The sequence below is a fragment of the Streptomyces sp. NPDC005722 genome (assembly GCF_040630935.1).
Lineage (GTDB): Bacteria > Actinomycetota > Actinomycetes > Streptomycetales > Streptomycetaceae > Actinacidiphila.
In genome coordinates this window covers 1-57,671 of record NZ_JBEXYN010000014.1, presented here as the reverse complement: position 1 = coordinate 57,671, position 57,671 = coordinate 1, and the positions used below count along the sequence as shown (strand labels likewise).

The window sequence follows — 57,671 nt, the reverse complement described above, 5'->3', positions numbered from 1 at the left end:
GCCGCGCCCCAGGGGCCGGGCCGGAGCCTGCGGGCCCGGAAACCGCCCTGGCCGAACAGCAGGGCGAGGGCGTAGTAGGCGTCCCCGTACCGGGCGTGGAGGTGCCGGCCCAGGGGTGCGGGGCCGCCGTCGTGGCGGGCTCTGGCGATGTGCGCGTTGTGGGCCCAGAGCACGACCCGGGCGGCCGGGTCGCGTAGGACGTCGTCGACGGCGTCGGCCATGTACCGGTCGCGGGCGGCGGCGACGGTGCGCTCCGGGTCCTGGTGGCGCCGGGGCCGGGTGACCAGGTCGGCGGCCCGGACGAGGATCCGTGCGTGCAGGAGCGGCACGGCGGCCCCGGGCGCGAGCCCCCGCACCAGCTCCACCAGCGCCTCGGCGTCGCGCATGAGGCGTTGCCGGGGGTCCGGCGCCGATCCGGGGGCGGCCGTGGCGAGCGTGCCGAGCGCCGAGCGCAGCCACGCGACCCGGTGCGGAGCGGTCCGCAGCAGGAAGGCTTCGAGCAGCCCCAGGGAGTCGCCGCACCGCTGCGGGTCGATGCCCACGAAGCGCACCCGGCCGTCCTCGGGCCGCGTCCCGTTGTGGGCGCGCAGCCACTCCAGGGTGGAGAGCACCTCGTGGGTGCGCCAGATCCAGAACCCCAGGCCGCCCAGCGCGGCCACGGGGTCGCCCACGCCCCGCCGCACGCAGGCGTCGACGGCGGGCCCGGCCGACGCGCTGGCCTCCATCGCCAGTACGGAGAAGCCGAGTTCGGTGACGAGGAACTCCAGCAGGCGGTGCTTGAGCCGGAAGAACTCGCCCGTGCCGTGCGTCGCCTCGCCCAGGCCCACGATCCGCACCCCGCGCAACGACCTTTCGAGCGGCCGAAGGTCGTCGAACGGAGCGCCGGCGTCGAGGCCGTTCAGCGGCAGGACGTCGCGGGCCCGCCACGCCGCGGGTTCCGGGCCCTCGGGCGGCGGTTGTCCCGGGGGCCGATGCGCCGGGGGCCGGTCGGACATCGTGTCAGACCGGCATCCCCTTGCGGGCGCGGCGTTCCAGCGTGCGCCGGCGGCGTTCGGCCGCGACGGCCCGGAGCCCTTCCTCCCGGCGCTTGTTGTACCCGGGGGGTTCCACCGTGAAGAGGCAGAGGCCGCACACGTAGCCGCCCTCCGGTCCCTCGATCACGGGTTCCAGGCAACGCTCACAGTCCATCGTGCAGTCGTACCGCATCGGGAGGGTCGCGGACCAGCGGTTCCGGCGGGATCGCGGAACGGGCGGGATCGCGGTGCGGGCGGGGTCGCGGCGCGGCGGACGAGCGTAGGGGTCAGAGCCTGACGCTGCGCCGGCTGACGGGGACGCCGTCCCCGTCGACCCAGCCGAGGACCAGCCGGCGGAACTCCGTGTGGCTGATCATGCGGGTGGTGGTGTCCGCGGAGCCGCACTGGGCGCCGATCTCCCGGCCCGGGCCGTCGTACGCGCCGTCGTCGGTGGCGAGGTAGAGGCAGCCCGGGTCGTCGACCTCCTTGGTGACGAGGGCGTCGACCTCCCAGCCGCGCCCGGCCCGGTGGACGGTGATCACGGCGTGGCCGACGCGCCCCGAGTCGTACACGGCGAGCCGTACGCTCCGCCCGCCGTCACGGTGCGGGGTCCAGCCGTCGGCGGCACGGACGGAGGGCGTCACGGCCAGCAGCAGCGCCGCGGACAGGACGGACACAGCGACAGGGCGCACACGCACGACGGCCTCCGGTTCGGACGCGACGGCCACCGCTCGGCGGCCGCCCCCATCCAAACCCCGGGACCCGGCCGGGGCCCCGGCGCGGCACGCCGGGCGGGCCCGCGATCACTCCGCTGGCCGCTCCCCCGCCGTACGCGCCATCAGCACGAGCGCGGCTGTCCCGGCGAGGGCGGCGGCCGTGCCCGCGGCCCGGAAGCCGCGCGAGGAGCGCCAGGACAGCACCGACCAGCGCGACTGGGCGGACAGCAGTGAGCCCAGGCTCAGCCACGAGCCGCCGGACAGCAGGGACAGGGCGGAACCGACCGACGCGGCGGACAGGGCGCTGCCGACCGAGCCGACGGACAGCACCGAGCCGACGGAGCCGATGGAGAGCACGGAGCCCACCGACCCGATGGAGAGGACCGAGTCCTGCGACCAGAGGGAGAGCGTCGAGCCCGCGCAGGAGGCCGACGGCGGCGTGGAGGAAGTCTTCATGGCCCCCATCCTGCCGAACCCACGGCCCGCGCACATCGCCTGAGGTGCCGTCAGGGACGTGATCACGCGTGAGCCGGGAGGTACCGGGAAGGCGCGCAGTGAAGGGCGGCGAGCACGCCGGGCGGACGGAGGCGGGTGGAGGCCAGGGGCGCCCCGCCCGCGCCGGAGGCCCCGTCGGGAACGTCAAGGCGGACATGGCGGAACTCAGGGAAAGGGCACACCGATGACGAGCGACAAGTCACCCACGACCGACGACCTGCGGGAGCGGGTCGAGGCGACGCGCGAGGAACTGGGCCGCACCGTCGCGGCGCTGACGGCGAAGACCGACGTCACGGGCCGCCTGGCGGAACGGGCGGGCCAGGCCGGCGCCAAGGCGCACGAGGCGGCCTCGCGGATAGGCGAGCTGGTCCGGGAGAAGACCCCGGGCCCGGCCCGGGACAAGGCCGTGAAGGCGGCCGGGCGGTTGCGGCTGCGGGCCGCGCGCACCGGGCGGCTCGCCCGCGCCAAGGCACCGGCCGTTCGGGCGCAGGCCAAGCAGGCCGGCCGGGCCGCCCGGGCACACCGCGGGCCGCTGCTGGGCGCCGGCGCGGCGATGGGGGTGCTGCTGCTGGTGCGCCGCGCCAGGAGGAGGCGCGGGTGAAGGCGTCCACAATCGTCTACAAGCCCGTGGGCATGACCCTGGGCGCGGTCTCCGGGCTGATCGCGGGCGCGCTGTTCAAGCGCGCGTGGAAGACCCTGGGCCACGAACAGGACGCCCCCGGCGCCACCGACGAGGACCGCTCCTGGGCGGAAGTGCTGACCGCGGCGGCGCTGCAGGGGGCGATCTTCGCCTTCGTCAAGGCGGCGGTCGACCGCGCGGGCGCGACCGCCACGAGGCGCCTCACCGGGGTCTGGCCCGGCTGAGGCGCCACCGGGGTTGACGCTCCTCCGCGCCCCGAGGCCGTCGCGGGCCGGGTCCCACGCGCGGATCGAACCCCGCACCGAGGCCGACGTCGTGGCCGGGACTCACGCTCTGGTCCGTTTCCGCAGCGCCGCCCACCGATCGTCCGCACCGCTCATCGGGCCGGAGGCCGGCAAACGCGGCCGGACCGCCGACGGAGCCGTTTGCGGGGGCGGATCGACGGCACCCGCGTCACGCGGTCGGAAGATGGCGGCCGGGCACCGGGACCCCCTCTCCTGCCGGTGCCCGGCCGCAGGCCTGTGCGGTGACGGCCCCGGTCGCGGAGCGTCCCGGCCGGATGCCCCGAAACGCGTGGGGGCGGGCCCTCCCCGGCGCACCGGGGGCCAACGTGCCCTCCAGCACTTATCATGCCGATGACACCCATTTGCCCGGAAATGTTCATGCGGGCCCCCGGGTGTCGTTCATGTCTTCCGATCACTCCACGCCGTGGTGGCGCACGCACCGGCGCGCAGCGAAAGTGCAGGAGGTACGGCATGTCGGACCGGTCTCCCGATCTGCGGGTGCACTCCGTTCCCGCGGGACCCGAACCCGCCGGGCGGCACGATTCCCCGCCGCGACTGACCGTCCTGCTCGGTCCCGGCGGCACCGCGCGCACCGAGGCCGTCGTGATCGGGGAGCTCGACGCCGGGACCGCGCCGGAGTTGCGCCGCGCCCTGTTCGCCGCCCTGGAGGCGGGGGACGGCCTCGACCTGGATCTGCGCGACGTCACCGGATGCGACGGCGCGGGGCTGAACGCCCTGCTGGAGCTGCGCAACCGCGCCCTGGCCGCGCACCGGACGCTGACGGTGACCGCCGCGAGCGACACCGTGCTGCGGCTGCTCGACCTCACCGGCAACCGCGGGGCGCTCACCCCGTCCCGCCCGTCGGCGCACCGGCTCGGCGCGGACGTCCGGCGCCTGTACACGGCGGTGTGCCTGGCCCTGCTGGACGCGGGCCTGCCGCTCGCCCGGCAGGACGGCGGCGAGGACCGTCCCGTGGTGGAGGCGGGTCCCCGTGGCGTGGTGGTGCGCTGGGACACCCTGCCCGGCACCGGCCCGGCGGCGTTCTGGCCGGCCGGGACGCCGGCCGGGACGCAACGCCGTCCCCTCCACCGGGCCGTGCTGGACGCGCTGGCCCTGGCCGGGTTCCGCACGGTCGAGGACAGCACGGCGACCCGCGAGATCATCGTCACCGCCCTGCCGGAGCGGACCCGCCGCTGATCGCGGGCCGTACCGCCGCTGCGTGCCCGGACGAAGTCGGGGTAGGCGGCAGCCAGGTACACGGCTTGATCCCGTGCCCCCGCCCCCACAGGAGGACGACGTGTTGCTGGCCCACCCCGCCGTGCTGAACGACCTGGTCGACCGTTACGAGACGCTGACGCTGCTCGACCCCGAGGACCCCGAGGTGCGGCGCCGGACGGCGGACGTCGCGTACACGCTCTGCGTGGCGACCGGCACGCGGGACGTCGACGCGGCACTGATCGCGGCCCGGCTGCGGCTGCCGGGGGCCCGTCCGCTGGACGACTCGGTGCTCGCCTGACGGCGCGTCCGCGACCCCTCGGCAGCCGGGAAGGAGAGCCCTTGCGCACGGTGGGTGTGGAGGAGGAGTTGCTGCTGCTGGACGCGGAGTCCGGCGAGCCGCGGGCGCTGTCGGCGGCGGTGCTGGCCTCGGCGCGCCGTGACCCCGCCGCGCCCGGCGAGGTGTTCGAGGAGGAACTGCAGCGCGAGCAACTGGAGTTCGCCACCCGGCCGCAGTCGCGGATGGAGGACCTTGCGGCCGAGGTCGTGCGGTGGCGCGCGGCGGCGGCCCGGCACGCGGAGCGGTCCGGTGCGGCGGTCGCGGCGCTGGCGACGTCCCCGCTGCCGGTGAGCCCGTCGCTGAGCACCGGGGAGCGGTACCGGTGGATGCGCGAGCGGTACGGGCTGACCGCCGAGGAGACGCTGACCTGCGGCTGCCACGTCCATGTGTCGGTGGAATCCGACGAGGAGGGCGTGGCGGTCCTGGACCGCGTCCGCGGCCTGCTGCCCGTGCTCCTGGCGCTCAGCGGCAACTCGCCGTTCTGGCAGGGCCGGGACAGCGGCTACGCGAGCTACCGCGGCCGGGTGTGGGGCAGGTGGCCGTCGGCCGGTCCGGTGGAGCCGTTCGGTTCCGCGGCCGGCTACCACGAGCAGGTGCGGGCCATGATCGCCACCGGGGCGCTCCGCGATCCGGGCATGGTGTACTTCGACGCCCGTCTCTCGCACACCTACCCCACCGTCGAGTTCCGGGTGGCGGACGTCTGCCTGGACGCGTCCTCCACGGCGCTGCTGGCGACGCTGGTACGGGCGCTGGTGGAGACCGCGGCCCGCGCCTGGCGGGCCGGCGAGCCGCCGTCGGGGCCGGGCGTGGCGCTGCTGCGGCTGGCGACCTGGCAGGCCGCCCGCGAGGGCCTGGGCGGCCGCCTGCTCCACCCGGTGACCTGGGAGCCGGCTCCGGCCGAGGCCGTCGTCCGCGCCCTGTTCGACCACGTACGCGACGCGCTGGAGGACAACGGCGACCTGGTCCCCGCGCAGGAAGCCCTCGCCGCGCTCCTCAAGACCGGCAACGGCGCGCACGTCCAGCGCGAGCTGCTCCGCCGCACCGGAAGCCTCCGCGAGGTCGCGGCGGCGTGCGTCCGCCGCACCCACGCCTGATCGCTGACGTCCCGTCACGGACCCTCCGTTCACCCGCCGTTCGGCCGCGCGCCGTACGACGGCCCGCGCGCGACCTCGTCAGGTTCCGGAGCGGCGGCTTACCATACGCATGCGTACGGAGCGGCACTTGGGGGAGGCGCGCTTGTTCGGCAGCATGCGTGGGGACGTGCCGGAGCTGCCGCGTGGTGTGCGGCTGTACCGGCTGGCACCGGACGGCTCCGTCGTCCTCGCCGATCGTGACGGCGCCCGGGAGTTACGGCCCGAGCGGGACCTCCTGCGGTTCATCGACGACGGCCAGTTCGCCCACTACCTCGTGGGGGACGCCGCCACGTCCCCCGAACGCCCCTCCAACGCCACCGTGAAGCTGGGTGTCGTCGGCCCGCGCAGCGCCTTCACCCCGCACGCGCACGGCGGTGAGCACTTCGTCCTGAGCCTCGGTCACGGGGCCTGCGGGCTCTACGACGCCGACCGCGGCCGGGTCACCGACGTCCCGCTCGTCCCGGGCGAGTTGATCCGGATCCCGGAGATGGTGCCGCACTCCTTCGCCAACCGGGGCACCGCCCCGCTGACCCTCCTCGCCGCCAACACCGGCTTCGGCATCGACCACGAGGACTACGCGATCACCGCCGCCGAGGCGGAGCGCAGGGCGGCCGGGGACCGGCGCGCCACCGCCCCGCCCGGCGGGCGCACGGACACCCTCGCCCGCACCGACTACCTCGCCCTCGCCGCCGCGTTGCGCGACGTCGAGCGGGTCCAGCGGGTGCGGGGGCCGGGCGTCACCGGCGTCCGGGAGCGACTGGCCGCCCGGCTGCGCCGGGTGGCGTGGGGACTGGAGGGCCGCCGGTGATCTGCCCGCACTGCGAGAGTTCGCTGCTGCGCAAGGAGCGGCCCCGCAACGTCTGCGGCAAGTGCGGACGTCGCTACGCCCTGGACCCCAAGACCAATCCGATGGGGCTGCACGACCTCCGGATCCGCCGGATCGTCCTGCGCCTGACCCAGGACGGACGACTCCCCTGCACGTCCGGGCAGTTGTGGTACGCGCTGTCACGGGCGTCGCTGCGCCGCACCCGGGTCGAGGTGGGCTGCGGCGTCGTCCTGGCCGTCGTGGGAGTCGTGGCCGGGCTCGTCGGGCTGAGCACGGGCTCCGTGGCCTCCGGTGCGGTCGGCGGGGTGGCGCTGCTCGCCGCGGGCGGCTTCGTGGCCGCGAGGGTGAAGGGCGTGGGCCGGGGCCGGCCGCGACTCGCCCGGGAGGTCTTCCGTACCGGTCCGCTGGAGGAGTGGAGGAAGGTGTACGGCTCGCTGCCGGCCGGAGTGGTCGACGACAGCCGCTACCCCCGGCCGCCCTACGCCGCCGGCGGCCCGGTGCTGGTCTGCCCCGACCGCTCCGTCGCCGTCTTCCTCGACGCCGCGGGGCTGGCCGCCCGGCACCGGCTGACCCTGGTCGTCGGACCGGGGGCGCTGCCCGCCCCCTCCGGACCGGGCCCCGTCCTGGTCCTCCACGACGCCGACGCCGACGGGCTGCTCCTCCCCCACCAGGTGCGCTCCGCGCTGCCCGGGCGCCGGGTCGTCGACATCGGCCTGCCGCTGGGCGCCGTCTACGGTCTCGACCGCGCGGTGCCGGTACGGGGTGACAATCCCGGCCCGGAGGTCATGCGGGCGCTGGAGGCCACCGGGGAGTACAGCGGTGAGCAACTGACCTGGCTGGGCCGGGGCTGGGGGTTCCCGTTGGTCGGGGTGGCCCCGGCGAGGCTCCTCGCCGCCGTTGCCCGGGCCGCGGAACGGGCGGCGGAACGGGCGGCCGAAGCGCAGGACGCACCGCGGGGCCGGCGGGCCGCCGACCTCGGCTTCATGACCTGGCCCGGGGAGGGACCGTGATCTGCCCTCACTGCCGGGCGTCGCTGCTGCGCAAGGAGCGTCCCAACCGCGTCTGCGGCAAGTGCGGCCGCCCGTACGCCCTCGACCCCAAGGTGCACGGCAGGGGCATGCACGACACGCGGATCCGCCGCGTCGTGGAGAAGGCCACCGACGGTGGCCGCCGCAACGTCACCGTCACCCAGCTCTGGTACCTGGCGAGGACCGGCAACCCCGTCCGGGAGGCGAGCCCGGACAACAGCATCGCCCCGTGGACCGCCCACTCCTTCGGAGCGGCGCTCCTCGGCGGGCTGGTGCTGCTCGGCTTCCTGGTGCACGGCCGGCCCTACACGGGGATCGTGCTGGTCCTGGCCGCGGCCGTCTCGATCTTCCTGTACGGGGCGGCCCTCGCCGCGCGGAACCTGCCGGGGACCCCTGCGCAGGCGTTCGTGCTGCCCAGCCATCGGAACTTCCGGTCCATGATCTGCGGGGACTGGGTGCAGGTGTACGGGCACCTGCCGCCCGGGATCGTCGACGACGGAGCGGGCCTCGCCGCACCCCCGCACACCGGGCAGCCACGGCCCGGAACCCTGGAGGTGCTCTGCCCTGACCCGGCCGTCCGCGTCTTCCTCGCCGCCAACGACTTCCCGGCACGGCTGGACCTGACCCTGGCCGCCGGGCTCGGGGAACTCTCCGGGACCGGCCCCGTGCTCGTGCTCCACGACGCGGGTCTGCGCGGTCTCCAGCTCGTCGCCGACGCCCGCGCGCAGGAGCCCCGGCGGGTGGTCGTGGACGCGGGTGTGCCGCTCCGCGTCGTCGTCGGCAACACCAAGGCCGTACGGCTCCACGAGGATCCGCCCGAGGACGTGCGGGAGGAACCCCCGCAGTGGCTGCGCGAGCTGGCGCCGGTCGCGCCCGACCACGCCGACTGGCTGATGGAGGGCTGGTTCAGCCCGCTCGCCGCCGTCCCTCCCGCCGCCCTGGAGTCCGCCCTCGTACGGGCCGTGCGGGAGGCCCGCGGCGCTGCCGGCCGGGAGCAGCGCGAGGCGGTGACCGCCGGGTTCCTGAGCTGGCCGCGGTCCCCGGAAGCAGCGACGGAGGACGGGAACTGACATGCCGGAACCCACACGTCCCGTCGGCCGGCTGCTGCTGGAGCGGGCGATCGGCGTCGCCGGACGGCGTGCCGCCTCGCCCGGGGGTCTGCGCTTCACCGAGCGGCAGCTGTACTACGAGACCTGCCGTGTGCTGCGCCCCCTGCCCGCGCCGCTGCGGCGCGTCGCGCGCACACCGGCCCCGCCGCTGCGGCTGTCCCGTTTCACGGAGGCGCTGCGCGGCAGGGAGCCCGCCGGGCTGCTGCCCGCCGAGCCGGCCGGCGGCGCCGGGATCGGCGGTCCCGGCCGGGAACCCGATCTCCACGCCTACGGGCTGCCCCGGCTGCTGGTGTGCCAGGACCGCTCCATCGCCCGGATGCTGCTGGCGAACCACGTGCACCTGGAGGCCGCCTGCCCCGTGCTGGACGCCGCGGACGGCCTGCCGCTCGACGCGCGGCTCGTGGACGCCCTGGAGTGCGCCGGGGACGCCACCGTGCACGTCCTGCACGACGCGAGCCCTTCCGGGATCGCCCTGCCCGGCCGGGTGCGCGAGGCGCTGGGCGCGGCGCCGGTGCGCGTCGTCCCGCTCGGGCTCGTCCCCCGGCACGCCGAGGCGATGCGCCTGGTGTCCGGGCGCGGGCCCCGTCCCGTACCCCCGCTCGGGCCGCTGCCGCCGGGCCTGCGGCCGCGGGAGGCCGAGTGGCTCGCGGCGGGCCGGTTCGCCGAGGTCGCCGCGGTGCCGCCGGCCCGGCTGCTGCGCGCGGTGCTGCGGCTCGCCCGCGGTCCGCGGCCGGCCCGTCACTCCGTCCGGGACGAGCTGCGCGGGCTGCGTGCCGCGGGGTTCATGACCTGGCCCGACGGGTGAACCGCAGCGGGACCCGCCCTCTCACCCGGGCCCGATCCGGCCCCCGGCCCAGCCTCCGATGCAGCTCCCGACCCGCCTCCCGATCCCGACGCGAGGACCTGATGCCCGGACAGCGCAGACCCAAGGACGGAAGATCATGATCCGCCCCCGCGAGATCGGCTACACCGACACCCTGCTCGCCGACCGCAGCGTCCACCGCACCTACGAGGACGGCCGGCAGGAGTGGCGCCGGCGCGGCCCGCACGGGGTGGTGCACTGGCACGACGGCCGGGGCGGCGCCGGGACCGACGAACTGCTGGGCCACCGGATCGTCAAGCGCGTGCTCGCCGACGGCACGGTGACCTACGGCCGCGACATCGGCTACGGCCGCACCCTCTGGGGACGCGGCGACACCCTGACGGTGAACCGGACGTCCTTCGGCGGCCGGATGGGAGCGGCCCTCGTCGGCCTCGGGGTGGCGGGACTGGCGATCAGTGCCGCGCAACTCCCGCCGCTCAGCCTCACGCCGGAGGAGGAAGAGGAGCTGCGCCGGCAGGCGCAGAGCTCGTCGTCCGGCGGAGGGGGCGACGGCGGCGACGGCGGCTGGGACGACGGGGACTGGGACGACGACGGCGGTGGCTGGAGCGACGACGACTTCGGCTGACCCGGCGGGCGGACCCGGACGACCGGCGGGCCCGACCCCGGCGACCGGCGGGCGGACCCGCCCGGCACGCGTACACGGCGACAGGAAAGGACTCTCGGATGGCGCGCTTCTGCGTCTGCCTCGCGCCGGGGACCGGGCCCGGCGGTGACCGGCCCGCGCCGGCCGACGCCCACCTCACGGCCATGGGCGCCCCGCCCGTCGCGCCGGGGCTGGCCCTCGTGCACGACGAACCCGGGCGCGCGCAGGGGCCGTTCGACGCCCACGGGATGCGGGCCGTCGGCGAGGTCACCCTGCACAACCGGGCCGAACTCCTCGACGCCCTCGCCGCCGGCGGCGCGCCCGCCCCGTCCGGCACGAGCGACGGCGAACTGCTGCTGCGCTGCTGGGCCCGGCTCGGCGAACGGGGTGTGACGCTGGCCGAGGGCATGTTCGTGCTCGCGGTCCTCGACGGCGACGACCTCGTGCTGATCCGCGACCACATCGGCGCGCGCACCGTGTTCTACGCCCGCGCCGCCGGGGTCTGGGCGGCCTCCACCTCCCTGCGGGCCCTGCGCCGCTGGCCGGCGCTGGGCACCCGAATGAACCTGTCCGCCGTCCGTTCGTTCCTCACCTTCGCCTATCTGCCGGGTGACGAGACCCTGCTGGAGGGTGTGCGCGAGGTGCTCCCCGGCCGGGTGCTGCGGCTGGCGGCCGACGGGACCGTGACCGAGACCGTGCACTGGGAGCCCCGGGAGACGCCCGGCGGATCCGGCGACCCCGTCCTCACGCTGCGCGCCCTCCTCGAGGACGCCACCGCGCGGCGGCTGCCCGAGGCGGGGGCCGTCGGCGTCCTGCTCTCCGGCGGGATCGACAGCTCGCTCGTCACCGCGCTCGCCGCGAAGCTGCACGGGCAGCCGGTCCACACCTACTCCATCAGTTTCGGCGACGAACTCCCCAACGAGCTGGGCTACTCGGGACTCGTGGCCGCCCACTGCCAGACCCGCCACCGGGTGCTGACGGTCTCCGGCGAGGCGGTCGCCGCCCGTCTCGCCGGCACCGCGGCCCTGCTCGACAGCCCGGTCGGGGACCCGCTGACGGTGCCGAACCTGCTGCTGGCCGAGGCCGTCGCCGGGGACGGGCTGGAGGTCGTCCTGAACGGCGAGGGCGGCGACCCGGTGTTCGGCGGGCCGAAGAACCTCCCGATGCTGGTGCAGGAGATGCACGCCTGCGCCCCGGGAGCCCGCGACGAGCCCTGGTGGGAGGACCGGGCCACCGCCTACCTGCGGTCCTACCGCAAGTGCTGGACCGACCTCCCGGAGCTGCTGACCCCCGACGCGCTGTCCGCGCTGGAGTCCGCGCCGGCCCCGCAGCGCTTCGTCGAGCCCTACCTGACGGGGCCCGGCCGGATGACGCACCTGCTCAACCAGTTGCTCCACTGCAACCTGCGGACCAAGGGCGCGCACCACATCCTCACCAAGGTCGAGCGGCTCACCGCCGCGCAGGGGATCGAGGGCCGTGCGCCGCTCTTCGACCGGCGCGTGGTGGACCACGCCTTCGCCACCCCTCCCGGGCTCAAGCTGCGGGGCACGGCGGAGAAGTGGGTGCTCAAGGAGGCCGTACGGGACCTGCTGCCCGCCACCGTCGTGGACCGGCCCAAGAGCGGCATGCGGGTCCCGGTGCAGCAGTGGCTGGGCGGCCCGCTGCGCGAGCTGGGCGGTGACCTGCTGCTGGGCCGGGCCGCCCGTCAGCGCGGGTTGTTCCGCCCCGGCACCGTCCGGACCTGGCTGCGCGGGGAGGGCACACTGCTCCCCCGGCAGGGCGGCAAGTTGTGGCTGGTGCTCACGCTGGAGCTGTGGCTCCGGGCGTACGACCTGTGAACGGATCCCCGATGGAGGCGACCACCCGGTGAACACCACCCTCATCGACCCCCGCACCGGCCGTGTCCGGGGCAGCTCACCCGTGGCACGCGAGGGCGAGGTGCGGTCCGCGGTCGCGGCGGCCCGCGCGGCCCTGCCGGGCTGGCGCGGGCTCACCCCCAGGGAGCGGTCCCGGCGGCTGGAGCGGCTGGCGGCACTGGTGGAGGAGCACGCGGACTCCTACGTCGCCCGGGAGGCCGCGGGGACGGGGAAACCTCACTCCGAGACGGCGGGAGAGGTGGAGCAGGTCGCCGACCTCTTCCGCTTCTTCGCCTCCGCCGTCCGCACCCAGTCGGCACCGGCCGCCGGACGGCTGGTCGCGGGGCACGAGAGCTGGGTGCGCCGGGAGCCGGTCGGCGTCGTCGCTGTCGTCGTGCCCTGGAACTACCCGCTGATGATGGCCGCCTGGCGCTGCGCGCCCGCCCTCGCCGCCGGCAACACCGTGGTGGCCAAGCCCGCGGAGACCACCCCCGACACCCTGGAGTTCCTGGCGGAGCACGCCGCCGAGGCGCTCGGCCCCGCCGTCCTCACGGCCGTCCCGGGCGACCGGCGGACCGGCCGGCTGCTGGTCGAGGCCGACGTCGACATGGTCGCGTTCACCGGCAGCGCCGCCGCCGGCGCCGACGTGGCGGCACGCGCCGCGGGACGCCGCGTGAGTCTCGAACTCGGCGGGAACGCCCCGGTCCTGGTCCTCCCCGACGCGCCCGAGGACACCTGGACGGAGCTGGCCCGGGCCTGCACCTACAACGCCGGGCAGAGCTGCGCGGCGCCGGCCCGGGTCATCACGCTGCGGGAGAACCACGAGGAGGCGGTGGAACGCCTGGCCGCCGCGATGGGGGAACGTCTGGCGGGCAGGGACTTCGGCCCGCTCAACAACCCCGACCAGACGGCCCGTTACGACGGCCTGGTCAAGGCCTCCGCCGCCGGGCGGAACGTCGCGGCGGGCCTCGCCCCGGGGCCGGGCGAGGAGAACGGCTTCTGGCGTCCCGCCCGGGTCCTCGCCGACCTCCCCGACGACGACCCGGCGGTGGTGGAGGAGGTCTTCGGCCCGCTGCTCACCGTGCAGCGGGCGGCGGACGTGGACGCGGCCCTGGCGCTGGCCGGCGGTGTCCCGCAGGCCCTGGCGGCGTCCGTGTGGACCCGGGACCTGGTCACGGGCCTCGACCTCGCCGGGCGCCTGGACGCGGGCGAGGTCTGGCTCAACTGCCACCTCGTGCAGACCGCCGAACTCCCGCACGGCGGCCGTGGCGCCTCCGGCCACGGCACGGACCTGAGCACCCTGGCCCTGCACGAGTACCAGCGTCCCAAGACCGTGACCGCCCGGCTGACGGGCGGGAGCTGACGGTGGCACAAGCCGTCCGCCCGACGTACACCGCGACCCGGCGCATCACCGGGACCGTCGTACCGACCCGTGCTCGGCATGCCCCATGGGGACAAACCGTTCAACCTTGATCACAAACAGCATCCCTCCCCAATAGTGTCGTAAGCGTTACTGAAGCGCGTGCAATGGTCCACACTGTTCCTCATCGGGGGAAGGTGGATGGACATTGGCATCCGACGACTTCGTTGAACTGGTGGACCGGTTCGTCAGGTACTTCTGCTGCCGGGAGAAGACCGCGCTCTACGGGCCGTACGGACCACCGGGCGGTGAAGGGGCCGAACTGAACGCCGAGGAGCTGATCCCCGGGCTGCTGTACCGATACCGACTCGTCGACCAGCAGCTCAGGCCCGTCGATGTTCAGGTCTACGCAGGCATCACCGGCGTGGGTGGGCTCCTGTGGGAACAGGAGGTACGCGTCCTGCTGCGGGCCGGCTCGACCGGGCAGCCCGGCCTGCCGCGCATCTTGGAAGGCGGTTTCCGCACCCCGGAGGAGACCGCCGACGCACTCGGCAGTGACGCGCTCCGAGGGGTGGCGGTTGCGGTCGCTCGTGGCAGTCGCAACACCCTCGCAGACCCGGGCGCCGTCAACTACATGCACAGCAGACCCAAACTTGCGCTACGCCGCTTCATGGCATTGGCGGAGGCGCTGTCCACCCTGCACGGTCTCGGCGCCTACCACCGCAACCTCTGGCCCGGAACCATCGGCGCCACGGACGGGGACCCTCCCGAAATGTGGCTGGCGCGCTTCGAGATGAGCGCGCTCATGGCGAATCTGATCCAGAACTCCGTGATCGACGCACACGGCGAAGGGCGGAAGCTGCGCGAACTGTACCTGGCGCAACCGGCACGGTCGCTGGCCTTCTTCCCCAAGGAGCGACTGGACTTCCTCTACCCGGACGAAGGGTACGCCCCGATCGCGGAGGACGAGCGTGCCGACGTCTACGCTCTGGGAGCCGTGGTCTGGGAGTGGTTCTTCGGACCGATGCCCCCCGACCTGCTGCCCCGGCAAGGAGAATCGGGCCCCTCCGCACCAGGCCGCCTGGCGAAGCTCAACGCGCATCTTCACGAACGGCTCGGCAAGGCACGGGACCTCCCGCCGCGTTTCACCGATCTGCTGCGCAGAATGCTCGCCTGGGACCGGCCACGGGAGCGCCCGAGTGCGCACGAAGTCGCCGAGGAACTGGCGCGCGAATACGAACGGACGATCGTCACCTGGGACGAGCGCGTGAGCACCCGCCCGTACCTGGTCGCCTACATGCCCGAGGAGTCCCGGCCCACGGTCTACACGTGGGGCTGGTTGACCCACAGCCCGGAAACGGACACCGGACGGATCGAGCTGGCGCAGTTGATCCGCCAGGACCTGCGGGACGCCCGGCTGCTCTATTCCCCCCACGGGGCGGTGCCCTTCGTGGAGGGCGGCGAAAAGGACCGCAGGGCCCGCGGAGCAGCGCAGTTCCTGTTGCAGGGAAAACGGGCGCTGTGGTTCTGCAAGTACTACCAGCCGCGCCTCGGATGGGGTGGACTCGGCGCGGAGGCGGAGGACGTGCTGCTGATCAAGTACGTCGTGCGGCGCGACCACGCTTCCGTCCGCGCCCGGCTCAAGGCTCTTCAGGACCACCCGGTACGGCGCGAACTGCCGGAACTGGAGCCGTTCCCGGATGACATGGACCCCGGGCAGCTGGAACAACTGCGCGTGGACCGCCCTTCGTGGCGCCCGCTCGTCGAGGCGGTGCACTCCGTGCGCGACGTCCCCGATCATGAAAGGCGGTACGAGGCCGCCATTGACTGGCTGCTCGAGTACCAAGGTACGGAACTGCTGGCGCGCACCTACGCGTGCGAGGGGCCGAAGGACTCTCCGCGCACCTTCACGGTTTCCCTTGACGAAGAGCGTGATCACAACTGGGTCACCGAGTCCGCGCTGCTCACCAAGTACGACGACACCGGTTTCCGTCCTGCGCTGGGCGACTTCTTCGGCCAGCTGGAGGGCGACCAGGGGATGCCGGCCGCGGTCGAGATCGTCCCGGACGACCGGGGGCGGCCCGGATCGTCCCGAGAAGCCGCACATGCTTTGGTCAAGGAGAAGGGCGGCCCCGACCGGGTCGTACTCGAGCTGCTACGGGAGTCGCCTCCTGCCCCTGAGAAGGGCTGGATCAGGCCGCTGGACGACCGAGGCAGCCGGATCGCGCTGGAGCGCCAGGCGAACGGCCGGGTGGACCTGATGCAGAACCCGGTCCTCCTGGAGCAGCTGCGGTCACCGATGTCGCTCCGGATGCTGCCCTACCGTTGGCGCCGCGCGGGTGAGGGGTTGAGCGGAGCCGACGGCAAGCGGGCAGTCCAGGCCCTCCTCACCCACGAACCGTTCTTTGCGCTCCAAGGGCCGCCCGGCACGGGGAAGACCACGGTCGCCGCCGAGGCGGTCGCCAATTACCTGCGGGTCTTCCCAGGTCACCGGGTACTGGTCTCCGCGCAGTCCAACTTCGCACTGGACAACCTGGCAGAGCGCATCCTGCAACGGCTGGATGCCGTCGACGAACAAGGCGAGCCGACACACCGCTGGGACGGCGTCGCTCTCCGAGTGGCCTCCCCCAAAGCATCCGTCGACCGGGCTCTCCAGCACTTCCGCGAGAACAGGCTGGCCGAGGGCCGGGCCGACTGGATCCGGCGGAATCTGCCGAGGCGAGAACAGGGGGCCGGCGCCCATACCCGGGGGGTCCTGGAAGGGTGGCGGCGCATGCTGGTGCCCGAGGCCGCAGAAAGTGTGCTGCCGGAACTGGGGGACCGCCTGCGCCGCACCGCCAACCTCGTCTTCGCCACCTGTGCGATGGCCACACCGGAGAACGTGACTCCGGTCGGGGCCCGGTCCACCATGGACTGGGTGATCGTCGAGGAGGCGGCCAAGGCCTGGCCCACGGAGCTGGCCATGCCGCTGTGCCGGGGACGGCGCTGGACGCTCATCGGCGACCACAAGCAGTTGCCGGCTCATCGCCGCAATGACGTGTTGCGCTTCCTTGACAGTTGCGTCGAGGACCCGGACGAGGAATTTCGGCAGATCGGTGCCGACCGCGCGAGCTACGAGCGGGCCTTCGACATGTTCCGCTCCCTTTTCGAGCCGCCCGACGCCAAGTCCGGGCTGAAGGACGAACACGGGGCGAGCGCCGCGGGGGCGTCGGAGAAGCGCGAGCGGCCTCTGCAGACACTGCGCGCGCAATTCCGCATGAGGGACGAGATCAGCGCCGTTGTCAGCCGCGTGTTCTACCCGGCGCCCGGCGGGCGTGAGCTTCCGGACGGGCTGCCCCCGGGACTGCTGCAGAACGGAAGGGACATCGCCCCGGTGGATCTCGTCGCACCGCAGGCTCTGGCCGGGCGGTCATTGGTGTGGCTGGACACCCACGGTGAACCGGACTGCCAAGGGATGCCCCGCTGGTTCAACCGCGGCGAGGTCCGGATCGTGCAGGAACTCGTCGAGGCGATGCGTCCGGCACCCGTACCGCTGAGCACCGGCGAGCCGGGGACCACACTGGCGATCCTCAGCCCCTACCGGCAGCAGAACCGCTGGCTGGGCAGAGCCGGACTGGAGAGGTACCTCTCGACCGTGCACGCGTTCCAGGGCCGAGAAGCCGACATCGTCGTGGTGTCACTGGTACGCGACCGGAGGCCACCCGGCTCCGAGAGGCAACCGTGGCTGGGGCTCGGACATCTGACCGGATCCGACCTCATCAACGTGATGCTCTCCCGAGCCCGCCAGCTCCTTGTGCTCGTCGGCGATTTCGAGCACTTCGCAAGTTTCCGATCGCTGCCCGCGCCACCTGGGGATGATGCGATCGCGCCGTCTGCCCGTCCTGGTGGCCCACTGGTCTCCGATCCTGTGGCCACGCCCGCTCCGTTGCCCAAGCCCGGCCCGCCACCGCGCCACGACAGGAACGAGGAGGAGGGGGCGAACGCCACTGCCAAGTCCAACCGACGATCCGGATCCGGCAACCACCGAGAAGCCGACGTCGGCTTCTGGTACCAGGTCTGCCGCGCCGTGGAGCTGCACGGATCCCGGATTCCGGCCGCCGAGGTCATCGGCGCACGAAGGCCTGGTCCGGATTCCGGGCGTGTCGAGCACTCCGACGAGGCCGTCGACGATGCCCACTACGACGATCGGGACCAGCCGTGGTGAGCCCGGTGTCCGGGAGCAGAGCCGTCGTCTACGTCCCCTGTGACACCTTTCAGGTCCACGTCAGGGCCGGCTTCGGCGACGTCCTCTCACCGATCGAGATGACCGCCCTGCGGCTCGTCGATGCGTTGGAGCGGGACCGCAACGGTGTCGGAGGAACCACCTCGGTCGACCAATTGGTGGAACTCCTCGGCCTCGGACACCGGGTCACCCTGGAACTTCTCCACGACGTGTGGAGAAAGGGCTACGTGCGACTGGACTTCACGAGCGGCGGGGTGCTGGTCACGGACGAGGTCCGTACGCGGATCAACGAGGGGACCCTGCATCAACTGCCCGGAGCGGAAACACTCGACTACGACTGCGCGGTGATGATCGACCGGCTCACCGGATTGGTCCAGCCACGCCGAGGTCACCTGACCCCGAGCTCCGGTCGCCTCGCCATGGAACCGGCCCTCGACGACACCGCTCCCGCACAGGTGGCGCGCGCCGAATTGGTCCCGGCCCTGGAGCACGACCTCCGTCGCCGCTTCACGGAGCGGGTGGAAGACGGTCCGGACGGCGGGTCCGGAGCGCCTGGAGAACGATACGGCTCCGGGCGCCCACCTCGGGTGCTCTCCTACCGGGCGCCGAACGCCGATACGGCGATCACCGAGAGACGTTGGATTCCGCTGGACGTCCTCATTCACGAGGACCCCGACAGCGGCCGTCTCCAGGTTGCCGTCGCCGACCGCACCTACCCGGTCTCCCGGCACCTGCTCGCCGGAGAACGCCTCACCCAGCTGGCGGCCGACAATCCGTCCACCGCCTTCGTCCGTGCGCTGCGTGGAGCGGCAGGACGGGATCTCGCGGACCCACCGCCGCTGGAGAGACTGCTCACTCGGTTGACCGAGCACGCGGAACGGGCCCACTCCGCCCCCGCTGGTACGCGAGCCGCCCGCCACCGCGAACTCTGCGACGAGGCTCGGGTCGTGGCGACGGCGCTGGACAACCGGGCTGCCAGCGAGGTGCGTGCCACACCCGTGCCGGCGGAGGAGCACGAAGACCGCATCACCGAACTGATCTCGCAGGCGCGCAGCCAGTTGGTCGTCGCCGTACCGAGAATCACCGTCACCGGCTGGCGCCGGTGGGAGACATCCCTGCGCCGGGCGCTCGCGGACCGGGTCACGGTGGTCCTGCTGTGGGGTGACCAGTCGGCCCCGAAACTGCCTGACCCCGTGCACAACGCGTTGGTCAGCCTGGTCCGTCAGTACGGCAACGGCCGACTGCTGTACCCCCGAGTGGCGTCCTGCCCAGGGAACAACGTCATCATCTGTGACAGCCGGGCGGCGCTCATCAGCGCCCGCGACTTCATGGGCCATCCAGAGCGCCAGTCCCTCGGACTCCTGCTCAGCGGCCCGGGCGAGGACGAGCACTCCGCTGTCGTCGGCCGACTGCTCTCATGGGCTGCCGGCATCGTCCCCACCGCCAAGATGAGCCGGCTGCTCAGGACCACGAGTGACGATTTCGGATGTGCCCAGCCCATCCTGCCGGACCCCATCGAGTTCCCGGTGCCCCCTCCGGACGAGGCCGACGCCGCCGATCAGGTCATTCGCGCCTGGTCGGACAGTTGGACCGCGTACGCAGGCAAGCTGACCGAGTCGGCGACGGCCCGGGAACTCCCTGCGGCCCGCGTCGTCGACACCGACGCCCACGTCGACCTGCTGTGGCGGGCTCTGCGCTCGGCCCGACGCAGGCTCGTCATCAGCAGCGACCGGCCTCCGTCTCCCGATGACCGGTTCCTGGCGCTGCTGGACCGACGGCTGCGCGACGGCGTGTGGGTGACCCTCGGCCTTGCCGGGCCACCCGGCCAGGAACCGGCCGAATTGGTGCGGCTGGCAGACGAGTTCCCCGGGCGCCTGCGCCTGGTGCCGGCACGGGGGCGGGTCCTGGTCCGCGACGACGAGGTACTGGTCGGCGGAAAGGACCTGCTCGGCGAAGGTGGGCGCAGTGGCTGGAACGGTCGCGTCCGTCCCGCGCCAGGAATCGTCCTGACCGGCGCGGACGCCGCCGCCAGGCTGGCTGCCGCGGTCGGCGAACCCCCCGAGGTTGCCGAAATGCTGCGCTCGCAGGCGACCAGGACGCACGTCGGCGTCGCCGTGGAACCTCGAGTGGTATACGCCAGGCAGAACATCGTCACCCACTGGCGGGCAGGAGCGGAGGGTGCGGCAAGACTACGGACCCAACTCGGCCGGGTTCCCGACGCCTGGGCCGTCGTGGATGACCTCGCCCGGAACGCCGGCCCCGACGTGGTGGCTGCGGCGACCGCCTGCTGCCTGCTCTACCACGCGGACACGGCACCACCTGGTGCCGCCGAGCGGCGTCTGCTGACCTTGGTGGAGGCGTGCTGGCAGCGCGGGGATTTCACGCGTGCCGCCTTGCTCCGTCGCGCCCTTGCCGACCCGGCGGCCCGGCCGAGGCCTCCGCTGTCCGCCATCGCAGCGGCACGTGGGAGGCGCGGATTCGGCGAGGACCTGTGGGAGGTGGTGGCCGACACCGACCCCGACATCGACGAACAGGCGGTCCTGCTCCTGCTGGCGGTGGAGGAAGTATTGCGCAGCGCCGACGAGTCGGCTTTGGAGGTCGTGACCGATCTGGCCGCCGGGCTCGGCGAGCACTGGGCCGAACTGGGCGGCGCAGTCCGTCGCTGCAACGACCGGCTTTACGGCCTGCCCGCCGGCCCCGAGATCCGCCGCGCCCTGAGTGACGAACGGCAGCAGGAAGAGTACGACGCACATTGGCAGGCGCTGGAGCAGGCCCTGCTGGTGGCGGACCGGCCGGCGCTCCAGATCAAACGGGCGATCCGGACCCACCATGTCCTGTTCCGCGAGGATCGGCTCTTCGGCCGGATAAGGACACTTTCGGCCACCCGGGACGGGGGCGGGCTGGCCGAGCTGCTGACGAAGGAGATCGGCACTCTCCGGCGTCACGGCGACGGCCCGGCAGTGGTGGCGGAACTGGTCGACGACGTCTGGAGGAACCTGACCCAGGTACGCGCCGAACTGCTGCACGGAGACCCTCGGGAGAGCTACATCAACCGTCTCGGCAGGGTCCTGGATCTCGCCTGGCAGGTCGCCGCTGACAGCAATCGGGAGGCCGGTGGTCAGTGGGACGATCGCCTCGACGCCGTCCGGGAGCTGGCACGCACCGTGACGGGGCTGCGTGAGCATGTGGAGCTGTCGGTTCACCGGCTCGGCGCGCCGGAGGCTTTGCTGGGCCGCATCGTCCTCGGCGACATGAAGAGCTTGTACCGGCTGGGGGACGACCGCGACGGAGCAGCGGAGGGCGGCTTGGCGGAGGGACCGTGACGGAGGGCTGCGGGTGGGATGCGGCCACGGCATGAGTGAGAAGAAGCGATGGAAGCAGTCATGAGAGGAGACGACAACGATGCCGGACGGCGACGTGGATCGGGCAGCGCGCAGAGCGGCAGTCGTCGACCGCATCTTGCTCGATGTCCTCAACGGCTGGGACGACCGCTGGGGTCACACCACGCTTGTCTCGGCGCTCGCACACGGCCGCACGATCGCCCAGCACCTCGGCCCGGACACTCTCGACCTCCTGGCCGATGAAGTACTCGAGGGATTCCTCGTCCCCCGCGACGCCGCGACAGCCGCACGGCAATTGCTTGCCGAAGGTCGATTCGACGTGGTCGAGGAAATGATCGACGGTGGCCGCCTGCCACCGGAGGACTCCAGACAACTGCGGAGCGAGTTGGCCGAAGCCCGTCATGCCGCAGCCGAACGGGCAGCACGCGCCCTGCACCTGTTGTCCGGACGGGCCGCCCAGTTGGACCTGCACCGCAGCTGGCCGGAGACGGACGGCCTGACGACCGACGGGTTGGTAGGCCTGGCCGTCACCGACGAGTCGGCATTCACCGACCTGCTCGCCGGCTGGGAGCAACAGGCCCAAGAGGCGGAGGACGCCCGAGCGGACGAGCTCCGCGGGGAACTGGCCGGGCAGGGAGCAGGCGATCCATCCGGCGCAGCCGAGTTCCGGCTACTGGAGGACTGCCTGGCGGCACGCGAATTCCGGCTCGCCGGCACCCTGGTGCACCGCGACCGCTCGGCGATCCCCAGTGATGCAGGACCCTCCGGCCTGCCCCGGCAGCCCAGGCTGGCACGGCTGCACAGGTACACACTCGAACACGTCATGGACTGGTATCGGCGAGACGAACAAGGCGATGGCGAACTGCACGGCTGGCTCCCCGTCCCCACGGACGCCGCTGGGCGGCGGCTGGTCGAGACGCTGGCCACGTTGGTCCTGAAGGAGACCGGCGAGCGCTTCGATCCAGACCCTGTTCGGCAACTCGTCGAAGCCCTGCACGCCTGCGTGGGCACCGGCGAACCCGTGCTGACCTTCCGGACTGCCCCCGGCGGCATCCTCACCCGGCTCTACTGCACAGCCGATCACCGTCTGCCACCGCTCGATCTCTTCGGCCGAACGGGCATCCCCATGTGGGTCGCGCCAAGCCTGGCGGAGCCGCCCGAAGAGGTGGCATCGGGCCCGTACGTCCGACTGGTGCCCGAGTGGGAGGGGGACACGCCCCTGGGCGATCGATGTGGTGTTCTCTACGCGGACGACCTCTTGCGGCTGGCCGCGCCCACTCCTCTGGGAACCGTACCGCTGCCTGCTGAAAGAGAGCTGAGGCTCCTGCGCGCAGTGGGTCCGGGGCTCGGAATCGACGGACTGCTGGACTGCTCGACCCCTGGCGCCGCAAAGGGCATCGAGCTCGGCGGCCCGGGCAAGGCGGCGCTCCAGCTCTCCTGGTTCTTCGACCTCCTCGGCCTGCAGCCCGACAGCGTGACGGTGGAGGCCGTACTGTACGAGACGGGGGCCCACCCCTTGGCTCTCCGCGTGCTGTTGGGCACTCTGTGCGGCCGTCGAGGCCCCCGACCCTCCGGTCGGGAACTTCGCGACCGGCTTGAGGCGGTCCGCGAGGACGACGACTGGCGCCGCGCCGCAGCGCTTCGCATCAAGGAGCAGATTCCCGACATCGACGCGGGCTTGGTCCTCGCCACCGCGCTCTGGCTGCACAGCGGTGGCAGCCGAACCGAGTTCGACGTCTCCGAACTCCGTGCCGTCCTCGCCGAGCTGGCCGCCCCCGGGGGCGTGCCCCGATCGGTGAAGCTCGAAATGGGGCTGGAACCGCTTCTTTCCCAGGGGATCATGGAGCGCCGGAACGGTCGACTTGTCCTGGCCCCCAACGGCCTGCCGGAGATCTTGGCCCAGGGCAGTGGCCAACAGCCCGACGAGTGGCTCACCGACCTTCTACGGCAGGCCCGGGACGCAGAGGAAGCGGTGATCGCGCAGGTGGTGATCTCGCTCAGCGATCTCGCGGCCGACCTCATCGAGCACTACAACACCAACCTCCAGCGCAAGGTCACCGCCCTGAGCGCGCTCATGGTCGACGAGGCGGACCGCGGTCGGCGAACCGCACTCAACGACGAGCTCAAGAGAGCGCTCGCGCAGTTGCAGGAGCAAGGGTCCCTGTTCGCCAGGACCCAGCAGGCGCCGGAGGCCCTGCGGCTGGCCGATGTCATCGGCGATCAGGCGCTCATCGCCCACCTGGACTCCAGGGGGCGCGACGGCTACGACGTGGAATGTGACGAGAAGCTGCGAGTGCGGGCCAACCCGTGGCTGCTCGGCCAAGTCTTCTGGAACCTCTTCGACAATTCCCGAAAGGCGATCGGCGCCGTGAACGCGCGGATCGGATATGTCGACGTGTCCGTGACCGCGTTCACGGAGGCCACCAGTGAACCCTGGTGCAGCATCCTGGTGGCCGACTCCGGAGACGGAATCGCCGAGGGTATGGCTTCGCGTCTCAACCAGGGCGAGCGGCTGAGCACTCGAGGCGGCTCAGGCAAAGGCCTCCACCTCGCTCGTGCCCTGGTGGAACGCTACGGGGGGCGGCTTCGCGTGCTGACCGAGCCCTCTACGAAGTTGCTCGGCGCACAAATCCGCATCGAACTCCCGCTGTTACCGGCCCCCGAGACGTAGGAGCAGCGCAACGCCGATCAGGTGCCGAGCTCTGCCCGACGCGGGGCAACGCTTCTTGCCTCAGCTCCGCGTCCTGATGCGGAACTCGGACACCAGCTGATCCGCCAGGTCCACGTCGCGATCGGCGATGGCCCGTTCCGCGCGGCGCTGGTCACCCGCCCATGGCGCAGCCGGGACACGACCGCGGTTCAACAGGCGCCCGCTCCGGTTCTCCAACAGGAACACCAGGTGTCCCAGCTCCACGCGCAAGCGCAGCAGTCTGCTGTCCGGATCGTCTTCCAGGAGCTGCCGCGTCACGCTGTCCAGCCGCTCGTAGAGCTTCGTCCGATCGAGGCCCTTGGGCAGCACGCACAGAAGTCGGTGACGTTGCAAGAAGACATTGTCGAACTCACCCACCTCGGTGGGAGGGTGTGCGGTGACGAGGGCCGTGGGTATCTGGGTGCGCCGACACAGATGATCTACGATCTGCAACCCGTCCGGTACCCCCCGGTCGTTCAGATAGAGGTCGATGAGGGCCGCATCGACGGTGTGCAAGGACTCACTGCTGAACCGGCGCCAGTCCGTGAGGCTTTCGAGCGTGATGACGTCGTAACGGCCCGACAGCCAGTCCCCGAGTTCACCGGCATCGGTGTCGTCCACGATCAGAAGCTTCTTCCTGGGTGGCGCCGGCATCAGGGCGCCCAGCACCGGATCCCGAGGAAAGATCCGCGCCAGGTGTTCGGCCGAGACGGGCCGCCGCTCCTCGGGCAGCGCAATCAGCAGTTCACCCAGACGCCGCAGAGCGCGACGTGCCGGGCCCCACGTCGCGTCGGGAAATCCGGGATGGTGAACGGCAGGATCGCCGTCCCACATGCAGGCCAGCTGATCCAACTCGCCGACCGGAGTGGCGTGGCCGACTCGTTCCATCCCCGCAAGAAACTGGTGCAGATCCACGTCGACGGCCCCCGCTGCGAGACGGTAGCCGTCCCGCCCGCCCTCGACCGGATAGCCGTCCGCCTTCTCCAGCCGGCCCTTGAGCTGGTGCACGGCTGCCTTGTCCCTGCACATACTCGCGGCGAGCAGTTCCACACTCACCGGCTCGGAGGCGATGGCAAGCCTCAGCAGCAGCTCCCTCCTGTCCCGCATGGGCAGCCTCATCTGCACCCCATCCGGACCCGTGACTCGCAGCGGGCCCAGGAGCCGGATGTGGTACCTGCCAGGAGGCTTGGCGGGAGCACTCTCTGAAGCCGACACACACCCAAATTAACATCGTCTGCATCAGGTTGGGACCAGTTGTGCCTGATGTCCCGAGCGTTCGCCTGACACTTCGCCGTCAGGTGCGCTCACAACACCGTCCGTCGCAGGGAAAGTGTCAGCGGAGCGGCCGAGGCGGATGTCAGGGGGCGTGAAGCAGCATGCGTCCAAGGCTGAAAACGCCCCCCTTCGCACCGTGCAGAAGGGTCGTACGCACCCGACAGGAGCGAGAACCATGGTCACCCATCGACTGACACGCGACGAGCGCCCCGTCCCCGGCAATGTCTTCGTCGCCACCCCCTTCGGCGTCAAGCCGGCGCCCGACGGCAAGCCCTTCGACTACGACGACTTCTACACCTCGGAGCTGGTGCCCCTGATCTCCGATCTGGGCATGAAGCCGGTCCGCGCGGACTCCGTCTACGGCGGCGACTCCGTCCTCACCCCTGTCTGGAAAGGCATCCAGCAGGCCGAGATCGTCCTGGTCGTCTTCTCCGACGCGTCGGTGAACGTGTCGATCGAGTTCGCGTGGGCCTACCTCCTCGGCAAGAAGATGATCTACCTGACCCAGGACCTCAAGGAGATCCCGGCGGACGTGAAGGACCTGCGGACGATCACCTACTCCTCGCACTACACCCACATGAACCGGATGCGCGAGGAACTGCGCCTGGCGCTGGCGGCGGTGAGGGAGGAGACGGTGGTCGAGATGACACTGCTGCCGATGATCGGCGGCGGCACGGTACCGGTGCCGGCACGAGTCGTCTCCACCACGCGGGAGTTCGCCGTGGTCGAGACCGACGACGGTCGTCACGGCGTCCTGTCCAATGCCGATGTCGACTACGCCCGGCTGGTGACCGACATGACCGTCAAGTACGAGGTGGGCACTCGGCTCCAGGGCGCGTTCGACGTCGACGCCCGCGGCGACATGCGGTACACGCTTCTGGCCGGCAGCCTCAATCCCTGGCCGTCGCTCAGCGCCGACTTCCCCGTGGGCAAGGTCTTCACCGGCACCGTCCACAACGTCCACCCCGCGCTGGGTGCCTTCGTACACGTGGCCCACGGCGTCAACGGTCTGCTCACCAGGTCGGACGCAGTGACCTCGGCGGCTCTGGCGCCCGGCGACGACGTCGAGGTCGCCGTGGTGCGCATGGACACCGAACGTCGTCGAATCCTGCTGCGCCTGGTCCAGTCGCTGCGCGGATCACGCTCAGCGGTCCCCCGGCCCCCGGCCGTGGACACCCGCTTCGTCGCCGGCGAGAGGTTCGACGGCGAGGTCGTCAGGGTGAAGGGTGAGGGCGAAGGCGGCTACGTGCTGCTGGCAGTCCCCGGACGGAACCGCCCGGTCATCCTCCACTGCACGGCCATGTCCGAGGAACTCCGCCACGACCTCAACGCCGGAGAGATCGAGCCCGGCGAGATGATCTGGGTCGAGATCCTCTCCGTGGATGCCCACCGTGACCGAATCCTGGTCAAGGACATTCCGGAGGCGGCCGTCGGCCCCGTGGCCGCCTGACGGCCCGCACCGCTCTTCCCCGGCTCCCCGCACGCGAGGCCCGGCCGACTCCCCTGGAGCCGGCCGGGCCTCGCGCTTCCCGGGTCACGGCCGCGGCCGGATCCGGGGTGTTGTCAGAAGAAGCCGAGCTTCTTCGGCGAGTAGGAGACCAGGAGGTTCTTGGTCTGCTGGTAGTGGTCGAGCATCATCTTGTGCGTCTCGCGGCCGATGCCCGACTGCTTGTAGCCGCCGAAGGCGGCGTGCGCCGGGTAGGCGTGGTAGCAGTTGGTCCAGACGCGGCCCGCCTGGATGGCGCGGCCGGCGCGGTAGGCGGTGCTGCCGTCGCGGGTCCAGACGCCGGCGCCGAGGCCGTAGAGGGTGTCGTTGGCGGTGGCGATGGCGTCGTCGAAGTCGCCGAAGGAGGTGACGGCGACGACGGGGCCGAAGATCTCCTCCTGGAAGACGCGCATGCGGTTGTCGCCCTCGAGGATGGTCGGCCGGACGTAGTAGCCGCCGGCCAGTTCGCCGCCGAGTTCGGCGCGTTCGCCGCCGGTGAGGACCTTGGCGCCCTCCTGCTGGCCGATGTCGAAGTAGGAGAGGATCTTCTCCAGCTGGTCGTTGGAGGCCTGGGCGCCGATCATGGTGGCGGTGTCCAGCGGGTGGCCCTGGACGATCTTCTCGGTGCGGGTGACGGCCGCCTCCAGGAAGGCGTTGTAGTGGCCGCCCTGGATCAGCGCCCGGGACGGGCAGGTGCAGACCTCGCCCTGGTTGAGGGCGAACATCGTGAAGCCCTCGAGCGCCTTGTCGTAGAAGTCGTCGTCGGCGCTGGAGACGTCGTCGAAGAAGATGTTGGGGCTCTTGCCGCCCAGCTCCAGGGTGACGGGCTTCAGGTTCTGCGAGGCGTACTGCATGATCAGCCGCCCGGTGGTGGTCTCGCCGGTGAAGGCCACCTTGGCGACGCGCGGGCTGGAGGCGAGCGGCTTCCCGGCCTCGACGCCGAAGCCGTTGACGATGTTGACGACGCCGGGCGGCAGCAGGTCCGCGATCAGGCTCATCCAGACGTGGAGGGAGGCCGGGGTCTGCTCGGCGGGCTTGATGACGACGGCGTTGCCCGCGGCGAGGGCCGGGGCGAGCTTCCACGTCGCCATCAGGATCGGGAAGTTCCACGGGATGATCTGCGCGACGACGCCCAGGGGCTCGTGGAAGTGGTAGGCGACGGTGTCGTCGTCGATCTCGGCGAGGCTGCCCTCCTGGGCGCGGATGGCGCCCGCGAAGTAGCGGAAGTGGTCGATGGCCAGCGGGATGTCGGCGGCGAGCGTCTCCCGGACCGGCTTGCCGTTCTCCCAGCTCTCGGCGACGGCCAGTTCCTCCAGGTGCGCCTCCATGCGGTCCGCGATCCTGTTCAGGATGGTGGCCCGCTCGGTCACCGACGTACGGCCCCACGCCGGCGCGGCCGCGTGGGCGGCGTCGAGGGCCCGGTCGACGTCCTCGGCGGTGCCGCGGGCGACCTCGGTGAAGATCTCGCCGGTGACCGGGGTCGGGTTGCCGAAGTACTCGCCGCGGGCGGGCGGCACGTACTCGCCGCCGATCCAGTGGTCGTAGCGGGACTGGTACTTCACGATCGCGTCGTCGGAACCGGGGTTGGCGTACCGGGTCATGGGGCGGCCTCCCATTGCGAGCCGCCCGCTCCGTCGCGGACGGCGGTTGGGGGGACCGTAGGAGGCGCAAGGTTGCAACAGGGTTGCGGCGGAGCGCCACCACGGAACTACACTCGGCAGCACCCCACCCGGTGCCGCCGGGCACCGGTCCGTGCCAACCCGGGGGGCCGGCCATGACAGTCTCGTACGCGGCGTCCTACGCGGCCTGGCCGCCGGGGACCGACCCGGACCTCCTGCGGCGGGACGTGGCGCGCGCCCACGAGGAGTTCCTCTCGACGGGACGTCCGCCGCGGCCGGTCCGTGACGTCGTCCGGGACTCCTGGCAGCGTTCGCTCAGCCGCGGCGTGGACCCGGAGGCCGACGGCCCCCGCTCCCCCGGCCTCGGCGCCGCGGAGCTGCGGGACTACCGGCGGCAGCACCCGATGGCGGCGGTGCTGCCCGTCGTGCGCAGCCTGCTCGTCGAACCGGCCCAGGACAGCGACCAGTTGGTGGCCGTCGGCGACGAGCACGCGCGGCTGCTGTGGGTCGAGGGCACGCCGGGGCTGGCGGCGCGGGCCGAGCGGATCGGCTTCGTCGCGGGCGCCGAATGGGCGGAGGACGCGGCCGGCACCAACGCCCCCGGAACCGCGGTCGCCCTCGGCCGGCCCCTGCAGATCTACGCGGGCGAGCACTTCATCCGTCCGGTGCACCCGTGGAGCTGCTCCGCCGCCCCGGTCCGCGACCCGGACACCGGCGCCGTGATCGGCGTGATCGACCTGACCGGCGGCGACCACATCGCGGCGCCGCACGCCCTGGCCCTCGTACGGGCCACCGTGGCGGCGGCCGAGGCGGAACTGCGGCTGCTGCGGCTGCGCGGCGTGCTCCCGGCCGCCCCGGCGCAGGCGGCACCGGGGGCTTCGGCGGGAGAGGCCCGGCTGGAGGTGCTGGCGCGGGACCGTGCGCTGCTGACCTCCCCGTACGGGACGGTCGAACTGAGCCCGCGGCACTCGGAGATCGTCTTCCTGCTGGCCCGGCACCCGCGGGGGCTGGGTGCCGACGCGCTCGCCGCCCGGCTGCACGAGCACGAGTCCGCGCGGGTCACCATGCGGGCGGAGATGTCGCGGCTGCGCAGGCTGCTCGGCCCGCAGGTGCTGGGCTCGCGCCCGTACCGGCTGCTGCTGCCGGCCGCCACGGACGCCGACGAGGTCCGCGCGCTGCTCTCCCGCGGCGCCCACCGCCGGGCCCTGGCCCGCTACCCCGGGGCGTTGCTGCCCGCCTCCGGCGCCCCCGCCATCGTCGACGCACGCGAGGAACTGCACTGCGCGCTGCGCCGCGCCCTGCGCGACCGCGGCGACGTCAGACTGCTCCTCGACTGGCTGGAGCGGCCCGGCAACCACCACGACGTCGACCTCCTCCAGACCGCGCTGCGCACCCTGCCCCGCGAATCGCCCCGACGCCCCGTGCTGCGCGCGCTCCTGGACCGCGCCCGGCTGTGACCTGCGGGGCCCGGCCGGGACCCGTGGGGGCACACTGGTGGGGTGGATGATCCGAACATCGCGCACGTGAGCGCCGCGTCCCGGCTGGCCGACCCGGCCGAGGGCATCGGCATGGACGAACTGGGCCTGGCGGCCCGCAACCACGCGCTGCCCCTGGAGGCCCTGCGCTACGACGTCACCCCACCCGGCCTGCACTACGTGCTGGTCCACTTCGACATCCCGCCGGCCGACGCCGCGACGTGGCGGCTGACCGTCGGCGGCAAGGTCCGTACCCCGCTGGAACTGTCCGTGGACGACCTGCGCCGCTACCCGGCCGTCACGCACCGGGTCACCATGGAGTGCGCCGGCAACGGCCGGGCCGGGCTGACCCCGCGCCCGGTCAGCCAGCCCTGGCTGAACGAGGCGGTGGGCACCGCCGACTGGACGGGTGTGCCGCTGCGCGTCCTGCTGGACGAGGCGGGCGTGGCACCCGGCGCCGTCGAGGCGGTCTTCACCGGCGCCGACCACGGTGTGGAGCGCGGAGTCGAGCAGGACTACCAGCGCTCGCTCACGGTCGCCGACGCCACCGCCGAGGACCCCGAGGTCCTGGTGGCGTACGCGATGAACGGCGCGCCTCTCCCGCCGCAGCACGGTCACCCCGTCCGCCTCGTCGTCCCCGGCTGGTACGGCATGGCGCACGTGAAGTGGCTGCGCGACATCACACTCACGGACACCCCGTTCACCGGTTTCCAGCAGGCCGTGGCGTACCGCATCCGGCAGGAGGCCGACGAACCCGGCGAGCCGGTGACCCGCATCGCGCCGCGCGCGCTCATGGTGCCACCCGGCTTCCCCGACTTCATGACGCGCACCCGTGTCGTCCGGCCGGGGCCGCAGCGTCTGGAGGGCCGGGCGTGGTCGGGCCGCGCGCCGGTCGTCGGCGTCGAGACGAGCACGGACGGCGGCCGCACCTGGCGCGCGGCCGAGATGGACGACGCGGGCCACCCCTGGGCGTGGCGGCACTGGCACACCACCTGGGAGGCGGCACCCGGCCGGCACGAGCTCAGCGTCCGCGCCACCGACGCGGAGGGCCACACGCAGCCGCTGGAACAGCCCTGGAACCGCGGCGGCTTCGCGAACAACCTCGTCCAGCGCGTCCCGGTGGTCTGCCTGGCGGCCGGCGCCTGAGGTCAGCGCGGGGCGCGGTCACCCGTCGAAGGCGAGCCAGTCGACGGCGTCGTGGAGCAGGAGGCTGAGGGCATCGCGGTCGGTGGCGCCGGCCCGTACGTAGAACCGGTCCCCTTCCCAGCCCTTGGAGACGCTCAGGACGAGTCCGGGGGCCACGTGGAAACGCGTGGCCGACCCGGGCGTGAAGGGCCGGAGGGGAACCGGGCGCAGTTCCCGGGTGAGCGTCTCGACCTCCGCTCCGGTGATCCCGTGTGCCAGCGCCACGTAGTCGGCGCCCATCGCGGCCTCGTAGAGCGAGAACTGGAGGAGGAAGCCGCTGAGCGGTTCGTTCTCGGCCGTCGGCGGTTCGTCGTCCACCCGGTGCCAGACGGTGGGGTCGTCCTCCGACTCGCCGGGCGTCCACAGCGTGGACCAGTGGAACCCTCCTTGGTTCTCGACGCCGATGACGCGCATGTCTCCGCAGCGGTCGGTCTCACGACCGGGGTCCTTGACCATGCGGTTCTGGACGCCCAGGACGCCGGGACGCCGCACGGCCAGTTCGTAGAGGTGCGCGAGCCCTTCGGGCAGGTCCGCGTAACCGCCGCGTTCGACCGGTGGTTCCGCGTCGTCGGCGGTGGCTGGGTACCAGCCCGTGACGAACTGCTCCAGCGCGAGGGCACGGTCGCCGTTCACATGGTCCAGCCACTCCAGGCCGGGGCGGGCCGCGACGGGGCGCGGCGGGCGGACCCGCTGGAGCAGCGCCCGACTGAGAGGTGTCTGCGGTCGTACCTTGCAGTCGTCGAGTTCGTACGCGGTGCCGCCGGGAGGAAGGTGCGAACCGATCTGTTCCGCGTAGCCCGTGCCGAGGTAGAGCAGGGCCTCGTCCACGCGGACGAGCAGATGGAAATCGGCCCGCTCCCAGAGGCGCTCCAGCACCGGGGCCGGTGCGGGGCCGAGCAGACGGATCTCCTCGGCGTTCCACACACCACTGCGCCCCGGTACGTCCCCCGCCGCCACGACGACCAGCGTCCCGGCGGGGCCGATGATCATCGTCGCGCCGCCCACCGAGTGCCCCGCGGCGGCGGAGCCGGCGCCGATCAGCGCCCGTGCCTGCCCCTCGTCGAGCACGTCCCCGGGGGTGGGACCCGGGTTGTCGTCAGCCATGCGTCATGGTCCCAGGAGGCCACCCCGGGGCCGCGCCGGGGGCCCACCCTCCGGGCGGTGGGGGCACCTCCCGGCCGAGTACGCCTAGCCCTGCGTCTGCGGTGCGCGGACCAGCAGGAACAGGGTGCGGCGACGGAGGGTGAAGCCGATCGACCCGTACAGCCGCAACGCGTTGGTGTTGCTCGCGGCGGCGTGCAGCACCGGGGTGTCACCGCGCTCCTTGATGCCAGCGGCGACGGCGCTCACCAGGCGGGTCGCCAGGCCTCGGCCGCGGTGGGCGGGGTCGGTGCAGACGGCGCTGATCTCGGTCCAGCCCGACGGCTGGATGCGCTCCCCGGCCATCGCGATCAGCCGACCGCCCTCCCGGATCCCCAGGTACGTGCCGAGTTCGAGGGTGTTCGGCAGGAAGGGCCCGGGCCGGGTGCGGGACACCAGGTCCATCACGTCGTCGACGTCGCCGGGGCCGAGCCGTACCGTCTCCGGGGCGTGCTCGGCGCGGAGCGCGGTGTCGACCATCTGCACACCCTCGCCGCCCTCCACGACCTCCCAGTCGCCCGGGACCACCGGTGAGCCGGTGACCAGGGCGGTGCCGCCGGGCCCGAGCAGCTCGGCCAGGTCGTCCCAGGCGGCGCGGTCGGCCGGGTCGGCCAGGCCCGCGAAGAGGGAGACGTCGGTCCGGTAACGGGCGGCGCGGCCGTGGACCTCGGCGAAGCGGGAGTGCGGGCCGGTGAGCGCGGCCCACACGGGGTTGTCCAGGTGGGCGGCCGCGGCACCGTGGGGGGCGGGCTCGGCGGGCTGGGCGTGATCAACGGTGGTGGACATGGGTGGTGCGGTTCTCCGTCCATCGTGGGACCGGCGCTGTCGGGTGGGTCAACACCGTCGGGCCCGTCCGCAATCCCGGCCGGGCCGATCTCCCGCACCCGGTGCTGCCGGTCGCGGAGCCCCGGCCGGGTTGCGCGGCACGGGCGGCGTAATAGCGTGGCCGGGAGGCGGGGGGCTCGCGCTACGAGGGAGATGGCGCATGGCCACACTGGTCGCTGTCAGCGTCGGTATGCCGAAGAACGTGCAGTGGCACGGCCGGACGACGTACACGGGCGTCTGGAAGGAACCGGTGTCGGGACCCCGCATGGTCCGGCGGCTCAACATCGACGGCGACGGGCAGGGCGACCTCGGCGGGCACGGCGGCGAGCAGCGGGCGGTGCTGGTGTACCAGCTGGACTCGTACCGCCACTGGCGGAAGGAACTCGGCCGGGACGACCTGTCCTTCGGCCAGTTCGGCGAGAACTTCACCGTGGACGGGCTGCCCGACAACGAGGTGTGCATCGGCGACCGGTACCGCATCGGCGGCGCCGTCTTCGAGGTCACGCAGCCGCGGGTGACCTGCTACCGGGTCGGGATGCGCATGGCGGAGCCCAGGATGGCGGCGCTGCTGGTGGCCCACCGGCGCCCCGGCTTCTACCTCCGCGTCCTGGAGGAGGGCGAGGTCACCGCGGGCGACGAGATCGTCAAGCTCGGGACGGGGCCGGAGGCCATGACCGTCGCCGACATCGACGCCCTGCTGTACCTGCCCGGGCACCCCCGGGAGCAGGTCGAACGCGCCCTGCGCATCCCCGCGCTGAGCCCGGGGTGGCAGGCCTCGATGCGGGCGCTGCTCGACAGCCCGGCGGGCGACGGCGGCGGCCCGGCGGGGAACCCCGGCCTGACCGGGGCGGCGGCCCCTCCCCCGGCGTGGCCGGGCTTCCGCCCGCTGCGGGTGGCCCGGGTCCGGGACGAGAGCAGCAGCATCTTCTCGCTGACGCTGGCCGCGCAGGACGGCAGCCCGCTGCCGGCCGGGATGCCGGGGCAGTTCCTCACCGTACGGATGCGGCCCGACCCCGAGGGGCCGCCGCTGATCCGCACGTACTCCCTGTCGGGGCGGCCGGGCGCGGCGGAGTACCGGATCAGCGTCAAGCAGGAGCCGCACGGCGCGGGCAGCGGCTTCCTGCGGCGGCACGTGCGGGAGGGCGACCTGCTGGACGTCGCCGCGCCGCGCGGCACCTTCGTCCTCGGCGAGGGCGACACGCCGGTGGTGCTGCTGTCCGCGGGGGTGGGCGCGACGCCGGTGATGGCGATGCTGTACGCGCTGGCCGACGCCTGCGGGCGGCGCGAGGTGTGGTGGCTGCACGTGGCGCGCGACGGCGGGAACCATCCGTTCGCGGCGGAGTCCCGGGCCCTGGTGGGGAAGCTGGCCGGCGCGCACGCCTACATCGCGTACAGCAGGCCGCGTGAGGGCGACCGCGCGGGCGCGGACTACACCGGGGCGGGCCGGCTCGACGCGGCGCGCATCGCGGCGCTGGAGCTGCCGCCCGACGCCGACGCGTACGTCTGCGGGCCGCAGGCCTTCATGGACGACATGGCGGAGGCGCTGACCGCGGGGGGACTGTCCGCGGACCGCGTCCACACCGAGACCTTCGGCGCGCTGTCCTCCATCAACCCGGGCGTGGTCGACGCGACGGCCCGGCCCCCGCACCCGCCCACCGCCCCACCCGGCGAGCCGACCGGGCCCTCGGTGTCCTTCGCCCGCAGCGGCCTCAGCGTCCCCTGGCACCCGGCGTACGGCACGCTCCTCGAACTCGCCGAGGCGTGCGACGTACCGACCCGCTGGTCGTGCCGCACCGGCGTCTGCCACACCTGCGAGACCCCGGTCCTGACCGGCGGTGTCGCGTACGCCCCGGAGCCCGTCGACGAACCCGCCGCGGGCAACGCCCTCATCTGCTGCTCGCAACCGCGCACGGACCTGGTCCTGGACCTGTAGCCCGCTGACACAGTGGTGCGGCCCCGGCCCCGGCCCCGGCCGGGGCCGCACGCCGTCATGCCCGGGAGCAGGTGGTGGCCACGATGCAGGCGCGCCCGACCCGCGCCGCAGACCGGACCGCGGCCGGCGGCCCCGCGGTCAGCCGCGGACGGCGGGTTGCGGGAGGTCCTGGGTCTCCAGGGACATGAGCTGGTCCGCGGTCGGGTCGTCGAGTTCGGCGACGCGCTGCGCCTGCCGTTCGGTCATCTCCTGGAACATCTGGCGTGCGGAGCGGCCGTTGCCGAAACCCTCGCCGCGCGGGAGCAGCTCGAAGAGGCGGGTGAGCTCCTCGCGGGCGGTGGGGGTGAGTTCGTACTGGTGCTCCGCGGCCTGGTACTCGACGATCGAGACCAGTTCGTCCGCCGCGTAGTCCTCGAAGAGCAGCGTGCGGCCGAAGCGCGAGGACAGGCCCGGGTTGGAGCTGATGAAGCGGTCCATGTCGCCGGGGTAGCCGGCCGCGATCACGACGACGTCGTCGCGGTGGTCCTCCATCAGCTTGACCAGGGTGGCGACGGCCTCCGTGCCGAAGTCGTTGCCGGCTCCGACGGGGGCCAGGGTGTAGGCCTCGTCGATGAAGAGCACGCCGCCGAGGGCACGGTTGAACGCGGCGGTGGTCTTGGGGCCGGTGTGGCCGACGTACTCGCCGACCAGGGCCGTACGGTCGACCTCCACCAGGTGGCCCTCGCGCAGCAGTCCGAGGGCCTTCAGGAGCCGGCCGTAGAGGCGGGCCACGGTGGTCTTGCCGGTGCCGGGGTTGCCCGCGAAGATCAGGTGCCGGCTGAGCGGCGGGGCGGGCAGCCCGGCCTCCTCGCGGCGGCGGACGGTCTGCATCAGCTTCACCAGCGAGCCGACGTCGTGCTTGACGCGGTCGAGGCCGACGAGGGCGTTCAGCTCGCCCAGCAGGTCCTCCAGGCTCTCCTCGGGCACGTCCTGCTCGTCGCCGCCCGCCGCGGGGCGCGTCGCCGCGGGCGGTGCGGCGGGGGCGCCCGGTGCGGCGGGCACCGCCGGGGTGGCCGCGGGTTCGCCGAAGGTCAGCGGCACGCCGTCGGCGGTGCAGTCGTCGAGTTCCGGCGCGGCGCCCTCGTCGGTGCCGAGCGCGTCCGCGCAGGCGCGGATCCGGCAGTGCCGGAAGACGGGGTCCGCGCCCGCGCCCACGTGGAGCGCGGGGAAGCCGGAGCCGGAGACCTCCAGGGAGGTGAAGGTGCCGGCGGCGCCCTCGGCGAGGAAGACGCCGTTCTTGGCGGGCCGGTCGATGCGCAGGTCCGCGACCGTGGAGCGGGCGCCGGTCCACACGACGACGCCGGAGCCGGCGCAGTCCTCGAGCGAGCCGCCGTTGAGGGTGGCCTCGGCGCCCTTGTCGACGACGACGCCCGCCGCGCCGCTCCCGGTGATCCGGATGCCGGTGAGGACCGCGGTGCCGCCGGTCGCGACCTGCACCCCGATGTCCCTGGTCCCGGTGACCGTGGTGTGCTCGACGCGGCTCTCGGAGGTCGAGCCGACGCCGATGCCCGTCGCCACGTCGTCGATGCGGCAGCCGGTGACCGTCGCCACGGCCTGCTCGGCCACGGCGACGCCGGTCATGGCGACGTTCCTGATCCCGCAGTCGGCCAGTTCGAGGCGGGCCTCGCCCGCCGCGTGGACGCCGTGCTCGGCTCCGTCACGGACGAGGCAGTCGGTCAGCCGGCCGGTGGCGGTGCCGGAGAGGTGGACAGCGCTGAAGGCGCTGCGGTCGATCCGGCAGTCCGCGAGCCGGGCCTGCGCGGCGCCCGTGATCAGCAGCCCGTTGGCGCCGGCGTCCGCGACGGCGCAGCCGTGGGCGTTCAGCACCCCGTTGTCCTGGACGACGACACCGCTGGCCGACGCCCCGCGGATCCGGCAGTCGGTGAGCTCGGCGCGCGCCGTGCCGGTGACGTGCACACCGGCCGCGCCGGGCGACTCGATCCGCAGTTCGCCGGCCGTGGCCTCGGCGGCCTCTTCCAGCAGCAGCCCGGCCCGGCCGGTGCCGGTCAGCGTGGAGTCGGCGAGCTTCAGGCGCGCGCTGCCGCGCAGCCGGACACCGGAGCCGGTCGTACGGTCCAGGCGCAGGCGGGCCGCGTCCAGCCGGGCCGTGCCGGAGAGGACGACGCCCGTGCCGTCGACCCCCGTGATGCTGGTGTCCTCGGCCCGGGCGCGGACCGCGCCGGCCAGGTGCAGGCCGGCCAGCCGGGCCCGCTCGAGGCGGCAGCGCCGCAGGATCAGGGCGGTCGTCCCGCTCTCCTCGTCCTCCGGACCGCGGGCCTGGACGCGGCCGCCCTCGACGGCGCAGTCCTCCAGCACCAGTCCGGCGCCCGGCGAGACGGCGATCGCGGGGGCCCCGTCGTCGGCGCCCCACACGGTGACGCCGTGCACGGCACAGTCCGGCCCGTCGACGGTCAGCGCGGGCCGGTCCCCCGGCGGAGCGGCCAGCACGACGCTCCCCCGGCCGTGCTCCGCCGTGAGCACGACGGCGCGGTCCAGCACCACGGCCTCGGTCCAGGTGCCCGGGGCGATCACCACCACGTCGCCGGGGGCGGCGGCGCGCACCGCGTCGGCGATCCGGTGGAAGGTCCCCCGGCCACCCTGTCCTTTCGGTGCCACGGTGTGACGCGTCATGTTCCGGATCCTCTACTGCTTCTGCTCGGTGCCGGCCGGTGGTGCCTGGTACCAGGACGGGTTGATGCTCGCACGGTACGCACCGGTCAGGTAAACCGACTGGATCGACTTCTCGAAGATCTTGAAGGGTAGCTGGATCCAGAAGTCCGCGAAGCCCTGGCGGTGGAAGAGCCGGCTTCCGCCGCCCAGCACCACCACGTTCTTCACCAGAGCGGTGGAGGCCGAGGTGGTCAGCGCCGCGGTGGCGTTGATGCCGCCGTCCAGGAAGGCGTCCGCGCCGCTGAGCTTGACCGTGGTGCCGTTGGCGTCGCTCACGCCCCACACGGCGGCGTTCATGGCGCCGTTGACCCACCCCGAGATCACGCTGGTGCCCGCGCTGAAGGCGAAGTCGTAGATGCCGCCGCGCCAGCGGGTGGGCGTCTCGTTCCCGGCCCACTCGTTGGTCCAGGTCTTGTCGTGGTTGAACGGCCGGCGCTGCGGGTGCTTGCCGCCGTCGACGTTGGCCAGGGTCGTCTTGAGGTTGCCGAGGTTCCGGAGCCCGGGAATCCGGTTCTCGTGCACCGCGATGCCGAGACCGGTCTTGACGCCCGAGGACACGGCGGCGTTGGCGAACGCCTTCAGCACGTCGTCCCCGTTGAACTTCTTGTGCTGGGCGGCGTCGACGATCGCGTTCACCACCAGGTTGGCGGCGAACTCCAGGACGAACTCCTGGCCGAACTCCACGGCTGCCTTGTACGCGACGGTCCGCCAGTACGGTTCGTACCGGGCCTCGCGCAGCGCCGCACCGGCGCCGTCGGGGACCACCGTGCCGGACCACGGCATGCGCTGGGCCTCGCGGATCCGGCGCCCCCAGCCGCGGATCTCGGTCAGCGCCCCGCGGTAGTCGTACTCGTTGCCGACCAGACTCATCTGGCCGAACGGGCCCCGGCGCTCCCAGACCAGACCGCTGTCGGTGCGCTGGGCGACGAGCGCGCCGTCGGCGTCGTAGCGGTTCCACTGGCCGCGCCAGGCGTCGGTCTCCAGGTAGCCGGTGACGGTGCCGTCGGCGCCCCTCACGGCCTTGCGCTCGCGGACGACGGACTCGTGGTCGAACTCCTTCCAGACCGAGTGCGGGGTCGCTGCCGCCGGGTCGTACTCGCGCACCCGCAGCGGGCCGCCGAGGCCCACGGGGACCTCGCGGAGCCTGACGGTGGCACCTTGGGTGCCGGGCAGGGGCCGCAGCTCGTCACGGAAGTGCCGCGCGCCGCGCGACCACTGGTCCTGCCACGACGTGCCGTTCCACCAGCTGCGCACCTGCCGGCCGGGCCCGGGGTCGATCCCGCGCCCGGTGCGGTCGTACGCGGCCGTCAGCCAGCGGTTGTCGTCGGCCGGGTCACGCCAGGCCTGCACGTAGCGGCCCTTGTCGAGCATGCGGCGCTCGCGGACCAGCCGGCCGCCCGCGTCGCGGTCGCGGAAGGAGTCGTCCCAGGACAGCTTCGGGTCGCTGGAGCCGCGGAAGAACGTGCGGGTGCCGGAGGCGCCGAGGGGGGTGCCCTCGGCGTCCACCTCGCGCCACGTCCACTTCGCGGAGTCCGTCTTCCCCACACCCTCGATGAAGCTGTTCACGGTGCGGTCGGGGTTCGGCTGCCGCATCCCGGTCAGGTTGCCGTGCGCGTCACGGGTGACCCAGGTGCCGTGGCCGGGGGCGGCGTCGACGGCCCGCGGGGTGGTGTACTCGCGTACCACCCCGCCGGGGAGGCCCTCGCGGACGACCTGGACGCCCGCGGCGCCGCTGAGCTCGTCCCGCCACAGCAGGCCGGTGGCCGCCGGGTCCTGCGGCACGCGGTAACCCCGCAACTCCCCCGCCTCCCACGGCTGGTGCCCCGCTGCCGCGGGCGCGTGGCCGGGACGTCCGGCGTGGTCGCCGACCTTGAGGGTCGTGCCGTCGTGCAGCTTGGTCGTGAGGCGCGCGAAGCGGCCGTCCGCGGTCAGGTCGAGGACTCCGCCGTCGAGGCCCACGTAGCGCACGCCCGAGGTGACCTCGCCGGTCGCGGTGCCGATCGGCCGCTTCTGCCAGGTGAACAGCTGGTGGGCGTTGTCGCCGAGCACATGGGCGTACCCGCCCTCCGCGTTCCGCGCGCCCGGCAGCCACGCCTTGCGGACCCAGACGGGCGGCCGCTGCTCGCGCCACCGCTCGGTGACCAGCAGGTGGCCGTCGACGACCTCGGCCTTGCCGACCTCCTTGCCGTGCGGGGACTGGCGCTGCCAGGTCCCGTCGGTCCGCCACCCGCCGGGCGCGGCGGCGTCCTGCACGATCTTGTGCTCCTCGTACTGCCCCGCGTGCTCCGGCAGCCGGCCCATGCCCCACTTGCGCTGGACGAGGGTCCGCCCGTCGTCGGCGAGGTCGGTCCAGCCGGAGTCGAACCGGTCCGGGGTGCGCGGGCCCTCGGCGATTTCCTTGCCGGCGCCGTCGTAGCGGTGCCAGCGCAGGTCGCCGTTCCCGTTCCGCAGCGCCAGCGTGTGGCCCGTGCCGTTGGTGTGCTTCTGCAGACCGGCCTGGTACGCGTGGACGACGTCGCCGCGTCCGTCGAGGTCGCGCCAGCCGGTGCCCGCGGTGTCGTACTCACGGATCCCCGAGCCGGAGAGGGCGGCCTCGTCGCCCCAGCGCGCCCAGCTCGTACGGGGGTTGGTACGGCCGAACGCGATGGTGTCGGTGCGGCGGAAGGAGTCGAGGAGCCCGCCGCCGGGCAGCACCCGGCGTTCGAAGACGGGAACCGGAGCCCCCGTCGCGCTCAGCAGCACCACCCTGCCGTTCGCGACGCCCGTCAGATCCGCCGTGCCGTGGTGGAAGACGCCCCGGGGGGCGCCGTCGGGGCCCCCGGTGCGGGCCCACGTGCCGCTCCGGTGGTCCAGGACGTACTGGTACGGGGTCGTCCTGCCCTTGTCGAGGACGGTGAAGCCCTGTCGGACGACCACGCCGTCCGGGTCCAGCTCCAGGAACTCCCCGCGGCGCGGGCCGCCGGGCAGCGTGCACTCGATCCGCACGCCGCCCGCCGGCTGCGCGGTGGCGTCCCAGTGCCGGACGGTGTTGCCCGCGGGGTCCTCCAGCCAGTGCGCGCCGTTCGGCTCGTCCGCGCTGGGCGCCCGCGTGACGAGGACGCGCCCGCCCGCCTCGTCCGGCAGCGGGGTGCCGTGGGCGGTCAGGGCGCCGGCCGCATCGTGGCGGGCGAAGGAACCGTGTGCCGCGGTGACCTGCCGGCCGCCGCCGGGCAGCGGGGTGACCTCCTGGACCAGTTCCCCGGTCGTGCCGTGGAACACCTGGTGGCCGTTGCCGGGCCGGGCGATCTCGATGTGGCCGTTCCCGTGGACCGTGACGGCCCGCTGGGCGTCCGGCGCGAACGCGTCGTCCAGCCAGCGCTGTCCCCCGCCCGCGGCGCGGTCCAGGTGGCCCGCCGGTACGCCGCCGCGGCCGGTGAGGCGCAGGCCGTCGCCGGCGAAGGCGCCGTCGGGGGCGAACGCCCGGTAGCCGGTGGCGTGGGTCACGCGGAAACCGCCGTTGCCCGGCAGTGCCTGGACCCGCTCGGGCAGGGCGGCGCCCGTGGCGTCGGTGAGCCGGTGGCCGTTGGCCGCGTCCGGGACGACGAAGCGGTCGCCGCGCGTACCGGCCACCGGGTCGGCGAGTGCCGTCCCGGTCTCGACGTGCCGGCCCTGGTCGTCGTGGAGCATGGACCGGCCCGTGGTGTCGTCGAACGTGCGGAGCCGGCCGCCGCCGACGTCCGTCACGCGCTCGGTGAGCGGCCGGCCCAGGCCGTCCGTGAGACGCAGCCCGCCGGCGCCGTCCGCGACCGCGACCCTGGCCCCGCGGACCCCGTCCGCCGGGTCCGCGAGGGCGGTCCCGGCGTCCTGCCGGCGGCCGTCCGGGGTGTACCGGGACGTCGCGCCGGTCCCGTCGTCGATGATCCGGAAACCGGCGTCCCCGGGAAGGACGGTGACGTCGCCGCGCTGCAGGACGCCGTGGGCGTTCGTCAGCGTGTGGGTGCCCGCACCGTCGCGGGCCAGGAACAGGTCACCGCGTCCGCCGTCCGCGCCGGTGAGCGACAGCCCGGTCTCCTGGAGCCGTCCGGCCCCGTCGTGGCGTACGGACGCACCACTGACGTCGTCCGTGATCCGGAAACCGGCGCCGTCCTCCAGGGGGGTCACCGTGCGGGGCACGTCGCGCCCCTGGACGTCGGTGACGCGGGTGGTGCCGTCCTCACGCACCAGCACGAGGTCTCCCTCGGCCGGCGTCCCGTCCGCCCCGCGCAGCCGCAGGCCCCCGTCGACGGGGTGGCCGCCGGTGCGGTGCCGCGTGGTCTCGCCGGTACGGGTGTCGGTGACGCGGACCGTCCCGTCCTCCAGCGGTTCCGCGAGGTGGTGCTCGGCGTCCGGGCCGGTGAGGCGGGTCGCCGCGGGGCGGCCGTGGCCGTTGAGATCGGTGTGCAGCCGCAGGCCGTTCGGGTCCCCGGCGGCGTTCCTGAGCGGTACTTCCTGGGCGGTCCTGATGCCCGACTCGTTGTACCGGACGACCGTGTCCGACGCGGTGTGCCGCACGTCGAACCCGCCGTCACGGAAGACGACCGTCCGGCCCTCGTCGGGCTCGAGCCCGCGACCGAGGACGCGGTGGGTCACGCTGCCGTCGTCGGCCGCGGTGCGCTCGATGACCAGTCCGTTGGCGCCCTCGACGCCGGAGTCGCTCAACTCGACCCGCGTGACGGTCCCCACGGGACCCTCGGGCAGGTCGCTCAGCTTCCCGGCACCGGGGGTCGCGCCGCGCCCGACGGCAGCCTGCTCATGGACGTCCCGGATCCGGGTCTCGACCTGGTGCGGGTCGATTCCCTGGTCCCGCAGGCCGTCGATCGCGGACGTGACCCGGTCGCGGGCCGCCAGCGTGTCGGAGCGCAGCAGCTCCTCGATCGTGCTGATCCCCTGCGACGTGCTCGCCTCCCCGTGCGGCAGGGCGTCCTCCGCGGTGCCGAGGTCCTGCCGGGCCCGGGTCAGATCGGCCCAGCCCTCCCGGCGCGGATCGCCCTCGCGGCCGAGGAGTTCCTCCACCCGGCGGTAGTCCTCGGCCCAGGGCACGTCGTCGGCGCCGCGCCCCGCGGCGGCCGGGGCGGGGGCCGGCGCTGCCGGAACGTCGCTCCCTGACAGCAGGCGCAGGGCGCCGGCCTGACGTTCGGTGCCGGTGAGCGCGTCCTGGAGGCGCACGCGGGTCGCCTGCGTGAGGTCGTCGCCCGCCAGGACGGCACGGACGCGGGTCGCCAGGTCGTCCAGGGCGGCCACGCCGCCGCCGTGGCCCGTACCGAACGCGGCGCGCTCCTGCAGCAACCGGTAGGCGCCGCTCTCGGCCCGCGCCTGGACCAGCGTGCGCTCGACGCCGGCGGCACCCGGTGCGCCACGGTGGGCGGTGAGGAAGTCGTCGGCGGCCGCGATCAGTTCGTCGAGCGCCGTGATCCGCCCGGCGAGGTCCGTTCCCTGCACGTCGTGCAGCTCGGCCAGCCGGCGTTCGACGGCGTCGATCGCCGTACCGGAGCCGGACGTCCGCGCCTTGAAGACGGCCGGGTCGAGCAGGTCGAGTTCGGCCGCGCCGCTGCCGCCGGGCGCGATCCCGTCGTCCGAGGCGGCGGGGAGGCGCGGCACGTGGACGTGGTCGTGGCTCGCGACCTGGCCGTGGATGAGGTCCAGGTACCGCGGGCGCAGTCCGCCCTGCGACAGGCCCTCCGGGGCGGCGTTGTGGTAGTTGCCCATCAGGCTGCCGTCGACCTCGGGCCGGTGCCCGGCCGTGGTGTCCCGGTACTCGTCCCGCAGACCCAGCTGATGACCCAACTCGTGCGCCAGATCCTGCTCCGTCGCATCGATCCGCCACTGATGCTGATTCATCGCACCACGCGAACCACCCACGTTCACATTCAGATGCGCGTCAGAGGCATTCCCCGTGACCCGCTCCAACGTGACGTGAAGAACACTCTCATCACGCAACACCGCACCAGGACGGTTGAAGACCCGCTCCACACCCGACACCGCACGATCCCACAACGCATCCACCTCAGACGGCGACAACCCCTCCGCCGCCAACCGCACCCGCACCGTCAGATCCGTGACCGACTGGTCGCCCAACTCGAACCGACGCACGTCATAACCAGCGCGGACCTCATACCGCGGAGCATGAGCGCCCCCACCCCGCGGCGTCGACACCGGATCCACCCACGAATGCTTCACCGTGTTCGGCGCCACCGCACCACGCGCAGCATCCCAACCCGCGTCCAGCCTCAGATCCACCCGCCCCGCACCCGCGGCATGCGTGAGGTCGTCGACCGACGACCCAGCCGGCCCGTCCACCGCCCGCGCCGAAACCTGAGAGTGGTTGTCGAGAACCGGGAACGACCTGTCCCCGCTCTCCCAGCGCACCGTCACGGTTTCCGTGGTGGAGCCGTTGACGACGGTGCGCCGCACGTCCCGCTGGAGCCGCTCGAGCGTGTCGAGCAGTTCGCCCGGCGGGAAACGCCTGTTGAGCGCGTCGAGCAGACTGTCCTTCGAGACCCCGAGCTCGTCCGCCAGGTTCTGGAGGTGACCGGGATTGTTCTTCCAGCCCGGCGTGGCGTTGCTCGGCCCCACGTGGACGGAGTTGTCCGCGGTCAGGATGGACGGACCGTGCAGGTCGATCAGGTCCTGGGCGGCCTTCGAACGCGCGGTCAGGTGGAAGTCGCTCCCCTTGATCGTGACGGACGACCCGCCCGCCACCCGCGTCTCATGACTCGAGGTGAGGACCACGTTCACATGGACGGCCACCTCCGCTTCCGTCCCACCGTCCACGACCTTGACCACGATCGGGCGGGAGATGAGGTTGTTGCCGCCGTTGTTGCGGGTCTTCACGCCGAACTCGAAGCCACCGAGCGTGCGACGCGGGTCCTCGGGCCTCCCACCGCCCCTGCCGATGACGACGTCCAGCACTCCGTCCCCGGTGAGCCGGGTGGCGGCCGGTGCGGCCGCCGAGACGGACTGCGGCAGGTGCTTGTTGATGCCGTCGACCAGGGCGTTCCGAGTGTCCATGGCCATACCGACCAACTGCTTGAAAGCGTCGTCGGAGCCCTTGGCGGCGTTGCGCACCGCCTTCCATTCCACGGACCGGGCGGTACCGAGTTCCTTCGCGTCCAGCTTCGCGAGGGTGGATATGCCGTCCGCCTTGATCTCGTGGAAGGCGATGGCGGCCAGGTTCTTCCCGGCGTTCGCGTCCTTCACGAGCACGTTCGGGTGGTGCAGCGTGAGGAAGTGCTCCATCTGCTCGGTCCAGGTCTTCCGGTTCGCATGGCTCTGCGTGAGACCCGTGAGGAGCGACTGCGGGTCATCGCCCACTGCCAGGGCGATGCGCTCGCCGTCGGTGACCAGGGCCAGGTCCGAGTCGAACACGACGGCCTGGTTCTCCCGCCCCTGCCACACGTGGCCGCGGTTCTTGACGAGGCTGTCGAGGAGACGCTCCCCCTCCCTGGCCTCGTAGCTGATGGCCTTTCCGGAGACCTCACCGAACCGGATGTCCTTCTCCAAGCCGAGGGAGTTGGCCGGGTCGACACGGACGAAGGTGTTGGGCTCGGGGAAGTAGACCGTGCGCGCGTCGGTCTTCGCCATCGCGTCCCGCACGGCCAGGTCGAGGTCGGCGGCGTTCTTCCCGACACCTTCGGGGAGGGTGTAACCGCCACTCACCATCTCCGGAGGAAGCCCGTTGTCGGCGCTCAGACGTTCGATCTTCGCGGCGGCGCGGTCGAAGAGCGGCTCGCCTCGGACGACCATGCTCTTGACGTCGGCGTCACCGACGTGCAGGTACACCTCGCCCTCGGCATTCAGTTTGACCTTGTTCAGCATGCCGCGGGTGAGATCGTCACGAATCACCGCCTCGCGGAGCGCGCCGTACGGGATCTCCTTCTGGGCGCCGGCCTCCACCAGCTTGGAGTTGGGCTGCTTCCAGGTGAAACCGGTGACGGAGACTTCGAAGTCGCCCTCCTTCTCCCACTGCTGGGCGAACTTCCGCACCGCGTCGGTGATCTCGGCTTCCTTGCCGACGCGTCCGTTCACGCCGATGACGAGACCGAGCCGTTCGCTGAGGGACTCCTTGCCGAACGCCGTCCCGTACGTCTTCGCCAGGGTGAGCAGATCGGTGTCCGCAGTCGCGATGACCGTGGCGACGAAACGGGTCCCCTCGCCGCCCTGGAGCGAGCCCTTGGCCGCACCGTCGTACTGGGCCACCGGATTCAACCGGTAGTTCTCGACGATGTCGCCGAAGCCCTCGCTGAAGCGCACGGCCTCCGTCCGCTGCGCGAACGACGCCGGCACGGGTCCCGGCTGCGAGCTGCCGCCCTTGTTCTTGCCCGGCGCGTGGGGGGCGATCCCGTCGACCGCGTCGACGCCGACGTGCGGCACGTGGACGTGGTCGTGGCTCGCGACCTGGCCGTGGATGAGGTCCAGGTACCGCGGGCGCAGCCCGCCCTGCGACAGGCCCTCCGGGGCGGCGTTGTGGTAGTTCCCCATCAGACTGCCGTCCACCTCGGGCCGGTGCCCCGCCGTGGTGTCCCGGTACTCGTCCCGCAGACCCAGCTGATGACCCAACTCGTGCGCCAGATCCTGCTCCGTCGCATCGATCCGCCACTGATGCTGATTCATCGCACCACGCGAACCACCCACGTTCACATTCAGATGCGCGTCAGACGCGTTCCCGGTGACCCGCTCCAACGTGACGTGCAGAACACTCTCATCACGCAACACCGCACCAGGACGGTTGAAGACCCGCTCCACACCCGACACCGCACGGTCCCACAACGCGTCCACCTCAGACGGCGACAACCCCTCCGCAGCCAGCCGCACCCGCACCGTCAGATCCGTGACCGACTGGTCGCCCAACTCGAACCGACGCACGTCATAACCCGCACGCACCTCATACCGCGGAGCATGAGCGCCCCCACCCCGCGGCGTCGACACCGGATCCACCCACGAATGCTTCACCGTGTTCGGAGCCACCGCACCACGCGCAGCATCCCAACCCGCGTCCAGCGTCAGATCCACCCGCCCCGCACCCGGAACCGCACCGTGGAAGAAGTCGTCCACCACACCGGCCGGTCCGTCCACCGCCCGCGCCGAGACACCGGCGGACTTGTCCTGCACCGGGAACGACTTGTCGCCCCGGAACTCCACCGTGATGACCTCGGAGGCGGAGGCATGGACGACGGCACGCTCCACGTCCCGCTGGAACAGGGCGACGGTGGCCGGCAGTTCGCCCGGCGGGAAACGGTTGTCGAGCGCCTTAATCAGGCTCTCCCTCGTGATGCCGAGCTCGTCCGCCAGGTTCTGCAGGTGACCGGCCCTGTTGTCCCAGCCGGCCTTGGCGTTGCCCGGCCCCACATGGATCGAGTTGTCCGCCGTCAGAGCGGAGGGTCCGTGCTTGTCGATCAGGTCCTGCGCGGCCTTCGAGCGCGCGGTGAGATGGAAGTCCGACCCGTTGAGCGTGACCGACGTCCCGTCGAGCCTCCCGCTCGGGGTGACCATCACATTGAGGTGGACGGCCACCTGGACCGACTTGTCCCCCTCGGTGACCGTCATCAGCACGGGCCGCGAGATGAGGTTCGTGCTCCCCGTGTCGCGGACCTTTCCGAACTCGAAGCCGGCGAGGGTGCGCCGGGAGCCGTCGACCGTGCCCGAACTCGTGATGCTGTCCAGGATCCGGACGGCGTCAGGAGTCAGCCGCCCGCCCGTACCGGCACCCGCGTGGGCGGCCGTGGACGTACTCGTACTCGCACTCGGGGCGGACGGGGAGACGGACTGCGGCAGGTGCGTGTTGATGCCGTCGACCAGGGCGTTCCGGGTGTCGACGGCCATGTCGAGCAATTGCTTGACGGCCGTCGGGAATTCGCCGGCCACCTTCAGGAGCGCTCCCGCCTCCGTGGGCAGTGCCTTGCCGAGTTCCTTCCGGGTCATCGTCAGGAGGCGGGTGCTGCCGTCCACCTCGATCCCGTGGAAGGCGATGGCGGACAGGTTCCGCCCCACATTCGGGTCCTTGGCCAGGACATCCGGGTGGTGCAGCTTGATGTAGCGCTCGATCTGCTCGGTCCAGGTCTTCGAGTTCGCGTGGCTCTGGGTCAGCCCGCTGAGGATCGCCCGCGGGTCGTCCCCGACCTCCTTGGCGATCCGCTCCCCGTCGGTGACGAGGGCGAGGCGCGAGTCGAAGACGAAGCCCTGGTTCTCCCGGCCCCGCCATTGGAAACCACGGTTCTTGAGGGAGCTGTCGAGGAGCCGCTCGCCCTCCCTGGCCTCGTAACTGACGAATCGGTCGGAGACCTCGCCGAACCGGATGTCCTTCTCGAGGCCGAGGGAGTTTTCCGGGTCGACGCGGACGAAGGTGTTGGGCTCGGGGAAGTAGATCGCCCGCGTGTCGGTCTTCGCCATCGCGTCGCGCACGGCGAGGTCCAGGTCGGCGGCGTTCTTCGCGACGCCCTCGGGCAGGGTGTAACCACCGCTCACCATCTCGGGAGCGGACCCGTTCCGGCCGGCCAGGGTCTCGATCTTCGCGGCGGCACGGTCGAAGAGCGGCTTCCCGTCGATGACCATGCTCTTGACGTCGGCGTCACCGACGTGCAGGTACACCTCGCCCTTGGCGTTCAGCTTCAGCCTGTCGAGCATGCCCCGGGTGAGGTCGTCGCGGACGACTGCCTCGCGGAGTGCGCCGTACGGGACCATCTTCTGGCCACCGTCCTTCAGCAACTGGGGGTTCGGCTGCTCCCAGGTGAAACCGCTGACCGAAACCGAGAAGTCGCCCTCCTTCTCCCACTGCTGGGCGAACTTCCGCACCGTGTCGACGATGTCGGCTTCCTTGCCGACGCGCCCGTTCACGCCGATGACGAGACCGAGCCGCTCGCCGAGGGACTCCTTGCCGAACGCCGTCCCGTACGTCTTCGCCAGGGTGAGCAGATCAATGTCCGCAGTCGCGATGACCGTTGCGACGAAGCGGGTCCCCTCACCGCCCTGGAGCGAGCCCTTGGCCGCACCGTCGTACTGGGCCACCGGATTCAACCGGTAGTGGCTCGCGATGTCGCCGAAGCCATCGGTGAAGCGCACGGCGTCGGTCTGCCGCGTGAAGGTGGACGGGACGGCCGCCGACTGCGACGTGCTCGGCTTGGCCTTGTTCTTGCCCGGCGCGTGGGGGGCGATCCCGTCGACCGGGTCGACGCCGACGTGCGGCACGTGGACGTGCTCGTGACTGACCACCTGGCCGTGGATGAGGTCCAGGTAGCGGGGGCGCAGCCCGCCCTGGGACAGGCCCTCCGGGGCGGCGTTGTGGTAGTTGCCCATGAGACTGCCGTCGACCTCGGGCCGGTGCCCGGCCGTGGTGTCCCGGTACTCGTCCCGCAGACCCAGCTGATGACCCAACTCGTGCGCCAGATCCTGCTCCGTCGCATCGATCCGCCACTGATGCTGATTCATCGCACCACGCGAACCACCCACGTTCACGGTCAGATGCGCGTCAGAGGCATTCCCCGTGACCCGCTCCAACGTGACGTGCAGAACACTCTCATCACGCAACACCGCACCAGGACGGTTGAAGACCCGCTCCACACCGCTCACCGCACGGTCCCACAGCGCGTCCACCTGAGACGGCGACAACCCGTCCGCAGCCAGCCGCACCCGCACCGTCAGATCCGTGACCTGACGCCCACCGAGCTCGAACCGACGCACGTCATAACCCGCACGCACCTCATACCGCGGAGCATGAGCACCACCACCCCGCGGCGTCGACACCGGATCCACCCACGAATGCTTCACCGTGTTCGGAGCCACCGCACCACGCGCAGCATCCCAACCCGCGTCCAGCGTCAGATCCACCCGCCCCGCACCCGGAACCGCACCGTGCAGGACGTCGCCCGCACCACCGGACAGGCCGGTGACGGCGGGGGCCGACACGCCCCCGGAGTCCCCCCGGACGGGGAACGACTTGTCACCCTGGAAGTGGACCCGCACGTCCTCCGCGCCGGAGCCGTGGACGACGGCGCGCTCCACGTCGTCCTGGAAGCGGTGGATCGTCTCGACCAGTCCACTCGGCGGGAACCGGTTGTCGAGTGCCTCGATGAGCTTCTGTTCCGAGACGCCGAGGGACTGCGCGAGGTTCCTGGTGTTGCCCGGCCTGCTGTTCCAGCCGGTCTTGGCGTTGCTGGGCCCCACGTGGATGGACTTCGACGCGGTGTCGCTGGACGGGCCGTGCAGGTCGATCAGGTTCTGGTCGGTGTGCGGTCGCGCGGTGAGGTGGAACTTGCTCCCGGTGATCGTGACTTCCGTGGTGTTCGCGAGCTTCCCGCCCGTCACCGTCACGTCGGCCTCGTTGCCCGAGCTGAGCATCACGTTCAGGTGGACGGCCACGTCCGCTTCCGTGCCGCCGTCCTTGACGGTGACCACGACCGGCCGTGACACGAGGTTCTTGCCGTCGTTGCTGCGGGTGCCCGCGCCGAACTCGAAACCGCCGAGGGTGCGGCGTTCGTCGCCGTTGCGGCCGCCCGTGCCGACGACGACGTTCAGGATCTGGTCGTCGGTCAGTTTCGCGGTGCCCCCGGAGGCGGCCGGTGCCGCAGGGGAGACGAACGAGGCGTCGCCGGACCGCTCGACGCGCGCGGCCGTGTCCGTGAAGAGGTCCGCCCTGGGCACGCCGTCCTCGTCGAGGAGCGAGGCCGCCAAGCGGAGGTCCGCGTAGTTCTCGTGCAGTTCGTCGGCCGCGGAGCCGGGCTTGCCGCCGCCGGGGGCCGGAGGCGTGCCGGGGGTGCCGGGGTGGCTGCTCGCCGTGCCGGGCCCGTGCGCGGGCGAGGGCCCGGGAGCTCCGGTGCCGCCCGGGTGGGCGCCGCCGGAGGCGGGCGGTGCCGGGGGCGCGGGGTGCACTCCGGAGCCGGAGGCCGCGCCGGGACGCGCGTTGTGGACCTCGACCGTGAAGGACAGCCCCTTGTCCTTGGCGAACTGCTCGAGCTGCAGCTTCCGCGCCTGGAGGGCCGGGTCGAAACCGTCGTCCACGAGCACGACGCGGTCCAGGTCGTCCCACTTCACGCCGCCGTGGAGCTGGGCCTCGAAGTACCTGCCCAGCCGGCGTTCCAGCGTTCCGGCGTCGCGGAAGCCGCGGAACGCGTCGTCGAACTGGAAGTCGGTCGCCTCGGCGAAGGCCAGCCGCACCAGGGGCTCGGGACCGTGGTTGAGGAGCGGCAGCATGTTGCCCCGGCCGGTGACGCTGCGGGCACCCTCGACGCCCTCGATGAAGCTGTCGGCGGGGGTGAACGTGGCCCGTTCCATCAGGTTGGGCTTGAGGTGGAAGACCGCCTGCCCGTACATCTTCACACCGCCGGGACGGTACTTGGAGGTGAGGGCCGCGTAGTTGGGGAGGTCCGTGAGGTCGGCCGCGGTCGGGGCGAAGGACTTGCCGCCCTGGCCCGGGTAGATCCCGGAGGCGTCCGTCGTCCGCTTCACGGAGGCCGGCAGGCCGAGGGCCTCCTCCGTGTTGCCACGCGTGACGTAGTACCCGGCGCCGGCGTTGTCGACCTCCCATGCGTTGCGGAGCAGCTGCTGGTCGGCGGTCATCGCGTCCAGCAGCGTCCCGCCGCCCGGCACCTGGTTGCCGAGCTTGAGGTTCACCGTGAGCGAGAGCTCGTCCTGAAGGTGCCGGTGGACCTTCGCGATGAGCTCACCGGCGTCCGCCCCGTCGAGCCGGTAGCCCTTCGCCCAGTCCCAGTCGCCGCCGCGCAGCTTGGTGGTCAGGGCGTCCGTGTCCGCCGCGAGCGTGCGCAGCGCCCGCCGCTCGGCCATCACGATCGCCGAGAGCTGCGGCATGCTCAGGTCGCGCAGTTCCGTGCGGCCCTCCAGGGCGTGGAACAGCGCGACGTTCTCCAGGAACGACTCCTGCTGCTGCGTCAGCACACGCGTCAGGTCGTCGTTGTGCTCCGCGCCGGCCAGGCCCTTGGTCAGCACGTCCTGGTGCGCCTTGAGGTCACCCTCGTACGCCTCCTTGCCGTTGCCCTTGGGCCGGCCGTAGGCGGACTGCGGGTCGTCCAGCCAGTGGGCCACCGTCAGGTCCTGGCCGCTGGGCACGAGGGCATGGCTGAGCTTGCCGCCCTCCAGCGGCGTCACGACGTGGGTCGCCGACGGGACGTGGTCGACGGACTGCACGACGCCCTCGGGCGCCGGCGGGACCGCGTCGCCGCGGCCCTTGAGGTGCAGCAGCGAGCGCAGGCCCTCCGGCAGGCGCGGCGCGCCGCCGCCGAGACCGTGGCCGGCGTAGGACTGCACCTCGGGGAGCGGCGCTCCGCCGGTGAGTTCGTCCCAGTGGGCCTCCGCCTGGGTCAGCGCGGCTTCGGCCTGCCGGACCTGTTCCCACGACTCGAGGTAGCGGACGCCGTCGACCTCGGCGGAGGTGCCGACGCCGTCGGTGTAGCGCGTCTGCAGGTCGTCGCGGATCGTGCGGGCGTTGATCAGGTCGCGGCGGGCGTCGGTGATGGCCGCCGCCGCGTCGATCTCCGACAGGTCGTCCCCGAAGTCCCCGCGGACGCCGTCGTGGTCCGGCCGGGCGCCGGAGGAGCCGGCGACGTCGGCCGGCGCCTTGCCCTTGCCCTTGTCCACGGCCGGGGTGTGCGGCTCCGCGCCGGTGCCGACGTGGACGTCGCCGCCGGCGCCGGGGTGCACGGGTGACGGGGGACCGGAGGGCAGGTCGTCGAGCGAGTGCCGGAACAGGCCCATGTCCTGCAGCATGTCGTCGATCTCGGCGAACATGTGCTGCACGTCGGAGGCGTACTGCACCGGGGACTGCGGCGGCAGGTGTCCCGCGGAGTCGCCCGCGCCCGAACCGCCGGGGCTCGGCGCCGGCTCCGGCACGCTGTCCACGGAGCCCCGGCCGGCGCCCGGGAGGGAGTCGCCGGTGACGGACCCGGTCACCGAGGGGCCCGGCAGGTCGGACAGCCCGGGGCGGAGCGTGCCGTACGCCTCGCCCAGCTGCCGCGACAGCAGGCGTCCCGCGTCCTCGCCGGAGGTGAGGATCGTATGGGTGATCATCTTCTCGAACTGGTCGAGGATCAGCAGGCGTTCCTTCTGCGGAGCCGTCGCCAGGTTGCCGTCGATCAGGGGGCGCTGGTGGTCGAAGAGCACGAAGTGCTTCGCCTGGTCGGTGGCGCCCTCGAACCGGACCTGGTCGCTGAGCCGCCAGTCCTCCACCTCGCCGAAGGCGTTCTGGTACCTGATGGTGTCGTCGGCGGTCAGCTTGGCCACGGGCGACGTGCCGTCCGCCCAGTGCCAGGCCCCGTCACGGCGCAGCATGGTGTCGACCAGGCGGTACGGGGCCGCCACCCACAGGTCAGCCACGGACTTCCCGAGCGCGGCGGAGACGAAGCCCTCGGCGAACCGGACGCAGTTGTAGCGGAACAGGTCGTACACGGCGCCGGAGTTGGCCATCGCGTAGCGGTACGCCTCGAACAGCTGCTCCGCGGTGATCCGGTAGGTGCCCAGCACGCGGACGTGCCCGGAGAGGAGGTACTCGGCGTCGTTGACGATGGCGCCCGGGTTGCCGAAGAGGTTCCCGTCCTCGGGGTAGAAGCCGATCGTGAGCGGCTTGCGCTCGCCCGGCAGCATCACGGAGACCATGGCGTGGCCCACGTCGTCGGAGAACTCGCGCCAGGTCCGGCCTCCGGGGCTGGCCACGAGGGCGACCTCGATGTCCGCCGTGGGGTTGTCGAGGGCCCGTTCGATGTGCTGCCGCAGCGGGCGGATGAGGTCCACGAACTCCGAGAAGCCGTCCAGGTCCTCGGTGCCGTGCTCGCCGACCGGGGACCCGGGGACCGAGTCGTCGTCGAAGTCGAAGCGCGAACCCAGCGGTGCCCCGGTGTCGTCCGGGAGCACGTCGTCGAGCCCGTCGAGCAGGCCGCTCGCCGGCCGCGGCGGCCTCGGCGGGGCCGGCGGTGCGTGGTGCCCGCCCGGGGTGGGCGCGTCGTGCGTGTGGTCGCCGTCCCTGACGCCGCCGGGGAGGTGGCCGCGTTCCGGGCCGGCGAGGTGGACGGCGAGCTGGTCGGCCTGGGCGCGGATGTCGACCTTGGTGAAGGCGGCGCCGCGGAGGTCCTCCAGCACCTGGCGGGCGGCGGTGACGGCCTCCACCGTGACCGTGCCCGACCCCATCTTGCCCAGTTTCAGGTTGACCTCGTGGAGCAGGTCCGCCTCGCGCGAGAGCACGTGACCGCCGCCCGACGCCGAGGGCCGGACCGGTACCGGGTCCTGACGCAGCGGCACCGCGACGTGCCCGTCGCCGGTGACGGCCACCTTGTCGTGCGTGCCCGGGGCGACGACGACGTCGTCGGTGCTCTTCGCGGGCGCGCCGGCGAAGGCGTGGCCCGCGTCGGTGTCCACGGTCCTCCCGGCTCCGGGTGTGCCGGCGAAGGCGGGCCCGTCGACCGGCCGGACGCCCCGGCCGTCGTCGAGGAGGTCGAAGGCGGAGCGGGCCGCGTCCTTGGGCGCGATCCCGTGCACGCCGGCCTTGGGCGCACCGGGAGCGGGAACGCCGTGCGCGGAGGGGCCGGGCACGGTGTCGGTGACCACGGAACCGGGGCGGCCGCCGCCGGCCGGGCGCACGATCTCGTCGAGGGTCAGATGGGCCTGGTTCGCGCGGGCGGCGCCGGCGAGGTTGTCGTCGAGGGAGGACCCGAGGTGGGTGGGCACCGGGTTGTTGGGCGTCCCCTTGGAGCCGCCGGCCAGCACGTCGAACGCGGACCCCCCGGCGCTGGTGCCGCTCTGGTGCCCGGGGACCCCGGTGAGGGGGCCGTGGGCGCCGGTCGTTCCGCCCGGGGCGGTCAGCAGGTCGTGCACCCCGGCACCGCTCGGCGGCGCCTGGACGCCGGTCAGCGCGGTGTGGGCGGCGCCCGTCCCGGCGCCCGGGGCACCGGGGGCGGCGAGCAGGTCGTGGACCGCCGTGGTGCCCGGGGCGGGCGCGGGCACGCCGGTGAGGGCGGTGTGCAGGGCGTTGGTCCCGCCGGGCGGTGCCGTCAGCACGCCGATCGTGCCCTGGGAGAGCAGGCTGCCGTTGCCGTGCGCGGCGAGGGCGGTGATGTCCACGCCTTCGTGCACGGCCGGGGTTCCCGCCGAGCCCGGCACGTACAGGCCGGAGGAGTGCGTCACGTGGCCGCCCGGGGCCGCCGCGCTCACGCCGAGTCCCTCGCTCATCTGGCCGGGCGTCACGCCGAAGGCGTCGATCTTCATCCCGCTCAGCTGCGTACCGGCGATGTCGACCACGTCGTCCATGTGCCGGACGGCCCGGAAGCCCGCCGTCGAACCGTCGACCAGCGAGGTCGCCCCGTGCACCGAGACCGGGTTGAGCGTGCCGACCCGCAGCCCGCTCAGGTCGACGGTGTCGATCGGCGCCACGGAGAAGGAGGCGGGGCGGATGGACGTGTGGGTGTCGGCGAAGTTGCCGAAGCGAACGTCCGCCAGGTCCACCCGGGCCACGTTGATGTCGGCGTGCGCGACGTCGAAGTGCGGGGTCGCGCCGTGCGGGCCGATCGGGACGGCGCTCGCGGTGTGCGCCGCCGTGCCGCCCACCGGCAGGTCCCAGACGCCCCGGCCCATGACGCCGCGGTCCCAGAAGCCCATGCGCAGGGCGCCCTTCAGCCCGTACTCCGCGATGTCGGTGTGCGTCACGGGCAGGAGCAGGCGCGTCCACTTGCCGCCGGCCATCTGGCTGCTCCAGGTCTCCTGCGCGAAGAGCTGGAAGTTCTTCCACGCGCCCGGGGCGCCGGCCCGCACCGCGGTCGTCCAGCCGCGCACCACCACGGGGATGGAGCGGACGCCCTGGATGACGACGAGCCCGCCCTTGACGAACACCGACCCGCCGAGCGCGGGCAGGTTGTGGAAGTTCTGCATGACCCACAGGCCGCCCTGGCGCACCCAGGTGAGGCTCATCCGCGCGACGTCCCGGAGGCCGGTGAAGACGGTGGCGAACCGGAACCCGCTGATGATGTCCCGCAGGGACAGGATGCTGCCTCGGCCCCACTGGATGCCGGCGGTGACACCGCCCTTGATGAGCTTGCCGATGCTGAAGATCGGCAGCGCCTTGGTGGTGGGGGCGATGATGCCGAGACCGGCCAGGAACAGGTCGAGGAAGCCGATGTCCCCGCGGGCGAAGTCGATGGCCGCCTTGACGAACAGCGTCATGTTGACGCCGAACGCGAGCAGGGCGATCGGACCGCCGAAGATCAGCGCCGGCACGATGAGGATGATCGCCAGGATCTGGAACATCTCCCAGAAGACCTGGCAGTCCGAGATCGGCAGCCGGATGTCGGAGGCCTTGTTGATCACGCCGGCGACGGTGCTGCCGTGCTCACCGAGTTCCGCACCCGCGCTCTCGGCGGTGTGCCGGTGCACCTCCAGCTGCGGGTCGTCCTGCGGCAGGCCGCGGGCGGCCGACAGGGCGCCGTCGGCCTTGCCCTGGGCCTCCTCGACCCAGTTCGCCCAGTCGCCCAGGGTGCGGGAGACCTCCTCGAAGGAGTTGGCCACGTCGTTGATGTGGTTGCGCAGCCGGTCGTCGATCTTGCCGCGCAGGGCGTCCGCGGTCTGCCCGGCGAAGACGCTGCTGTCGGCGGTGTTCATCACCTGGTCGATGGCCGTCGCGATGAACCTCGCCTGCGAACCGATCGTGGACAGGTCCGTGACCAGCTGACGGATCTGGACCGGGTCCCCGGGGGTCGGGTCCCCGTGCAGACCGACCACGTTCCAGTCGCTCGGGCGAGGCATGTGGGGGATCCCTCCCAGTTCGGAGCGGAGGAGCCCGGCGGAGCTCTCCACGTGGACCACGCGCGAGGCTCACGCGTGGTTCATGTGACCTGCGTCAAACCTGCGCGCGGCGGTGAACCGGCGGGGGGCGTGGTGCGTGGTCGAGGTGACCGGATTCTCCAAGGGCCGTCCGGAGGTCCCCCGTGCCCGAGATCAAAATCGACTACGACGTCCTCAACGACGCCAAGCAGCGCCTGGAAGCCCTGGCGGGCGAGATCGACCCGCTCATCAAGAAGGGCATCTTCGGGCGGCTGAGCTCGGGCTACGGCGAGGCGCAGGCGGTCCTCGGCCATGAGGCCGTGGCCACCGCGATGTCCACCTTCCACACGAACGCCACCAGCACGATGGGGCGCGCGGACAAGGGCATCAAGGAGCTCGCCGCGGCCTTCGGTTCCGTGGGCGAGGCGTTCCGGGAGTTCGACTCCGAGCTGGGCGCCCAGATCGGTGTGATGAGCGCCAACCTGCACGTGCAGAACTGGAAGCAGCAGAAGGCCCAGTGGGAGTACAAGCAGCAGCACCTGAAGGAGTGCGAGGGGCCCGGCGAGCTGCCGGACTTCTGCTCCGCCACGGACCCCGGTGACACCCCGCCCGACTTCCACCTGGACACCAACCGCGGTCACATCGACTCGCACGTGGAGGTCGACGCGGACGGCAAGGTCACCAAGGAGGTGACCACCGTCGAGTACGACGGCAAGAAGTACACCTCCACCACCAACTACAACGGCGACAGCTACACGACGGACACCACGTACCCGGACGGCAGCACCGCCCACACGGTGGCCAACATCAACGGCGACGGCAGCGGCACCATGACCGTCACCAACAGCGACGGCGGTCACACCGAGTACACGCGCGGCCCCAAGGGCTCCGACGGCAAGTCTTCGGAGTGGACGTACTCCGGCGGCGACAAGCCCGGTGAGGACCCCGACGACCCGAAGAACCCGAACAACCCGGACACTCATCCGCAGAACCCGGGTACCCACGGCGGAACCAACCCCAAGATCGCCTGATCGGGAGCACCCCCCACAGGCTCATCAGAACAGAAAGGCGATGCAATGCCTGCGATTCACATCGTTCCCGAGGACGTCCGGCAGCGGGCGGCGGCGCACGCGTCCACCTGCACCGAGTGGATGGCCCGGCTCGAGGGCCTGAAGGGCCAGGTCGAGAGCATGCTCAACGACGAGCTGGTGCTGCCCCAGGCCAGCGGGGCCATCCGTGACGCCTACCAGCAGTTCACCGGCAGCCTCACCCAGGCCATCCACGGCCTGGAGAACTTCGGCGAGGCCTTCACCTCGATCGCCAAGGGCGCCGAGGACTTCGACACCCAGGTCGCGAGCAACTTCAAGAAGTAGCGGCCGCACGCGAAGGGCCGGGCGGGACATCGTTCCCCGCCCGGCCCTTCGTCGTGTCCGGGGCCCGCGCCGTGGGGGGGGGGGGGGCGGGGGGGCCGCGCCCGGGGCGGCGAGGCCCTCGGCGGACCGCCCGGGCCCCAGCGCGGGCCGGAG

Annotated in this window: 31 protein-coding genes (1 of these 31 running past the window's edge); 21 read left to right on the top strand and 10 right to left on the bottom strand. The window is 72.7% G+C overall.

The genetic code is table 11. The features are described 5' to 3' along the window. The 4 genes from ABZ479_RS18235 to ABZ479_RS18220 form a co-directional block, all read right to left on the bottom strand. Positions 1-995 carry the 5' portion of an erythromycin esterase family protein gene (locus ABZ479_RS18235; RefSeq protein WP_500462512.1) on the bottom strand. 298 nt of this gene lie to the left of the window's left edge, so 995 of the gene's 1,293 nt are visible here — the first part of the coding sequence; the start codon lies at positions 993-995; the stop codon falls past the left edge of the window. 4 nt (positions 996-999) lie between these two features. After that, complete coding sequence (locus ABZ479_RS18230) at positions 1,000-1,188, bottom strand: hypothetical protein (protein WP_361014498.1); 189 nt, start codon at positions 1,186-1,188, stop codon at positions 1,000-1,002. A gap of 112 nt (positions 1,189-1,300) precedes the next feature. Continuing rightward, on the bottom strand, positions 1,301-1,690 hold the full coding sequence (locus ABZ479_RS18225) for a hypothetical protein (RefSeq protein WP_500462511.1): 390 nt from the start codon (positions 1,688-1,690) through the stop codon (positions 1,301-1,303). 126 nt (positions 1,691-1,816) lie between these two features. Then, positions 1,817-2,185: a hypothetical protein gene (locus ABZ479_RS18220; protein ID WP_500462510.1), complete on the bottom strand. Its 369-nt coding sequence runs from the start codon at positions 2,183-2,185 to the stop codon at positions 1,817-1,819. 223 nt (positions 2,186-2,408) lie between these two features. Between ABZ479_RS18220 and ABZ479_RS18215 the strand changes: the two genes are divergently transcribed. From ABZ479_RS18215 to ABZ479_RS18145, 15 genes are all read left to right on the top strand, one after another. Next, entirely contained in the window at positions 2,409-2,825 is a 417-nt protein-coding gene (locus tag ABZ479_RS18215) for a DUF3618 domain-containing protein (RefSeq protein ID WP_500462509.1), read from the top strand. Beyond that, positions 2,822-3,088, top strand: a complete 267-nt coding sequence (locus tag ABZ479_RS18210) for a DUF4235 domain-containing protein (protein ID WP_500462508.1) — start codon at positions 2,822-2,824, stop codon at positions 3,086-3,088. Before ABZ479_RS18215 ends, ABZ479_RS18210 begins: the two co-directional genes overlap by 4 nt. Positions 3,089-3,619: 531 nt before the next feature. After that, positions 3,620-4,345 (top strand): STAS domain-containing protein, encoded by a 726-nt coding sequence (locus tag ABZ479_RS18205; protein WP_500462507.1) that lies wholly within the window; start codon positions 3,620-3,622, stop codon positions 4,343-4,345. A 100-nt stretch (positions 4,346-4,445) separates the two neighbouring features. Next, positions 4,446-4,664: a DUF5133 domain-containing protein gene (locus ABZ479_RS18200; RefSeq protein WP_499610089.1), complete on the top strand. Its 219-nt coding sequence runs from the start codon at positions 4,446-4,448 to the stop codon at positions 4,662-4,664. 41 nt (positions 4,665-4,705) lie between these two features. Then, on the top strand, positions 4,706-5,797 hold the full coding sequence (locus ABZ479_RS18195) for a glutamate--cysteine ligase (protein ID WP_500462506.1): 1,092 nt from the start codon (positions 4,706-4,708) through the stop codon (positions 5,795-5,797). Between the two features lie 109 nt (positions 5,798-5,906). Then, positions 5,907-6,644, top strand: coding sequence for a cupin domain-containing protein (locus tag ABZ479_RS18190; RefSeq protein WP_500462505.1), 738 nt, complete (start codon positions 5,907-5,909; stop codon positions 6,642-6,644). Then, positions 6,641-7,672: a hypothetical protein gene (locus tag ABZ479_RS18185; protein WP_500462504.1), complete on the top strand. Its 1,032-nt coding sequence runs from the start codon at positions 6,641-6,643 to the stop codon at positions 7,670-7,672. Before ABZ479_RS18190 ends, ABZ479_RS18185 begins: the two co-directional genes overlap by 4 nt. Next, positions 7,669-8,760: a hypothetical protein gene (locus ABZ479_RS18180; protein ID WP_500462503.1), complete on the top strand. Its 1,092-nt coding sequence runs from the start codon at positions 7,669-7,671 to the stop codon at positions 8,758-8,760. The genes ABZ479_RS18185 and ABZ479_RS18180 overlap by 4 nt, the downstream gene beginning before the upstream one ends. A gap of 1 nt (position 8,761) precedes the next feature. Continuing rightward, positions 8,762-9,604: a hypothetical protein gene (locus tag ABZ479_RS18175; RefSeq protein ID WP_500462502.1), complete on the top strand. Its 843-nt coding sequence runs from the start codon at positions 8,762-8,764 to the stop codon at positions 9,602-9,604. Between the two features lie 136 nt (positions 9,605-9,740). After that, positions 9,741-10,247, top strand: coding sequence for a hypothetical protein (locus tag ABZ479_RS18170; RefSeq protein WP_500462501.1), 507 nt, complete (start codon positions 9,741-9,743; stop codon positions 10,245-10,247). Between the two features lie 98 nt (positions 10,248-10,345). Next, entirely contained in the window at positions 10,346-12,103 is a 1,758-nt protein-coding gene (locus ABZ479_RS18165) for an asparagine synthetase B family protein (RefSeq protein ID WP_500462500.1), read from the top strand. A 28-nt stretch (positions 12,104-12,131) separates the two neighbouring features. Continuing rightward, positions 12,132-13,484 carry an aldehyde dehydrogenase family protein gene (locus ABZ479_RS18160; RefSeq protein WP_500462499.1) on the top strand — a complete coding sequence of 451 codons (1,353 nt, stop codon included), beginning with the start codon at positions 12,132-12,134 and terminating at the stop codon, positions 13,482-13,484. Between the two features lie 205 nt (positions 13,485-13,689). Next, the gene (locus ABZ479_RS18155) at positions 13,690-17,685 is read left to right on the top strand and encodes an AAA domain-containing protein (RefSeq protein WP_500462498.1); all 3,996 of its coding nucleotides are present in this window, start codon (positions 13,690-13,692) and stop codon (positions 17,683-17,685) included. Next, positions 17,679-21,026 carry a hypothetical protein gene (locus ABZ479_RS18150; RefSeq protein ID WP_500462497.1) on the top strand — a complete coding sequence of 1,116 codons (3,348 nt, stop codon included), beginning with the start codon at positions 17,679-17,681 and terminating at the stop codon, positions 21,024-21,026. The genes ABZ479_RS18155 and ABZ479_RS18150 overlap by 7 nt, the downstream gene beginning before the upstream one ends. 79 nt (positions 21,027-21,105) lie before the next feature. Beyond that, positions 21,106-23,715 (top strand): sensor histidine kinase, encoded by a 2,610-nt coding sequence (locus tag ABZ479_RS18145; protein ID WP_500462496.1) that lies wholly within the window; start codon positions 21,106-21,108, stop codon positions 23,713-23,715. A gap of 60 nt (positions 23,716-23,775) precedes the next feature. Here ABZ479_RS18145 and ABZ479_RS18140 read toward each other — a convergent pair whose 3' ends face one another. After that, positions 23,776-24,852 (bottom strand): AfsR/SARP family transcriptional regulator, encoded by a 1,077-nt coding sequence (locus ABZ479_RS18140; protein ID WP_500462495.1) that lies wholly within the window; start codon positions 24,850-24,852, stop codon positions 23,776-23,778. A 331-nt stretch (positions 24,853-25,183) separates the two neighbouring features. Here ABZ479_RS18140 and ABZ479_RS18135 point away from each other — a divergent pair, with 331 nt between their 5' ends. After that, positions 25,184-26,458 (top strand): S1 RNA-binding domain-containing protein, encoded by a 1,275-nt coding sequence (locus ABZ479_RS18135; protein WP_500462494.1) that lies wholly within the window; start codon positions 25,184-25,186, stop codon positions 26,456-26,458. Positions 26,459-26,571: 113 nt separating this feature from the next. Here the strand turns inward: ABZ479_RS18135 and exaC are convergent, their stop codons facing one another. Next, on the bottom strand, positions 26,572-28,095 hold the full coding sequence (gene exaC / locus ABZ479_RS18130; RefSeq protein ID WP_500462493.1) for an acetaldehyde dehydrogenase ExaC: 1,524 nt from the start codon (positions 28,093-28,095) through the stop codon (positions 26,572-26,574). 173 nt (positions 28,096-28,268) lie between these two features. Here exaC and ABZ479_RS18125 point away from each other — a divergent pair, with 173 nt between their 5' ends. Together ABZ479_RS18125 and ABZ479_RS18120 are read left to right on the top strand one after the other, a co-directional pair. Next, complete coding sequence (locus tag ABZ479_RS18125; protein WP_500462492.1) at positions 28,269-29,570, top strand: GAF domain-containing protein; 1,302 nt, start codon at positions 28,269-28,271, stop codon at positions 29,568-29,570. Positions 29,571-29,681: 111 nt separating this feature from the next. After that, a complete protein-coding gene (locus ABZ479_RS18120) occupies positions 29,682-30,734 on the top strand; it encodes a sulfite oxidase (RefSeq protein WP_500462617.1) in 1,053 nt (350 codons plus the stop codon). Positions 30,735-30,752: 18 nt separating this feature from the next. Here ABZ479_RS18120 and ABZ479_RS18115 read toward each other — a convergent pair whose 3' ends face one another. Continuing rightward, a complete protein-coding gene (locus tag ABZ479_RS18115) occupies positions 30,753-31,877 on the bottom strand; it encodes a hypothetical protein (RefSeq protein WP_500462491.1) in 1,125 nt (374 codons plus the stop codon). Positions 31,878-31,961: 84 nt separating this feature from the next. Then, a complete protein-coding gene (locus ABZ479_RS18110; protein ID WP_500462490.1) occupies positions 31,962-32,699 on the bottom strand; it encodes a GNAT family N-acetyltransferase in 738 nt (245 codons plus the stop codon). A gap of 199 nt (positions 32,700-32,898) precedes the next feature. On the opposite strand from ABZ479_RS18110, the gene ABZ479_RS18105 reads away from it, so the two are divergent. Continuing rightward, the gene (locus ABZ479_RS18105) at positions 32,899-34,671 is read left to right on the top strand and encodes an MOSC domain-containing protein (RefSeq protein WP_500462489.1); all 1,773 of its coding nucleotides are present in this window, start codon (positions 32,899-32,901) and stop codon (positions 34,669-34,671) included. Between the two features lie 138 nt (positions 34,672-34,809). On the opposite strand, the gene ABZ479_RS18100 is transcribed toward ABZ479_RS18105, so the two are convergent. Beyond that, on the bottom strand, positions 34,810-37,341 hold the full coding sequence (locus ABZ479_RS18100) for a right-handed parallel beta-helix repeat-containing protein (protein ID WP_500462488.1): 2,532 nt from the start codon (positions 37,339-37,341) through the stop codon (positions 34,810-34,812). A gap of 12 nt (positions 37,342-37,353) precedes the next feature. Beyond that, positions 37,354-56,127: a hypothetical protein gene (locus tag ABZ479_RS18095; RefSeq protein ID WP_500462487.1), complete on the bottom strand. Its 18,774-nt coding sequence runs from the start codon at positions 56,125-56,127 to the stop codon at positions 37,354-37,356. A gap of 182 nt (positions 56,128-56,309) precedes the next feature. Between ABZ479_RS18095 and ABZ479_RS18090 the strand changes: the two genes are divergently transcribed. Both ABZ479_RS18090 and ABZ479_RS18085 read left to right on the top strand, forming a co-directional pair. After that, positions 56,310-57,176, top strand: a complete 867-nt coding sequence (locus ABZ479_RS18090; RefSeq protein ID WP_500462486.1) for a lipocalin/fatty acid-binding family protein — start codon at positions 56,310-56,312, stop codon at positions 57,174-57,176. Positions 57,177-57,221: 45 nt separating this feature from the next. Next, on the top strand, positions 57,222-57,518 hold the full coding sequence (locus tag ABZ479_RS18085; protein ID WP_354801257.1) for a hypothetical protein: 297 nt from the start codon (positions 57,222-57,224) through the stop codon (positions 57,516-57,518). Positions 57,519-57,671 lie beyond the last annotated feature (153 nt).

Excerpts from the sequence above, each read along its gene's own strand:
- ABZ479_RS18230 (WP_361014498.1), bottom strand. The coding sequence starts at position 1,188 with ATGGACTGTGAGCGTTGCCTGGAACCCGTGATCGAGGGACCGGAGGGC.
- ABZ479_RS18220 (WP_500462510.1), bottom strand. The coding sequence starts at position 2,185 with ATGAAGACTTCCTCCACGCCGCCGTCGGCCTCCTGCGCGGGCTCGACG.
- ABZ479_RS18215 (WP_500462509.1), top strand. The coding sequence starts at position 2,409 with ATGACGAGCGACAAGTCACCCACGACCGACGACCTGCGGGAGCGGGTC.
- ABZ479_RS18205 (WP_500462507.1), top strand. The coding sequence starts at position 3,620 with ATGTCGGACCGGTCTCCCGATCTGCGGGTGCACTCCGTTCCCGCGGGA.
- ABZ479_RS18190 (WP_500462505.1), top strand. The coding sequence starts at position 5,907 with ATGCGTACGGAGCGGCACTTGGGGGAGGCGCGCTTGTTCGGCAGCATG.
- ABZ479_RS18175 (WP_500462502.1), top strand. The coding sequence starts at position 8,762 with ATGCCGGAACCCACACGTCCCGTCGGCCGGCTGCTGCTGGAGCGGGCG.
- ABZ479_RS18170 (WP_500462501.1), top strand. The coding sequence starts at position 9,741 with ATGATCCGCCCCCGCGAGATCGGCTACACCGACACCCTGCTCGCCGAC.
- ABZ479_RS18165 (WP_500462500.1), top strand. The coding sequence starts at position 10,346 with ATGGCGCGCTTCTGCGTCTGCCTCGCGCCGGGGACCGGGCCCGGCGGT.
- ABZ479_RS18145 (WP_500462496.1), top strand. The coding sequence starts at position 21,106 with ATGCCGGACGGCGACGTGGATCGGGCAGCGCGCAGAGCGGCAGTCGTC.
- ABZ479_RS18140 (WP_500462495.1), bottom strand. The coding sequence starts at position 24,852 with ATGAGGCTGCCCATGCGGGACAGGAGGGAGCTGCTGCTGAGGCTTGCC.
- ABZ479_RS18135 (WP_500462494.1), top strand. The coding sequence starts at position 25,184 with ATGGTCACCCATCGACTGACACGCGACGAGCGCCCCGTCCCCGGCAAT.
- exaC (WP_500462493.1), bottom strand. The coding sequence starts at position 28,095 with ATGACCCGGTACGCCAACCCCGGTTCCGACGACGCGATCGTGAAGTAC.
- ABZ479_RS18125 (WP_500462492.1), top strand. The coding sequence starts at position 28,269 with ATGACAGTCTCGTACGCGGCGTCCTACGCGGCCTGGCCGCCGGGGACC.
- ABZ479_RS18120 (WP_500462617.1), top strand. The coding sequence starts at position 29,682 with ATGGACGAACTGGGCCTGGCGGCCCGCAACCACGCGCTGCCCCTGGAG.
- ABZ479_RS18115 (WP_500462491.1), bottom strand. The coding sequence starts at position 31,877 with ATGGCTGACGACAACCCGGGTCCCACCCCCGGGGACGTGCTCGACGAG.
- ABZ479_RS18110 (WP_500462490.1), bottom strand. The coding sequence starts at position 32,699 with ATGTCCACCACCGTTGATCACGCCCAGCCCGCCGAGCCCGCCCCCCAC.
- ABZ479_RS18105 (WP_500462489.1), top strand. The coding sequence starts at position 32,899 with ATGGCCACACTGGTCGCTGTCAGCGTCGGTATGCCGAAGAACGTGCAG.
- ABZ479_RS18100 (WP_500462488.1), bottom strand. The coding sequence starts at position 37,341 with ATGACGCGTCACACCGTGGCACCGAAAGGACAGGGTGGCCGGGGGACC.
- ABZ479_RS18095 (WP_500462487.1), bottom strand. The coding sequence starts at position 56,127 with ATGCCTCGCCCGAGCGACTGGAACGTGGTCGGTCTGCACGGGGACCCG.
- ABZ479_RS18085 (WP_354801257.1), top strand. The coding sequence starts at position 57,222 with ATGCCTGCGATTCACATCGTTCCCGAGGACGTCCGGCAGCGGGCGGCG.